The sequence below is a fragment of the Streptomyces wuyuanensis genome (genome assembly GCF_900103455.1).
GTDB lineage: Bacteria > Actinomycetota > Actinomycetes > Streptomycetales > Streptomycetaceae > Streptomyces > Streptomyces wuyuanensis.
Genome location: NZ_FNHI01000003.1, coordinates 299920 through 357590, shown reverse-complemented (window position 1 = coordinate 357590; position 57671 = coordinate 299920). Strand labels below are relative to the sequence as shown.

General features: G+C 72.1%; 41 protein-coding genes and 2 pseudogenes (1 of these 43 running past the window's edge). 23 read left to right on the top strand and 20 right to left on the bottom strand.

The genetic code is table 11. The features are described 5' to 3' along the window. Both BLT82_RS07005 and BLT82_RS07000 read left to right on the top strand, forming a co-directional pair. Positions 1 to 975: the final stretch of a SpoIIE family protein phosphatase gene (locus tag BLT82_RS07005; RefSeq protein WP_244291868.1), read on the top strand. It extends 1644 nt beyond the left edge of the window; the window shows 975 of its 2619 coding nt (coding positions 1645-2619); the start codon falls outside the window, past its left edge; it ends in the stop codon at positions 973 to 975. 115 nt (positions 976 to 1090) lie between these two features. After that, on the top strand, positions 1091 to 3310 hold the full coding sequence (locus BLT82_RS07000) for an NADP-dependent isocitrate dehydrogenase (RefSeq protein WP_093652958.1): 2220 nt from the start codon (positions 1091 to 1093) through the stop codon (positions 3308 to 3310). Positions 3311 to 3605: 295 nt separating this feature from the next. Here BLT82_RS07000 and BLT82_RS38655 read toward each other — a convergent pair. Together BLT82_RS38655 and BLT82_RS06990 are read right to left on the bottom strand one after the other, a co-directional pair. After that, positions 3606 to 4109, bottom strand: a pseudogene (locus tag BLT82_RS38655) (phage tail protein); the annotation flags it as partial. Between the two features lie 38 nt (positions 4110 to 4147). Then, positions 4148 to 5995 carry a phage tail sheath family protein gene (locus BLT82_RS06990; RefSeq protein WP_093652957.1) on the bottom strand — a complete coding sequence of 616 codons (1848 nt, stop codon included), beginning with the start codon at positions 5993 to 5995 and terminating at the stop codon, positions 4148 to 4150. Between the two features lie 1011 nt (positions 5996 to 7006). On the opposite strand from BLT82_RS06990, the gene BLT82_RS37560 reads away from it, so the two are divergent. Next, positions 7007 to 7312 (top strand): hypothetical protein, encoded by a 306-nt coding sequence (locus BLT82_RS37560; protein ID WP_093652956.1) that lies wholly within the window; start codon positions 7007 to 7009, stop codon positions 7310 to 7312. Between the two features lie 127 nt (positions 7313 to 7439). Here the strand turns inward: BLT82_RS37560 and BLT82_RS06980 are convergent, their stop codons facing one another. The 3 genes from BLT82_RS06980 to BLT82_RS06970 all read right to left on the bottom strand — a co-directional run bounded on the left by BLT82_RS06980 (position 7440) and on the right by BLT82_RS06970 (position 12154). Then, complete coding sequence (locus BLT82_RS06980) at positions 7440 to 9017, bottom strand: GMC family oxidoreductase (RefSeq protein ID WP_093652955.1); 1578 nt, start codon at positions 9015 to 9017, stop codon at positions 7440 to 7442. An 87-nt stretch (positions 9018 to 9104) separates the two neighbouring features. Continuing rightward, positions 9105 to 10688, bottom strand: coding sequence for an APC family permease (locus BLT82_RS06975; protein ID WP_093652954.1), 1584 nt, complete (start codon positions 10686 to 10688; stop codon positions 9105 to 9107). Further along, the gene (locus BLT82_RS06970) at positions 10685 to 12154 is read right to left on the bottom strand and encodes an aldehyde dehydrogenase family protein (RefSeq protein ID WP_093652953.1); all 1470 of its coding nucleotides are present in this window, start codon (positions 12152 to 12154) and stop codon (positions 10685 to 10687) included. Before BLT82_RS06970 ends, BLT82_RS06975 begins: the two co-directional genes overlap by 4 nt. A gap of 371 nt (positions 12155 to 12525) precedes the next feature. On the opposite strand from BLT82_RS06970, the gene BLT82_RS06965 reads away from it, so the two are divergent. The 6 genes from BLT82_RS06965 to BLT82_RS06935 all read left to right on the top strand — a co-directional run bounded on the left by BLT82_RS06965 (position 12526) and on the right by BLT82_RS06935 (position 21436). Further along, positions 12526 to 13029, top strand: coding sequence for a hypothetical protein (locus tag BLT82_RS06965; RefSeq protein WP_244291866.1), 504 nt, complete (start codon positions 12526 to 12528; stop codon positions 13027 to 13029). Beyond that, a complete protein-coding gene (locus tag BLT82_RS06960) occupies positions 12999 to 14423 on the top strand; it encodes a hypothetical protein (protein ID WP_093652952.1) in 1425 nt (474 codons plus the stop codon). Before BLT82_RS06965 ends, BLT82_RS06960 begins: the two co-directional genes overlap by 31 nt. Further along, a complete protein-coding gene (locus BLT82_RS06955; protein ID WP_093652951.1) occupies positions 14420 to 16102 on the top strand; it encodes a vWA domain-containing protein in 1683 nt (560 codons plus the stop codon). The genes BLT82_RS06960 and BLT82_RS06955 overlap by 4 nt, the downstream gene beginning before the upstream one ends. A 148-nt stretch (positions 16103 to 16250) precedes the next feature. After that, positions 16251 to 17363 (top strand): ATP-binding protein, encoded by a 1113-nt coding sequence (locus tag BLT82_RS06950; protein ID WP_093652950.1) that lies wholly within the window; start codon positions 16251 to 16253, stop codon positions 17361 to 17363. Further along, positions 17360 to 20161: a DUF5682 family protein gene (locus BLT82_RS06945; RefSeq protein WP_093652949.1), complete on the top strand. Its 2802-nt coding sequence runs from the start codon at positions 17360 to 17362 to the stop codon at positions 20159 to 20161. Before BLT82_RS06950 ends, BLT82_RS06945 begins: the two co-directional genes overlap by 4 nt. A gap of 534 nt (positions 20162 to 20695) precedes the next feature. Then, the gene (locus tag BLT82_RS06935) at positions 20696 to 21436 is read left to right on the top strand and encodes a DUF2470 domain-containing protein (RefSeq protein WP_093652947.1); all 741 of its coding nucleotides are present in this window, start codon (positions 20696 to 20698) and stop codon (positions 21434 to 21436) included. A gap of 198 nt (positions 21437 to 21634) precedes the next feature. Here the strand turns inward: BLT82_RS06935 and BLT82_RS06925 are convergent, their stop codons facing one another. The 5 genes from BLT82_RS06925 to BLT82_RS06905 all read right to left on the bottom strand — a co-directional run bounded on the left by BLT82_RS06925 (position 21635) and on the right by BLT82_RS06905 (position 28773). Further along, positions 21635 to 22705 carry a protein kinase family protein gene (locus BLT82_RS06925; RefSeq protein ID WP_093652946.1) on the bottom strand — a complete coding sequence of 357 codons (1071 nt, stop codon included), beginning with the start codon at positions 22703 to 22705 and terminating at the stop codon, positions 21635 to 21637. Between the two features lie 97 nt (positions 22706 to 22802). After that, positions 22803 to 24053 (bottom strand): type III PLP-dependent enzyme, encoded by a 1251-nt coding sequence (locus BLT82_RS06920; RefSeq protein ID WP_093652945.1) that lies wholly within the window; start codon positions 24051 to 24053, stop codon positions 22803 to 22805. Then, positions 24050 to 25801 (bottom strand): IucA/IucC family protein, encoded by a 1752-nt coding sequence (locus BLT82_RS06915; RefSeq protein ID WP_093652944.1) that lies wholly within the window; start codon positions 25799 to 25801, stop codon positions 24050 to 24052. The genes BLT82_RS06920 and BLT82_RS06915 overlap by 4 nt, the downstream gene beginning before the upstream one ends. 6 nt (positions 25802 to 25807) lie before the next feature. Beyond that, positions 25808 to 27589 (bottom strand): IucA/IucC family protein, encoded by a 1782-nt coding sequence (locus BLT82_RS06910; protein ID WP_093652943.1) that lies wholly within the window; start codon positions 27587 to 27589, stop codon positions 25808 to 25810. Continuing rightward, complete coding sequence (locus BLT82_RS06905) at positions 27586 to 28773, bottom strand: ATP-grasp domain-containing protein (protein ID WP_093652942.1); 1188 nt, start codon at positions 28771 to 28773, stop codon at positions 27586 to 27588. The genes BLT82_RS06910 and BLT82_RS06905 overlap by 4 nt, the downstream gene beginning before the upstream one ends. Before the next feature lie 191 nt (positions 28774 to 28964). Here BLT82_RS06905 and BLT82_RS06900 point away from each other — a divergent pair, with 191 nt between their 5' ends. From BLT82_RS06900 to BLT82_RS06890, 3 genes are all read left to right on the top strand, one after another. After that, positions 28965 to 29825 (top strand): (2Fe-2S)-binding protein, encoded by an 861-nt coding sequence (locus BLT82_RS06900; RefSeq protein ID WP_093652941.1) that lies wholly within the window; start codon positions 28965 to 28967, stop codon positions 29823 to 29825. Positions 29826 to 29911: 86 nt separating this feature from the next. Next, positions 29912 to 30973: a right-handed parallel beta-helix repeat-containing protein gene (locus tag BLT82_RS06895; protein ID WP_244291865.1), complete on the top strand. Its 1062-nt coding sequence runs from the start codon at positions 29912 to 29914 to the stop codon at positions 30971 to 30973. Beyond that, the gene (locus tag BLT82_RS06890) at positions 30970 to 32040 is read left to right on the top strand and encodes a methyltransferase (RefSeq protein WP_093652939.1); all 1071 of its coding nucleotides are present in this window, start codon (positions 30970 to 30972) and stop codon (positions 32038 to 32040) included. The genes BLT82_RS06895 and BLT82_RS06890 overlap by 4 nt, the downstream gene beginning before the upstream one ends. 63 nt (positions 32041 to 32103) lie before the next feature. Here the strand turns inward: BLT82_RS06890 and BLT82_RS06885 are convergent, their stop codons facing one another. The 7 genes from BLT82_RS06885 to BLT82_RS06855 all read right to left on the bottom strand — a co-directional run bounded on the left by BLT82_RS06885 (position 32104) and on the right by BLT82_RS06855 (position 37387). Continuing rightward, entirely contained in the window at positions 32104 to 32436 is a 333-nt protein-coding gene (locus tag BLT82_RS06885; RefSeq protein ID WP_093652938.1) for a TcmI family type II polyketide cyclase, read from the bottom strand. Between the two features lie 25 nt (positions 32437 to 32461). Beyond that, positions 32462 to 32944 (bottom strand): SRPBCC family protein, encoded by a 483-nt coding sequence (locus BLT82_RS06880; RefSeq protein ID WP_093652937.1) that lies wholly within the window; start codon positions 32942 to 32944, stop codon positions 32462 to 32464. Position 32945: 1 nt separating this feature from the next. After that, positions 32946 to 33212, bottom strand: a complete 267-nt coding sequence (locus tag BLT82_RS06875) for an acyl carrier protein (protein WP_093652936.1) — start codon at positions 33210 to 33212, stop codon at positions 32946 to 32948. Between the two features lie 23 nt (positions 33213 to 33235). Next, complete coding sequence (locus BLT82_RS06870) at positions 33236 to 34483, bottom strand: ketosynthase chain-length factor (protein ID WP_093652935.1); 1248 nt, start codon at positions 34481 to 34483, stop codon at positions 33236 to 33238. Next, entirely contained in the window at positions 34480 to 35748 is a 1269-nt protein-coding gene (locus tag BLT82_RS06865; RefSeq protein WP_093652934.1) for a beta-ketoacyl-[acyl-carrier-protein] synthase family protein, read from the bottom strand. Before BLT82_RS06865 ends, BLT82_RS06870 begins: the two co-directional genes overlap by 4 nt. Then, positions 35745 to 36185, bottom strand: a complete 441-nt coding sequence (locus BLT82_RS06860; protein WP_093652933.1) for a cupin domain-containing protein — start codon at positions 36183 to 36185, stop codon at positions 35745 to 35747. Before BLT82_RS06860 ends, BLT82_RS06865 begins: the two co-directional genes overlap by 4 nt. 80 nt (positions 36186 to 36265) lie before the next feature. After that, positions 36266 to 37387: a SchA/CurD-like domain-containing protein gene (locus BLT82_RS06855; RefSeq protein ID WP_093652932.1), complete on the bottom strand. Its 1122-nt coding sequence runs from the start codon at positions 37385 to 37387 to the stop codon at positions 36266 to 36268. A 203-nt stretch (positions 37388 to 37590) separates the two neighbouring features. On the opposite strand from BLT82_RS06855, the gene BLT82_RS06850 reads away from it, so the two are divergent. Then, a complete protein-coding gene (locus BLT82_RS06850) occupies positions 37591 to 39228 on the top strand; it encodes an FAD-dependent oxidoreductase (protein ID WP_093652931.1) in 1638 nt (545 codons plus the stop codon). Positions 39229 to 39244: 16 nt separating this feature from the next. Here BLT82_RS06850 and BLT82_RS06845 read toward each other — a convergent pair whose 3' ends face one another. Continuing rightward, complete coding sequence (locus BLT82_RS06845) at positions 39245 to 39751, bottom strand: metallophosphoesterase family protein (protein WP_093652930.1); 507 nt, start codon at positions 39749 to 39751, stop codon at positions 39245 to 39247. A 236-nt stretch (positions 39752 to 39987) separates the two neighbouring features. Between BLT82_RS06845 and BLT82_RS06840 the strand changes: the two genes are divergently transcribed. Continuing rightward, complete coding sequence (locus BLT82_RS06840; protein ID WP_208867745.1) at positions 39988 to 40551, top strand: VanZ family protein; 564 nt, start codon at positions 39988 to 39990, stop codon at positions 40549 to 40551. 33 nt (positions 40552 to 40584) lie between these two features. Here BLT82_RS06840 and BLT82_RS06835 read toward each other — a convergent pair whose 3' ends face one another. After that, on the bottom strand, positions 40585 to 41610 hold the full coding sequence (locus tag BLT82_RS06835; protein ID WP_093653014.1) for a LacI family DNA-binding transcriptional regulator: 1026 nt from the start codon (positions 41608 to 41610) through the stop codon (positions 40585 to 40587). A gap of 287 nt (positions 41611 to 41897) precedes the next feature. On the opposite strand from BLT82_RS06835, the gene BLT82_RS06830 reads away from it, so the two are divergent. The 7 genes from BLT82_RS06830 (at position 41898) to BLT82_RS06800 (ending at position 54816) form a co-directional block, all read left to right on the top strand. Beyond that, positions 41898 to 43241, top strand: a complete 1344-nt coding sequence (locus BLT82_RS06830) for an ABC transporter substrate-binding protein (protein WP_093652929.1) — start codon at positions 41898 to 41900, stop codon at positions 43239 to 43241. Between the two features lie 30 nt (positions 43242 to 43271). Then, on the top strand, positions 43272 to 44249 hold the full coding sequence (locus BLT82_RS06825; protein ID WP_093652928.1) for a carbohydrate ABC transporter permease: 978 nt from the start codon (positions 43272 to 43274) through the stop codon (positions 44247 to 44249). Between the two features lie 104 nt (positions 44250 to 44353). Further along, the gene (locus tag BLT82_RS06820; protein WP_093653013.1) at positions 44354 to 45175 is read left to right on the top strand and encodes a carbohydrate ABC transporter permease; all 822 of its coding nucleotides are present in this window, start codon (positions 44354 to 44356) and stop codon (positions 45173 to 45175) included. Positions 45176 to 45242: 67 nt separating this feature from the next. After that, complete coding sequence (locus tag BLT82_RS06815) at positions 45243 to 46493, top strand: glycoside hydrolase 5 family protein (protein ID WP_093652927.1); 1251 nt, start codon at positions 45243 to 45245, stop codon at positions 46491 to 46493. Between the two features lie 223 nt (positions 46494 to 46716). Further along, a complete protein-coding gene (locus BLT82_RS06810; RefSeq protein ID WP_093652926.1) occupies positions 46717 to 48786 on the top strand; it encodes an endo-beta-N-acetylglucosaminidase in 2070 nt (689 codons plus the stop codon). A gap of 45 nt (positions 48787 to 48831) precedes the next feature. Then, the gene (locus BLT82_RS06805) at positions 48832 to 51873 is read left to right on the top strand and encodes an alpha-mannosidase (RefSeq protein WP_093652925.1); all 3042 of its coding nucleotides are present in this window, start codon (positions 48832 to 48834) and stop codon (positions 51871 to 51873) included. A 276-nt stretch (positions 51874 to 52149) separates the two neighbouring features. Then, entirely contained in the window at positions 52150 to 54816 is a 2667-nt protein-coding gene (locus BLT82_RS06800) for a SpoIIE family protein phosphatase (RefSeq protein ID WP_093652924.1), read from the top strand. A gap of 173 nt (positions 54817 to 54989) precedes the next feature. Here the strand turns inward: BLT82_RS06800 and BLT82_RS06795 are convergent, their stop codons facing one another. Further along, positions 54990 to 56510, bottom strand: a complete 1521-nt coding sequence (locus tag BLT82_RS06795; protein WP_244291864.1) for an aminotransferase class I/II-fold pyridoxal phosphate-dependent enzyme — start codon at positions 56508 to 56510, stop codon at positions 54990 to 54992. A 73-nt stretch (positions 56511 to 56583) separates the two neighbouring features. Between BLT82_RS06795 and BLT82_RS06790 the strand changes: the two genes are divergently transcribed. After that, positions 56584 to 57528: a LysR family transcriptional regulator gene (locus BLT82_RS06790; protein ID WP_093652922.1), complete on the top strand. Its 945-nt coding sequence runs from the start codon at positions 56584 to 56586 to the stop codon at positions 57526 to 57528. A 48-nt stretch (positions 57529 to 57576) separates the two neighbouring features. Then, positions 57577 to 57671 (top strand): annotated as a pseudogene (locus BLT82_RS37800) (carbohydrate ABC transporter permease); the annotation flags it as partial.

Genomic DNA, 57671 nt, shown 5'->3' with positions numbered 1-57671 from the left:
CACGCCACGGCCATGATGGGACGGCTGCGCAGTGCCGTGCGGGCGCTCGCCGACCTCGATCTGGAACCCGAGGAGCTGCTGGCGCACCTGGACGACCTGGTCCTTCAGGTCGCCGCCGAGGCCGAGAGCGAGGAGCCGGGCAACGGCGACACGGGCATCCCCCTCCCGGGCGGCCCGGCCGGCGCCACCTGCCTGTACGCCGTCTACGACCCGGTGGCCCGGCAGTGCGTCATGGCGAGCGCGGGGCATCCGCCGCCGGCGGTCGTCGCCCCGGACGGCACCGTGGACTGGATCGATCTGAGCCCCGGCCCGCCGCTGGGTGTCGGCGGCTGGCCCTTCGAGGCCGCCGAGCGCGACCTGGAGCCGGGCAGTGTCCTCGCCCTCTACACCGACGGACTGATCGAACGGGGGGAGGGCGACATCGACGAGGGCATGCGGGACCTGGCGGACCGGCTGACACGTGCGGAGGTGCTGGAGCGGCCGCTGCGGCACGCCCGCCACGACATCGTGGCCGACCTGCCGCCGGGCCGGCTGAAGGACGACGTCACGCTGCTGCTGGCCCGTACCCGCGAGGTGCCCGCCGGCTCCACCGCCACCTGGCTGCTCGACGCCGACCCCGCGGTCGTCGCGGACGCGCGCCATCTGGTCCTGGAGCAGCTGACCCGGTGGGACCTCGACGAGCTGGGCTTCACCACGGAGCTGATCGCCAGCGAACTCGTCACCAACGCCATCCGCTACGCCGGCGGTCCCGTACGCCTGCGGCTGCTCCGGACGGACGCTCTGACCTGCGAGGTCTCCGACCCGAGCAACACCCAGCCCAGGATGCGCCGGGCCCGGACGTCGGAGGAGGGCGGCCGCGGCCTCTACCTCGTCGCCCAGCTCTCGCGCCGCTGGGGCAGCCGCTACACCAGGGAGGGGAAGACCGTCTGGTCCGAGCAGTCCCTGCCCCTCGTTCTCGCCGGTCACACACCGTGAGACCGCGGGCCGGCGGTTTTCCGCCGCCTGTGGGGCAGGCCACTGTCGAGAGGGGAGCGGCACCGAGATATCTTGATGTCGAGCAATGTTGCAGACGTGGAGAGCGGAGCACCCGGTGAGTGACTCGACCATCATCTACACACACACTGACGAGGCCCCGGCCCTGGCGACGTACTCGTTCCTGCCGGTGATCCAGGCGTACGCCTCGACGGCCGGAGTCGCCGTGGAGACCCGGGACATCTCGCTGGCGGGGCGGATCATCTCCCAGTTCCCCGAGTACCTGGAGGAGGGCCAGCGGATCGACGACGCCCTTGCCGAGCTCGGTGAACTGGCCAAGACCCCCGGCGCCAACATCATCAAGCTGCCGAACATCTCGGCCTCGATCCCGCAGCTGAAGGCGGCCGTCGCCGAGCTCCAGGAGCAGGGCTACGCGCTGCCGGCCTACCCGGACGACCCGAAGACCGACGAGGAGCGCGACATCCGCGCCCGCTACGACAAGGTCAAGGGCAGCGCCGTCAACCCGGTGCTGCGCGAGGGCAACTCCGACCGCCGCGCCCCCGCCTCGGTGAAGAACTACGCCAAGGCGCACCCGCACCGCATGGGCGCCTGGACCCCGGAGTCCAAGACCAATGTCGTCCACATGACCGGCGACGACTTCCGCTCCACCGAGAAGTCCGCCGTCGTCGCCGAGGCCGGCACCCTCCGCATCGAGCTCGTGGGCGACGACGGCAGCACCACCGTGCTGCGCGAGTCGGTCCCTGTGCTCGCCGGCGAGGTCGTGGACGCGTCCGTGATGCGCGTGGCCGTCCTGCGCGAGTTCCTCGGCGAGCAGGTCGCCCGCGCCAAGGCCGAGGGCGTCCTGTTCTCCGTCCACCTCAAGGCCACGATGATGAAGGTCTCCGACCCGATCATCTTCGGCCACGTCGTACGGGCCTTCTTCCCGAAGACCTTCGCCGAGCACGGTGAGACCCTCGCCGCGGCCGGCCTGACCCCGAACGACGGTCTCGGCGGCATTCTCAAGGGCCTCGAGTCGCTGCCCGAGGGCGACGCGATCAAGTCGTCCTTCGAGGCCGAGCTCGCCGAGGGCCCCGCCCTCGCGATGGTCGACTCCGACCGCGGCATCACCAACCTGCACGTGCCGAGCGACGTCATCGTCGACGCCTCCATGCCGGCGATGATCCGCACCTCCGGCCACATGTGGGGCCCGGACGGCCAGGAGGCCGACACCCTCGCCGTCATCCCGGACAGCAGCTACGCGGGCATCTACCAGGTCGTCATCGACGACTGCCGTGCCAACGGCGCCTTCGACCCGGCGACGATGGGCTCCGTCCCGAACGTCGGCCTCATGGCGCAGAAGGCCGAGGAGTACGGAAGCCACGACAAGACCTTCGAGATCGCGACCACCGGCACCGTCCGCGTCGTCGACACCGACGGCAACGCCGTGATCGAGCAGACCGTCAGCGCCGGCGACATCTTCCGCATGTGCCAGACCAAGGACGCGCCGATCAGGGACTGGGTCAAGCTCGCCGTCACCCGGGCCCGCGCCACCGGCGACCCGGCCGTCTTCTGGCTCGACGAGGGCCGTGCGCACGACGCCCGGCTGATCGAGAAGGTCCGGCAGTACCTCCCCGAGCACGACACCGAGGGCCTGCAGATCGAGATCATGGCCCCGGTCGACGCGATCCGCTTCTCCCTGGAGCGCATCCGCCGCGGCGAGAACACCATCTCGGTCACCGGCAACGTGCTGCGCGACTACCTGACCGACCTGTTCCCGATCCTGGAGCTGGGCACCAGCGCCAAGATGCTGTCGGTCGTCCCGCTGATGAACGGCGGCGGACTGTTCGAGACCGGCGCCGGCGGCTCCGCGCCGAAGCACGTCCAGCAGCTCGTCAAGGAGAACTACCTCCGCTGGGACAGCCTGGGCGAGTTCCTGGCGCTCGCGGTCAGCTTCGAGCACCTCGCCACCACCACGGACAACGCCCGTGCGCGGATCCTGGCCGACACGCTCGACCGCGCGACCGGCACCTTCCTCAACGAGAACAAGTCGCCGAGCCGCCGCCTCGGTGGCATCGACAACCGCGGCAGCCACTTCTACCTGGCCCTGTACTGGGCCCAGGAGCTGGCGAAGCAGACCGACGACGCCCAGCTGGCGGAGGCGTTCGCCGGGCTCGCCAAGACGCTGACCGAGCAGGAGGCGACGATCGTCGACGAGCTGATCGCCGTGCAGGGCTCGCCGGCCGACATCGGCGGCTACTACCAGCCGGACGTCGCCAAGGCGTCGGCGGTCATGCGCCCGTCGCAAACCCTCAACCAGGCGCTCGCGACCCTCGGCTGACCCCGGGGAGCGGGGGCGTCCCCGCGCGGGGACGTCCCGGGCCCCCGACACCACTCCGCCCCGTCCGGTGCACAACCACCGGACGGGGCGGAGCCGTTCGCGCCGGAAGTCCGTCGGGAGCCCTCCCCCGGGACCTGCCGGAGGTCTGCGCCCTGCGGGGCCGTCCCCGGCCCACGGGGCCGGGGATCTCCGGAGGTCCTTCCGCGTACCGCCGGAATCCTCCGCAGACTCCGCCCGAGGCTCCCCGCGTCCTCCACACTGCCGCCGGAAGCCTCCCGCGGTCAGACGTTGGGCAGGGCTCGACCGGCTCCTCCACCTCGTAGTCGCGTTCCCAGCCCTCGCACTCGAGCTTGACGCTCTGGATGGCGACGGCGTTCGCGTTGGCGTCCAGCTCGCCGAGCACCTGGTACTCGCTCACCCAGGCCCGGTACAGCTTGTGCGAGACGGCGACCTGCCCGGCCTCGTTGAGGACCTGGATGATGATGTCCTTGCGGAAGTCCCGCAGGGACACCTCGGAGCCCAGCCCGGCGCCTACCTGCCACACCTTGTTGGCCCAGCGGTCGAATTCCGGGTCGTGGGTGACACCGCGTTCGAGCGTCACCCCCTCGAATTCCGAGCGGCCCGGCGACTTGCGGGGCGAACTGGGGTCGCCGCCGTGCCGGTGCTTGACGACTTCGGTGGTGCGCTTGAGAGGACTGATCTTGCTGATGCCCGCGACCGTTCGACCGTCCCAGAGGACCAGGAACTTGAAATTCTTGCACGGGTCGAAGCGATGGGCGTTTACCTGGAACTCAGCCATCGGTTTCCTTCGTGTTCCTTTTCCGTGAATGCGCGGGGTTAGGAAAGGTCGAACTGACCGGCCATCTGCTGGATCTTCACCACGACGAACTCGGCGGGCCTGACCGGAGCGATCCCGACCACCACATTGACCACGCCGCGTTCGATGTCGGCTTCGGTGGTGGTGTCCTTGTCACATTTGACGAAGTACGCCTCGCGAGGCGTGCCGCCCTTGAACGCGCCCTGCCGGAACAGGTCGTTGAGATAGGCCGACGCCTCCAGCCGGATCTGCTGCCACAGCTGCTCGTCGTTGGGCTCGAAGACGACCCACTGCAGTCCTCGGTGGAGGCTCTCCTCGACGTGCAGCGCCAGCCGGCGCACCGGCACGTCCCACTCGCTGTCGAGCGGGTCGGCGCCCGCCAGGGTGCGGGCGCCCCACACCAGCGGGCCGACGACGGGGAAGGTCCGCAGGCAGTTCACGCCCAGCGGGTTGAGCAGCCCGTTCTCGCGGTCGGTGAGCCTGACCGTGAGCGAGCGCACCCCGGCCAGCCGCGCCTCGGTCCCCGCCGGCGCCTTCCACGCGCCGCGCTCCGCGTCCGTACGCGCCATCACGCCCGCGACGGCGCCCGAGGGCGGGAAGGCGCGCAGCCGGCCCGTGAGCGGGTCGGTGAGCTGCAGATGCGGGAAGTAGAGCACCGCGTGGTCGCTGCGCACGGCGTCGAACGCGCCGATCCCGGCCCGTGCCGAGTCCACGCCGCCCCACGCCGAGGGCGCGTCCACGAGCAGGAAGATCCGCCGCTCCCGGCAGAGCTGCTCGGCCGCGCACAAGACGGTGACCATGTCCTCGGCCGACTCGTACGCCGAAAGCTCCGGCAGCGACAGCAGGTTGACGTCGTCCACGTCCCGCAGGGCCTGGAGGCCGGTCTTCCGGGCCTCACTGCCCATGAGGTCGCGCGGCCCCGGCGGATCGCCGTCCTTGCCGCCCCGCAGCGCGAACACCGGCGGGTTGACGGAGGCTTCCAGTCCCAGGTCGTTGGCGCACTCGCCGACGAAGCGCACCACGTCGTCGGGGTCGAGGGAGCCGGCGACGACCTGGAGGCGCCGTCCGAAGGCGGTGACCTCCGCCCCGGCGAAGGCGTGCCGCCCCGGTGCGTCGGGCAGGGACCGCAGTTTGCGCTCCAGCAGCAGGGCGAGTTCGGTCACGTCGGCCGGCGGCTCACCGTCGTGGTCGGGTTCGAACAGCGTGAACGCACGCTCCACGTCGCCGATCTTGACCTTCAGTTCGACGCCCAGGGCGGGCAGTTCGGCGGCGAACGGCTTGGAGACGGTGCCGGAGGGGTCGGGCCGGTCCTCGTCCAGCGCCCGGACGCGGACCAGCGCGGATCCGGCGTTGACCACCGTCTCGACGAAGCGCCCGTGTCCGGAGTCCATGGAGAGCCCGGTGAAGGACTCGCGGGCCCCGCCGCGCGCGTCGAGGACGTGCAGGTTGAACGTGCGGTCCGGCGACGGTGTGTCCTGGTCGACGGCGATCCGCAGCCCCGAGCCCCAGAGCCCGGGCTCCTTGGCGTGCACCTCGAGCACCGGGCACGCGCTGTGCCCCTCGGTGGACTCGAGCGTGACGCAGGCCTCCTCGCCGGTGCCGGCCTTGGCCACGCGGACGATCACCGCGACCGCCCCGCCGTTTCCGAAGAACTGGTGCACCGCGTAGCCGACGGCGCTGCGCGAGGTGAGTCCGCCGAATCGGCGCTCGAATTCCGCGAAGCTGGTGACGCGCACCGGTCGGTTGAGCGGACCCCGGCGGGTGCGGCCCACGAACGCGGTCACCGAAGTGGTGACCGAGGCGATGGTGCGGACGCTGCTGGGGAGTTCTTCGATGTATACGCCGGGATAACCCATGTGCGTCGGCATTCCCCCTCCATTCCCTTCGCGCACCAAGAGATGAGGAGAGGAAGCAGGGCGGATGCGCGCATGCGTCAACTGCGCGTGGCGCACTCCCGTGATGATCCCCCGTCACACACCCCGTGCGATATCTGTCTCGCAGGGCCGTCAGCATGCGCGTGCGCTTGTGGCTCCTGATGCATGAGTGCCAATGCGAGTCTCGTTGGCGGTTATACGCAGGGCCAAGGCACCCTTTCGGTCATTGGGGGATCTCGGTCGGCAAGGGTTTATGGAGACCGTTCGGAGTGGTCAGAGGTGTGTTCGGAACGGGATATGAAGCCCGGTTCACGGGGGCTTCACGGGAAAGTTGGATTCGGTGTGCCGATCCAGCCGAATGGGATCTCGGTCGGCGCGCCGCCTTGTGTCCGGTTCACGCGGAATCCGGCCTTCGGCCTCGGCGTGGATGGCACCGTTTCGGCCAAGATGGCGCATCGTGTCGTGTTGACCTGGTTTGCCCGGTTGAGGCGCGCGTTCGTTGCCGCGCCCCCGTCTTTCCGAGGGGAGGGTCCGCCTGCGGGCCGAACCTGTCGGAGTCGATCCGTTCGAACGGGTGGGCCTCGCTCGCCGACGGGTGTTGACCGGCCGGTCGCCAGCGGTTGACATCCCTCCCGACGCGTGTCTAGTTTGTTCTAAATGCAATTAAATGTCCGTTTCTCGGTCGGTCCGGCCATTCCGGTGAGACCACAGGAGACGGGCAGGAACCTCGACATCCCGGTCGACGGCCGGCAGGGCCGCCCGGCGGCAGCGCCGCGTCGCGTACCGGCGCGCCCCGGCCGGCGCCGTTCCATGCGGGCACCGATCCGTCCGAGCACGGCGAGCCGGCCGCGCGGACGGCACAACCGCCCCGCCGCGGCAACTGCCGCCTCACCCAAGGCCGATGCGCCGGGCCCCTCGTGATCGCGTCACCGGCCCCGCCGGTGCGCGCGTGCCGTGGCCTGACGCCGCCGCGCCCTGCGGCAGTCGCCGGGAAGGGATCTGATCATGCGAGCCAGGACTTCAAGGGCATTTCGTCTGTTCGCCGGGCTGATCGCGGCTCTGGCCCTGTCGCTGGGAGGAGCGGGAGTCGCCAACGCGGCGAGTTCCTATTCCGGCGACTGCTGGGACGACGGATATCACTACGACTACTGCGACTATGGACACGGCGGGTACGACGACTACGGCGACCACGGCTGGGGCGGCGACCACGACAACGGCCGTGGCGACAACGGCCGCGGCGGCAACGGCGACCACGGTGGTGACCGTGGCGGTGGCGGTGGTGACCGCGGCGGTGGCGGCGGCCGGCACTGACTCCTGAGCCCCGGCCCGGGACCGTGCGGCCGCGGGCCGGGGCCCCGCACACGCCGTTCCAACGCCTGCCGCCCGGTGAAGTGCGCGCGGCAGGCGTTGCCCGGTCTCGCGTGGTGCGGGAGCCCCATCAGCCGCTTCCCGCCGCATCGGCCTTGACCATGTCGGCGCACTTCTCGCCGATCATCATGGTCGTGATGCAGGGGTTGACCGTCGTGAGCAGCGGCATCACCGAGGCGTCGGCGACCCGCAGACCCCGTACGCCCTTGACCCGCAGACGCGCGTCGAGGGGGGAGTCCGGGTCGTCGTCGGCCCCCATCCGCACCGTTCCCGCCGGGTGGTAGACAGTGTTGTGGGTGTCGCGCACATAGGCGAACAGCTCGTCGTCGCTCGTGCAGCCGGGCCCCGGTGCGAGTTCCGCGCCGGCCCAGTCCGTCATCGGCGCCCGGGAGACGATGTCCCGCGCCAGTCGCAGCCCGTACGTCATCACACGGATGTCGTGCTCGTGCGTGAAGTACCGGGGGTCGACCATCGGCTTGTCCCGGAAGTCCCGGCTGCGCAGGCGTACCGTGCCCCGCGACCGGGCCTGGGTGACGTTGGGGGTCAGCGAGAACGCGTTGTCCGACGTGGGATAGCCCTGACGGTAGGTGTTCAGGTCGAAGGGCACGGAGCCGTAGTGGAACATCAGGTCCGGCCGGTCCAGGCCGGGCACGGTGTCGGCGAAGATGCCGATCTCCCACCACTGGGTGGACGTGGTGACCATGGGTTGCTTCGCCTCCCACATGATCACGCCCTCCGGGTGGTCCTGCAGATGGGAGCCGACGCCCGGGGCGTCCACCCGTACGTCGACCCCGACGTCACGCAGGTGCCCGCCCGGGCCGATGCCCGACAGCATCAGCAGCTTGGGCGAGTCGATCGCCCCGCACGACACGATCACCTCACCGCGGGCGGTCACCGCCGAGGTGTGGACGACGTCCGGCTCCAGGTACTCGGCACCCGTGCAGCGGCCGTCGCCCGAGAACAGCAGACGCCTCGCCCGTACCCCGGTCCGCACCTCCAGATTCGGCCGTCTGCCGAGCACCGGATGCAGGTACGACACCGACGCGGACGAACGGGTGCCGTCCGGGCGGGCGTTTATCTGGAACCAGTCGGCGCCCCGAACCACCGTCGTACCGGTGTTGAACGGGGTCGTCGGGATGCCCGCCTCGGCACAGGCCTCCAGCAGGGCGCGACCGCACGGGTCCCTCGGGGGCACCGTCCGCAACCGCACCGGGCCTGAACGGCCGTGGTGGTCGCCGGGCGCGTCGTTGTTCTCCAGCCGCCGGTAGAGCGGGAAGCAGTCCGCCGCGCTCCAGCCGGTGCAGCCCGCCGCGGCCCATCCGTCCAGATCCTCCGCGGGCGCCCAGAACGCGATGCAGGAGTTGTGCGACGAGCAGCCGCCGAGGACCCTCGCCCGGGCGTGGCGGAGGAAGCTGTTGCCGTTCACCTGCGGTTCGACCGGGTAGTCCCAGTCGTAACCCGACTCCAGCAGGGCCATCCACCGCTCCAGCACGAGGATGTCGTCGTCGTCCACGTCCGAGGGACCGGCCTCCAGCAGGCAGACGCTGACGTCCGGGTCCTCGCTGAGCCGCGCGGCGACGACGGCGCCGGCGGTACCGCCTCCCACGACGACATGGTCGAACTCCGGTGCGGACGTGGGTGAGGCCATGGCATCTCCAGGTCGTCGGGGAGCCGTCGGAGGCGTGTACGCACCTTCGGGAGCGCGTACGACCTGGCGGTCGTGCCTCCGGGCTCGTCAGGGAGCCGTCGCCGGACCACCGGTCGGCGCGGACTCGGACGCGTGCTCGGCGAGCACACCCGTCCTGTGGCGCTGGACGAACCAGTAGTACGCGAACCCGCCGAGGGCGACGACGCCGATGAACAGGAAGGCGCCCCAGCGCAGGTACCAGTGCTGCGGTCCGGTGGCGTTGTAGACCTCGGCTCGCGGCCAGGCCAGGTTCAGTGACATCGCCGCACCCCACAGGACCGCGAGGATGTTGACGGGCAGTCCGAACCTGCCGAGCGAGAAGCCGCCTTCGGCGGGCTTCCACTCGCCGCGCAGCCGCTGGATCAGCATCGGTGTCGTGACCAGCAGATAGGCGATGTAGATCATGATGATCGCGATGCTGGTGATCACGGAGAAGATCTGCGGCTGGTTGATGTTGATCACCAGGATGACGACGCCCACGAGGCCGATGACGACGGCCGGCACCACGGGTGTCTGGAACCGCGGGCTGACCCGCGCGAGCCGCGACCCGGCCGGCAGGTTGTTGTCCCGCGCCATCGCGAACATCAGCCGGATCCCGGCGGCGTGCACGGCCAGTACGCACACGGTGATCGCGACGACGACGCACCACAGGAAGACCTCGCCGATCGTCGGTCCCAGCGTCACCAGCACCACGTACTGCAACCCCTCGGTGGACAGTTGCTTCGCGAACAGGTCGGGCACGGCCATCAGCGCGAACAGCAGGATCAGCCCGCCGATGAGGAAGGACGCGACCAGTGCGCGGAGGATGGCGCGCGGGCAGTTCCGCCGGGGGGCGTGGGACTCCTCGCCCAGCGAGGACGCCGTGTCGAATCCGTACATCACGTAGGCGGACGCGAGCGACGCGGTGAGGAACGCCCCGAAGTAGCCCCAAGGATGGTCCTTGCCCAGCCCGTACGTCTCGGTGAGGACCGTGGAGGGGCCACGGGTGATGTGCACCGCGAGGAAGATGATCAGCGCGACTGCGGCGATGAGTTCGATGAAGACGCCGGCGGAGTTGATGCGCGCCATCAGCTGCACGCCGAAGGCGTTGACGAGGGTGGAGAAGACGATGAGGACCGTCCCGAGCAGGACGGCGTTGGCCGCCGCCGAGGATCCGGTCCCGTCGCCCACGAACTGGAACCAGGGATCGATCCTGGGCAGCGTGATCTGGTACGCCAGCGCCACGGCGGCCAGCGTCACCATGGTCGCCGTCATCATCATCCAGCCGCCGAGCCAGCCGACGTGCGGACCGCCCATCTTCTTGGCCCAGTTGTAGACGGAGCCGGCGACGGGATAGCGCGCCGCCAGCTCGCAGAAGCACAGCGCCACCATGAGCTGCCCGACGAACACCATCGGCCAGGACCACCAGTAGGCCGGGCCGCCGAAGGCCACACCGAAGTAGAACAGCTGGAAGGTGCCGGTGAGGATCGAGATGTAGCTGATTCCGGCGGCGAACGTGTGGAAGTTGCCGAGGGTGCGTTTGAGTTCCGGCCTGTACCCCAGTTCCGTCAGCGAGGAGTCGTCCTCGTGGTGGCCGGAGCCCGAGCCCGACGGGTCCTTCGCGTAAGGTGCCCGTCCCGTGTCCGCCGTCATGCGAACCACCTCTGTGGGCTCGGTGACAGATTGCGCCAGATGTGCTTGGCCTCGAGGTACTCGGCCAGTCCGGCCGGGCCGAGTTCACGGCCGAAGCCGGACTGCTTCATCCCGCCCCACTCCGCCTGCGGGACGTACGGATGGAAGTCGTTGATCCACACCGTGCCGGCGCGCATCCGCGAAGCCACTCGGTCGGCCCGCGCCGGGTCCCCGGTCCAGACGGCCCCCGCGAGCCCGTACACCGTGTCGTTGGCGAGGGCCACCGCCTCCTCCTCGTCGCGGAAGCGCTCCACGGTCAGCACCGGGCCGAACGACTCGTCGCGCACCACCGTCATGTCGGGAGTGCATTCGTCCAGCACCGTCGGCAGGTAGTAGAAGCCGTCGGCGAGTTCCGGGTCCCCCGGCCGGGAACCGCCGCAGCGCAGGACCGCGCCCTCGGCGAGACCGGCCTCGACGTACGCCTCGACCTTCTCCAGGTGCTCGGCGGAGATCAGCGGGCCCGCGCGGGCGTTCTCGTCGAACGGGCCGCCGAGCCTGATGGACTCCGCCTGCTCGACGACCTCAGCGACGAACGCGTCGTGCAGCTCCTCCTGCACCAGCAGCCGTGCCCCGGCCGAGCAGACCTGGCCGGAGTGCAGGAACACGGCCGTCGCCGCGTAGTCCACGGCCGCCTCGAAGGCGGCGTCCGAGAACACGACGTTCGGGTTCTTGCCGCCGAGTTCGAGTGCCACCTTCTTCACCGTGGGCGCGGCGGCCGCCATGATGCGGCGGCCGGTGACCAGGCCGCCCGTGAACGACACCATGTCGACCCTGGGATCCTCGGTGAGCGGGACACCGACGACGCCGCCCGCGCCCAGCACCAGGTTGGCCGCCCCTTCGGGCAGCCCCGCCTCGGTGAGCCGCCGCATCAGCATCACCGCGGTGTGCGGGGTCAGTTCACTCGGCTTGAGGACGAACGTGTTGCCCGCGCCGAGGGCCGGAGCGACCTTCCAGGACGTCTGGAGCAACGGGTAGTTCCAGGGAGTGATCAGCGAACAGACCCCGACGGGTTCATGGACCACACGGCTGTCGACGTCCGGCGGAGCGGTGTCGACGACGCGGTCGTGACCGCCCGCCGCCACGAGATGGCCGAACCAGCGGAAGCACTTGGCGACGTCGTCCATGTCGTACGCGCTCTCCACCAGCCGCTTGCCGGTGTCCAGCGACTCGGCACGCGCGAACTCGGCCTTGTCGCGCTCCAGCAGGTCGGCGGTGCGCAGCAGCAGCTCGCCGCGTTCGGCGGCCGGGGTCCGGGGCCACGGCCCGCTGTCGTAGGCGTCGCGGGCGGCGGCCACAGCAGCGGATGCGTCCTCCGGTCCGGCCTCGTCGACGGACGCCACCAGTGCGCCGTCGGCCGGACAGCGGATCTCCCGCTTCCGCCCGCCGGCCGCGGCGGTCCAGGTGCCGCCGATGAAGAGCTCGGGCATGGGGGCCACCTCCGGGTTCGGACGGGCGGGCGTACCGGAGCGCTCTATCCGAGTTGTACGGTGCTGCGCGTCTTCTACTGCTTCGAGGCTAGAGAGCCTGGGCCCGCTCTGCACCGCGAGCGGTGTCCGCGGTCCGGAGCGCGTCACCCAGGGTGCCCGGCCGGGCGCACCGAGTGCACGGCCCTCCCCGGTCCGGCCGCTCCTCCCCGCGCCGTTCGGCCTTCGGGGAACGCCGCCGCGCGGGCGGCGGCCCGGCGATCCGCGCCCTCGGCTCAAGATCGGCGTTGTCAGTGTGCGCCGCTAAGTTCGGTCGTGTCCCGCCGGGCCGCCTTCCGGCAGGACTTCCCGTGCTGTGCAAAGGAGATGGTGCGTTGTCCGACTGGGAGAAGCGGAGCGCGGCCCGCGTGGTGGCGCCCGCGCGAGCGCGAAAGCTCGCCAAGGTCCCGTTCGTCGAGCTGGCCGACGGACGCCTGCAGGGCGTGGTGTCCAGCGGCTCGGACATCGAGCGGGTCTATGTGTCGTCGGTCGAGGCGGGCGCGTACGCGTTCGCCTGCAGCACCAACAACAACCGGCCCTGCGGCGGTGCCCGCGGGGCGTTCTGCAACCACATCCGGTCCTTGGTCGGCGAGGCCGTCCTGCAGTACGGCGCCGAGCGCGTCGCGCGCTATCTGCGCGTCGAGACGGGGGGCGAGGAGCCGACGGCGGCCTCCGTCACCAACGCCATGACCGGCGCCCGCCCCGCACCGGCGGCGACGAAGACGGCCGCTCCCGTGTTCAGCCGGTTCCTGCGCCAGCTGGCCTACCTCGAACTCGACCCGACCACCGCGCCGTTGCCCGAGATGCAGTGGTTCCCGCAGGCCAGGGCGGTGGCGTGATGCGCACCGCTCTGCTCACCGACCCGGTCGACGGACTCGACGAGGCCCTGGCCGCCGTCGACGCCTTCGACGGCGCGCTCGTCGGTGGTCTGCTCCGTCCCCGGCCCGCACAGGCCGCGGGCCTGTCCGAACTCGCCGACGCCGTGGCCGGCACGCCGCTGGCCGCCAGGGCCGCCGAGGCGGCGGAGAAGGCAGCGGCCGGGGCCGCCGGCGAGGGGCACTTCGTCGCACTCGCCGCGGCCCGTGCGGCGCTGCTCGGCTCCGTCCACGACGCGCTCATGACCAGGGTCGACGAGGCGGCGGGCCGTTCGCGCCCGGAGGAGACCGCGCCGGCACCCGTGCCCGCGGAGCGGCAGACGGCGAACCTGTCGGCCGCCGCCCGCTCCTGGCTCTGTGACCTGGCGCGCGCCGGATGGCAGGGCATCGACCACGAACTGGTCTCCGGGGCGGCCCAGGTGGTCTCGGCGATGCTCCCCGACCCGGCACTGCGCCGGCAGGCGACCCTCCTGGACGGCTTCGCCGCCGAGCTCGCCGCCTCCTGCCCGGGCGCGTCGCTGGAACGGATGCCGGTGCGCCGCTGGGCCGACCTCTGGTCGCGGGCGATGCTCCTGACGCTGCCCGGCGCCACCGAGGCGTCCGCGCCCGGCACGGCCACCGGCCGGCTGCTGCCGCTCGGCGTCGACGTGCACGAGCACGCGACGGCCGCGCAGGCCCAGGTCCACGCGGTGTTCGAGCCTGCGGACGGCACCACGCCGCGGCTGGTGCGCGCCGCTGTCTCGGTGCCGAAGCCGGACACGGTCGTGGAGGCCGGCGTCTGGCAGCTGCTCCGGCCGCACATGGCGCTGCTGGCCGCCGTGAGCGAGGGCCGCTCGATGGAGTTGTCCGGCATGCCGGTCACCGCCGAGGGCGACCTGATCTGGAACGACGAGCAGGCCCGGCCGGGTGCGCCCGCCGACGCGTTCGCCACGGCCCGAGTCGCCCTGGCCGCGGCCACGGCTCCGACGGTCGCACCGCTGGACCGACACCCGGCGCGCATCGCCGAGCCGGTGTTCCTGGAGGGCTACACCGTACGCAAGGAGAGCGGCGTGCTCCTGTTCGATGTCGCAGGACGTCCTGTGGCCGTCGACGCCGACCGCGTTCCGACCGCGGGGCCCCTGACGCCGGAGGCCGTCGAGGCGTCCGGCGCCTGCATAGGACTGCTCCGGTGGGACGCCGGCACGTTCACCGTCCAGCCGCTCGCCGTCGAGACGACGGTGCGGAAGAAGGCTGTGGCGGTGCACGGCGGGGGATGGGCCGGCGGCACGGGCGACAAGGCCGGCGTCAAGGCCGAGAAGGCCGCCACCGACGCCGTGATGGTGCTCCGGGAGCGGGCGGGGAGGCTGCTGCGGAAATGAGCGAGCAGACGACCGAACGGGAGCAGACGGACCGCCACGCGGAGGCCGACTCCCACGACAACCGCCGCCAGGTCCTGTACTGGCGACTCCTCGCCCGGCTGTTCGACCACGAGGAGCAGCCGTCGCTGGAATCGGCCGGCCTCGCCGTCGTCGAGGCCATCGGGCTGCCGCCCGCGCTGCTGGATCCGCAGGTGTCCGTGGACTCCGTCGTGCAGCGCCACTCCGAGCTGGCCGCCGAGTTCGAAGGTCTGATGGTGCCCCGGCCCGCCGCCGGGCCCGGAAGCGGGGGCGGCGAACGGTCCGGCACGGGGACCGGGTCCCAGCCCCCTTCGGGAGCCGGGCCCGTTGACCGATCCGGTACGGGGACCGGCGCACTGACGGATCGCGGCGCCGGCTCCGGGTCCTCACCCGCGTCCGCCCCCGAGACCGTGCCCGGGCCGGACGCCTCACCCGCGCCGGGGGCCGCGCGGGAGACCGGGGCCGCAGCAGGGTCCGGTTCCGGCCCCGAGGCGGACACCGCCGAAGAGGGCGGAACCGCCGGCCGTGACCGGGCCGCCGAAGTCCGGCGCGCCGCACTGGTGTCGAAGGTGCTGCTCAACGTGTTCTCGTCCGGATCCGGCACGGTCACCGCCGGACAGCTCTCGCGCTGGCAGGCCGACGCGGGCTGGCTGGAACGCGCGCTCGGCTGCCGACCCGGCGAGCTGCGCGGCGGTCGCGCCGGCGGTGTCGCGACCGGCCGGGGCAGCGGCTCCGTCCACGGCGCGACACCGGACCTCGGCACACTGATTCCCGCGATCGGCCCGGAACTCGCCGCCATCGAGGCCGACCTCGTGGGACGGATGCGTCTGCGTGAAGTCCTGGCCGACCCGCAGCTCGCCTCACAGCTCACCCCGAGCATGTCGCTGATCGAGCAGCTCCTGCGCGACAAGAACAATCTGTCCGGTGTCGCGCTGGCCAATGCCAAGGCCCTGATCCGCCGCTTCGTCGACGAGGTCGCCGAGGTGCTGCGGACCCAGGTGGCAAAGGCCACGGTCGGTGCCCTGGACCGCTCCGTGCCGCCGAAGCGCGTCTTCCGCAACCTGGACCTCGACCGCACGATCTGGAAGAACCTCACCAACTGGAGCCCGGAGGAGGAGCGGCTGTACGTCGACCGCCTCTACTACCGGCACACCGTCCGCAAGACGACGCCGCAGCGGCTCGTCGTGGTCGTGGACCAGTCCGGCTCCATGGTCGACTCGATGGTCAACTGCACCATCCTCGCCTCGATCTTCGCCGGGCTGCCGAAGGTCGACGTCCACCTGATCGCCTACGACACCCAGGCACTCGACCTCACGCCCTGGGTGCACGACCCCTTCGAGACCCTGCTGCGCACCAACCTCGGCGGAGGTACCGACGGCACGGTCGCCATGGCCCTGGCCCAGCCGAAGATCGCCGAACCGCGCAACACCGTGGTGGTGTGGATCTCCGACTTCTACGAATGGCGGACCGAGCAACTCTTCGAGTCCATGGCCGCCGTCCACCGCTCCGGCGCCAAGTTCATCCCCGTCGGTTCCGTTACCAGCTCGGGCCGCGGCAGCGTCAACCCGTGGTTCCGGGAGCGCTTCAAGGACCTCGGCACGCCGGTGATCTCCGGTCACATACGCAAGCTCGTCCACGAGCTCAAGACGTTTCTCACCTGAGGGCTCTCCCCGGGAACCCCGCCGGGCGCACGTTCTCAGCCGCGGCACCTCGCCGCGTCGTCGGACCGCCCGCACACGCCCAGCCGGCGCGGCCCACACTTCCCCGTCGACGCCCTCATCCAACGACCGTTTTCAGAAAGGCCCTGACATGTCCGACCTGTTGCGCGCCCCTGCCGAGATCAAGTACGCCGAGGAGCTGGACTGGCTGGAGTCGGTGGACGACAACCCCAAGCCCTTCTCCTGGCGGCTCTCCCCGAAGATGGTCCGGCTGTTCGTCCTGGGCTCCGAGCGCGCCGACGGTCTCGACCGGGAGATCTCCCAGAAGTGGTTCGGCGACCGCAGCTTCGTCGAACGCGCCATCGTCACCCTGGCCTCCGATCGCGGCCTGCTGCTCATAGGGGACCCCGGCACCGGCAAGAGCTGGCTCGCGGAGCTGCTGTCCGCCGCGATCTGCCGCAACTCCACCCTGGTGGTGCAGGGTACGGCCGGAACCACCGAGGACCACATCAAGTACTCGTGGAACGTGTCCATGGTGATCGCCAAGGGCCAGTCCCGCGAGTCGATGATCCCCTCGCCGATCATGACCGCGATGGAGAGCGGCGCGATCGGCCGCTTCGAGGAGCTCACCCGCTCCACCAGCGACGTCCAGGACGCCCTGATCTCCATCCTGTCCGAGAAGTACATCTCGGTCCCCGAGCTGGACAGCGACAACATCGTCTTCGCCAAGCCCGGATTCTCGATCATCGCCACCGCCAACAGCCGTGACCGGGGCGTCAACGACCTGTCCTCGGCGCTCAAGCGGCGATTCAACTTCGTGCGGATCCCGGTGGTGACGAACAAGAAGAGCGAGGCGGAGATCGTCCGCTTCCGCACCGAGGAACTGCTGCGCCGCCACCGGATCGAGCTCGACGTGCCGCCGACGCTGCTGGACGTCCTGCTGCAGAGCTTCGCCGACCTGCGCGCCTCGGCGGCCTCGGCCGGCAGCGACGACGAGAAGCTGGAGTCCGCGCTGTCGACCGCCGAGCAGATCGGCGTACTGGAGGACGCGATCCTGCACGGCAACTTCTTCGGTGAGCGGGCGCTGACCGCCCACACCCTCGCCTCCTCGCTCGTCGGGTCGCTGGCGCGGCGCGAGCCGGAGGACCTGGCCATCCTCAACAAGTACCTGCACGGCGTCGTCGAGCCGCGCAGCAAGGAAGAGGGCGGCGTCTGGCCGGAGTTCCTGGAGGGCGGCCGCGACGCGATCGCCACCCTGTCATGAGCGCCGCCCAGGAAGGCACGTTCGCCGCGCTGCGGGCACAACTGCAGGACGCCGCAGCGGCCTTCGCCGACGGACCCGGCGCGCTCGAGGGCATCCTGCTGGGCATCGTCGACGACGTGGACCGAGCGGTACGGGAGCCCCTGGAGATCTTCCCGGTCTGCCACCACTCGCCCGCCTCGGCGCTCGCGATGGCACGGCGGCTTCGGGAGAAGCAGCCGAAGGTGGTGTACCTCGAACTGTGCGAGGACATGGCCCCGCTGCTGACCGAACTGCGGAACTGCAGACTCCCGGTCGCGGTGCAGGCGTTCGCCACCGAGGTCGAGGGCTTCCCGGCGGAGTGGTCGCCGCTGTCGGTGGTCGCGCCCATCACCGAGGCCTCGGCCGAGTACCAGGCCATCGCCTACGCACTCGACACCCCGGGCGTCGAGCTCGTCCTCGTCGACCGCTCCTCCGACCACGTGTACCAGTGGGACGCGCGCGGTGCGGAGCCCGCCGAACCGTCCGGCCCCGACACACCGGCTGCCGAGGATGAGGCCGCACTGCACGGCGAAGCGGTCGGTGTCGAGATCGGGGACCTGCGGCCGCGCTTCGCCGAGCTCGAGGAGCATCTGCTGCGCCATGGCCGGGTCCGGCACTGGTCGGAGTGGTGGCACCAGTACGTGGAGCTGCCGCTCGGGGACAGCGACCACGACACCTACCGTCAGGTCATGCTGCTGATCGGCAGCCTGTTCCGCCGCCTCGCACCGGGGGATCCCGGGCGGGTGCGCGTGGACGAGGACCGCGAGCGCTACATGTGGACCCGCATGCGGGAGCACCTCGCCGCCTCCGGCACCGACCCCGCGGACTGCCTGTACGTCTGTGGCGCGTTCCACGCGGCCAGCCGCGTTGCCGAGTTCGGCGTGGACGGTGCCGACACCTTCGAGATCGCACCGCGAACCGCGACCACGTGGCAGCACGGCCTGATCCCGTCCAGCCACGCCGCGATCGAGGCGCAGTTCGGTCTGGCCGCCGGCTCCGTGTCCATCGCCGCGACGGTGTGGGCGAAGAACGTCAGGCGCACCCGCGTCGAGCCGTTCCGGCTGGCGGGACAGGCGGGCGCGAAGAAGAAGGCGAGAACGGCGAAGAGCGGCCCGGCAGCCGCCGACCCGGCGGTGCCGGCCTCCGACAGGCTCACCGGCTTCCTTCAGCGGCCGCCCGTCCTGGACCGCCTCGACGAGGCCGAACTGCTCGGCTGGTCGGTCGAGATCGTGCGGGCGGCCCGCCGCAACGGCTATCTCGCCTCCACGGCCGACGCCATCGCCGTGTTCGAGACGTCGATCCTGCTGGCGGGGATGCGGGACCGGGCGAAGCCCACCCCGTACGACTTCCAGGACGCGGCCGTCACCTGCATCGAGAAGGACGCCGTACCGGGCCGGCGCGATGTGCGCCGCCTCGTGGAGATCATGATGGGCGGCGACCGGGTCGGCCAGGTCGGCTACGACGCGCTGCCGCCCCTGGCCCGCGATGTGCACGACCGCCTCGCGCCGCTGGGGCTGAAGCTCCAGCAGCGCGGTGTGCGGCGGGCTTTGCTGGACATCACCTCCCGACCGGAGCTGGAGAAGTGCTCCGATCTGCTGTGGATGCTGCGGTACCTGATGCCGCACGGCGCCGCACGCCCGATCATGGGGGAGCGGCGGCTCGGCGAGCGCCCCATCCAGGAGTCCTGGGATCTCGCGTTGGGCACCCACCAGCGTGCGCTCATCGAGCTCGGGTACGAGGGCGTCAGCGTCGAGCAGGTGCTGGAGCAGCGCCTCCGGCGCACGGCGTACGGCCCGCAGGCGACGACGGCCGTCGTCCTCGAGGCGGTCGAGGACGCGACGCTCCATCTGCGCGGCCGGCGCCTCGCAGACGAACTGGGCACCCGGGCCCTGGATGTGCTGGCCACCGAGCGCAGCGTCGACGGCGCCCCCGAGGTGCTGCGCCGGGTGCGCCGGCTGCTGGCGTACTACCGGACCAGCGAACCGGTGCTGCCGCCGTGGATCGAGTCCTTCGTCAAGACGGGGTACGCGCACTACTGCACCCTGCTGCCGACCGCGTTCACCGACGAGGACGCGACCGTCCGCCAGGTCGCCGCGATGCTCGGGTTCCTGTTCAGCATGGAGGGCCTGGCGCTGTCGCTGGGCTGCGACCGTACGCAGCTGGAGCTGGCGGTCGCCCAGTCGCACCCCGAGGAGTCGGCGAAGACCGCGCTGCTCTGGGCAGCGCAGACCCAGCTCGGCGGCCTGTCCCGGGCGGAGCTGCGGGCCCGGTGCGACGCCCTGCTCGGCAACTCCATGGTGGTCCCGGCCTACCCCCGCTACCTCAGCGGTTTCCTGCACGCCCTGGAACCGGTCCCCGCCCTGGCCGACTTCGTCGTGGAGGCGGTCTCGAACGCCTTCGCCCGGCTGCCGGACCCGGTACTGCTGCCGTGGCTGCCGACCCTGATCGGTACGCTCCGGGCCGGCGGGGCGGAACTGGCCCCCCTGCTGATCCGTGAGGCCGGCCGGATCTTCCCCGCGCGGCTCGAGGCTCTCGACTCATGGGTGCCGCCGTGGCGCGTACAGCCGGATCCGGGCGCGGTGCGCTCCGGCTGGCGAGGGAGCGCCGGCCGCGGCGTCCCACTGCTCGCCTCCCACCCGGCGACCTGCGACGCCATGGCGCGGCTGCTGGGCTGCGACGGCGGGTGGGAGGCGGCGGAACCGGGCCCGCGGGGCGCGGCCCTCGTCCATGCCCATCCCGGCACGGCGACGGCGCTCGGCGCGCTGCTGGCGCGGCCCTGAGCGGGGTGGACGGCGCCCGGTCCGGCATGGGGTGCGAGCAGTCGTGGGAGTGCTCGCCGTCCACGCCGACCGGCCCGTCGCGCCGCGACGGTCACGCGGCGCAGCTGCGCTCGTGGCCGTCGGAGTCGTCGACGCCGTGGCGCTGGGTGGCGCGGCCGGCCCGGCCCGCCGCCCGTCCGCCCCTGCCGACGCACGCTGTTCGCCGTTCTCCGGGCCTGCCGTGTGGGACGGGACGGAACGAGCAGCGCCCCGAGTCCCTGCCGGTGGGCCCGATGACGCGCCGGACGCAGTTGCCCGGTGGGAGGGTCCGTTCCCCGCTGGGGCGGATGCGGACCACGGGGTGCCCGGTGCGGAGCGTGGTGGCGGGGCCGGCCCGGAGGGTGTGGCCGCCGTACGGAGGGATCGGCACGGCGCGCAGGACCGGCGCGGACGGGTGTGGTGGAGGCGACGGCAGAAGACCCCGACGGGTGATGCGCCCACCCGGGGGCATGAGTTAAGTTAGGTGTGCCTTACCTAACTACCGAGGGGTGCGGAATGACTGCTGAGGACTGCGCGGGCGAGCAGGCGAGCGCGGCCGAACGGGTGCGCACGGTGCTGGCCGCCGCCGAATCGTTCACCGCAGTCACCGACGCGCACACCTGCGACCTGGTCGGCGGCGGTCTGCACAGCGTGGGCGACGACGGCCGGCTGCTGCTGCGGCTGCCCTCCGACTGCCGTCTCGCCGGCGAGGTCGCCCTCGCGCCACGCGGCACACTCCCCGTCGTGCTCAAGTTCACCGACGTCGCGCCGGTCGCGGTCCGCGAGCGGGTGCGGTCCCGCGTCACCATCGCCGGATGGCTGGCCCAGGCGGCTCCGGAATGCGAGGAGTCCGGCACCGCCTCGTTCCGCACGGTCACCGCGCATGTCGCCCTGGAGACGCCCGCAGGGCCGGTCACCGTCGGCCTCGACGAACTCGCCCTGGCACGGCCGGACGTGCTCGCACACCACGAGGCCGCCATGCTCACCCACCTCGTCGACGACCACGCCGAGATGGTGGCCCTGCTCACACGACTGGTGGACCCCCGGCTGCTCCAGGGGGTGGTCCGGGTGTGGCCGCTGGCCATGGACCGGCGGGGCGTCACCCTCCGCCTCGAGCGCGCACACAGCCACCGGGACGTCTCCCTGCCCTTCCCCGCGCCCGTGCGCGATCCCGGGCAGGCCGGCGACCGGGTCCGTGAACTCCTGGCGGCGGCCCGCGCCTGCCGCCGGGGAAGCCGACTGCCGAGCCGGCCGTGACCACCCGACGCCCCGAGCGGAACCCCGCTCGCCACACCGCGCATCCCGCCACGGAGTGCCCGGGGCGGATCGTCGATGATCCCTGCCAGGAGCCCGGTGCCGACCTGGTCGGCGCGATCATCCGCGCCGCCCCCCGCGCGATGGCGATCTGCACACCGCCGGAACCCCCGCGCAGCTGGGTGTGTTGCCCGGAGCCCGTCATGCGCCGGCGATTCGGCGGATCTCCTCGAGCGGGTAAGGAGTCCGCCTGCTGTGGCCTCGGAACCTTCGGTTGAAGTCGGACATCACGGCGGCGACCGGTGCGTGCCGGGAAATGATCGCCGCGGCCTCCGCCGGGATGCCTGTGGGACGCCTGCCCTCCGCGTACCCGCGCACCAGCGCACAGCGGCCCTCCCGGTCCTCCCGGCGGTATCCGCACAGAGCGGTGACCAGCCAGTTCACCAGGTACGTGGCCGTGTAGCAGCGGTCGTAGGCCTGGTGCCGGTCGAAGAAGCCGGCCTCGTCCCGTGACAGCTCGAAGCGGGAGGAGATCGCGAGGCCGTAGTCCGCGAAGTAGAGACGCCGGCCGTCGGTGAGGATGTTCTCGAAGTGCGCGTCGAAGTGCAGGAGCCCGCGGCTGTTCATGAACGAGATGCCTGCCGCCAGGTCCCTCTCCACCATGGCGCAGGCCCGGTCGGTGGACGCGTCGCCTTCCTCGACCCGGGCCGCCAGCCACTGGTGCAGGTTCTGCGGGATGTACTCCAGGAACAGTGCGACGCTCGCCGAGGACTGCCGGAGAGCCTCGATCCGGCGGCGCACCCGAGATGAGCCGCCCCAGTAGGCAACGGCCCTTTCGACGTCGGCCAGTTCCTCGGGCAGCGCAGCAGAGTCGGGGAGCACCCTCCCGTGGTACATCAGGGGGAAGCCCTCGTGTGCCGCCGTGAGCACCCAGTTCGTCGTCATCGTGTGCACGGCGAGTTCCCTCCAGGCCCCGAAGCCCGGCCCGCCGATGGTGCCGACGCCGTAGTGGCAGAAGTCGGGCAGCCCGAACAGGTTCGCCGTGGACCGGACGTTCCCGGGTCGCATCTCCACGTCGGTGAGGGGTACCCGCTTCACGAAGACCGGGGTTCCCGCCACCTCCGTCAGGGCCGACTTCCCGCCGATGCCGGAACCGAGCGGCACGGCCGTGTCCACGAGCTTGCGCAGGTCGCGATCACTGCACAGGGCCAGGGACGTCGAGACATCAGCGTGAGCGGTCAGACGCGCGTCGCGCGACGTGTCGGGGTTCACCGTGGCCTCCAGCCGGGTGCCGTACGCCGATTCGGAAAGGGCCCGCGCGACCCGACGAGCGCCGCGCAATGGCACGCAACGACACGCAACGCCGCCCTCACCCGCCCAGGAAGTGGAAACCCGGACGCGGATGCATGAGGAAGTCGTGGTGCGAGATGTTCCAGGCGTACGCGCCGGCGAGTGCGAACACCACCCGGTCCCCGGCCCGCAGACCCGGTGCCGGCACTCCGCGGGCGAGCACGTCCTTCGGCGTGCACAACTGCCCTGCCACGGTGACCCTGTCGCCTCGGGCGGCGGGACGCGGCCAAGGGTGCGGCCAGCCGGCCACGGGCAGCGCCGCACACGGCTGGTCGTGCCCCTTCGTCGCCGGTGTGCGCAGATGGTGCGTCCCGCCGCGGACCACGGCGAAGTCCTCGCCGTGGCTGCGCTTGACGTCCAGCACCTCGGTGGCGTACCAGCCGCAGTACGCGGTCATTGCGCGCCCCGGTTCGATGCGCAGCCGCAGGTCCGGGTGGGCCGCGGTCAGGCGCGCGAGCCCGGCACCGTAGCCGGCCCAGTCGAACCGGGCCGCGGGATCCGCGTAGTCGACGGTCATGCCGCCCCCGACGTTCACCTCGCGGAGCAGTACGCGGTGGCGCTCGAAGAGCCGTACGGACCAGGCCACCACGGACTCGGCGACGGCGAGTGAGGCCCCGGCCCCGAGGCCGCTCGCCAGATGGGCGTGGACCCCGCGCACGCGCAGCCGTGGACAGGACCCGCCCGTGAGGTACCGCATCACGTCGTCGGCCTCGGACGGATCCAGGCCGAACGGCGTCGGCCGGCCGCCCATGGACAGCGCACTCGTCCTCAACGCGCCCTCGGACAGCGGCAGATTGAAGCGCAGCAGCACATCGACCGGTGGCGCCTGCGCCGGCCGCTCCGCCGACAGGGCCGTCAGCATCCGCAGTTCATGGACGCTCTCGACATGGAACCGCGCCACGCCGGCCGCCAGTGCCGCCGCCGTCTCGGCAGCCGTCTTGCCGGGACCGCCGAACGCCAGTGGACGGCCCGGCACGGCCTGCGCCACATGGGCCAGTTCACCTGCCGAGGACACCTCGAATCCGTCCACGTACGGCGCGAGGGCCGTCAGGATCTCCGGTTCGGGATTGGCCTTGGCCGCGTAGTACAGCTCGACCCGCTCCGGCAGCGCCTCCCGCACGGACTCGGCGTGCGCCCGCAGCACGCCGAGGTCGTAGACGTAGGCGGGGAGTTCGCCTGAGGGGAGCGCGAGGGCGCGCTCGCGCACCGGACCGGAGACGGCCGGGGCGGCCACGGCCGGCGCCGCGGTGGCCGTCGGGGAGTTCGTCATCGTGCGCTCCGGACGTCGTCGGTGCTGACCGCCCCGGTCAGCAGATCCTCTGCGAGCGGGGAAGGGAGCCGCACATAGCCCGCGTCGCGGTCGGCCGTGCGCGCCCAGCGGGTGAGCAGATTGGCCTTGGCCGGCAGCGGCGCACCCGACAGGAGGGCGTCGAGCTTCGGCCGGCGCCCGTGCTCGTCGGCGTGGCGGCCCAGCGCGTCCCGGACCTCGGCCCACAGCGCGGCTTCCGCGCCGGGGTGCAGATCGGCGAGAGCGGCGAGCATCTCGGCGACGTGGTTCACCAGAAGGCAGTACACCACCCGGTCCCAGCCCCGCCCCGCGTCGTACGTCATGGGTCCCGCCACCTCCGCGGGCAGCGCCGCGAGCGCTGCGGAGTGCCGGTCCGGGAGCAGCTTGGTGCCTTCCAGATCGCGGAACAGCACCTGCCGCGGCCGCCCTCCGTCGTCCACGCAGACGAGGACGTTCTGCAGATGCGGCTCCAGGACGACGCCGTGGTCGAAGTACGCGGCGAGCACCGGGGGCACCAGCAGCCGGAGGTACGCGCGCCACCAGGACAGTGCCGTGCGCGGATCCGTGTCGGCGAGCAGCCGGGAGACGTGGGCGGGCCCGGTCGGGTACTCGTCGGCGACCGCCGCGGCGAGCAGCGGGGTGAGCCCCGGCCGCAGCCGTCGGCCGAGCCCTTCGCGGACGATCACCCCGAAGCCCTCGAGGAGGCCGCGTACCGGCACACCGTCCGCGCCGGGCAGGGCGAGGCTCCGGTACGCGGGTTCGCGCAGCATGTCGCTGCCGGGGAAGCGGGCGGTCAGGTCGGCGAGGACCGGCTCCAGCAGGCGGGTGAGCGCCACCGCGCCGGAGAGCTCGTACCCCGCGTTCTTCCGGAGGCAGTTGGTGATGCGGACGTTGAGGCTGAACTTCAGGAAGGCGTCGCCGTCGAAGAGGGTGCGGACGGAGGCCGTCGCGGCGAACGGCAGGGATCCGGGACCGAGGTCGAGCACCTCGCCGCGGGCGAGCGCCGTCCGCAGCCGGGGGTCGTCGTGGAGCAGTTCGTACTGCCAGGGGTGCGCGGGCAGCAGCCGGTAGCCGTCCGGCGGATGGCCCAGCCGGTCCAGCGCCGCGGCGGCGTCCGGCCCGGCCGACTCCTCGGCGACCAGGTCCTCCCGTACCGCGAGCAGCCGCAGCGGGAACGAGGCGCCCGCCTCGGGCGCGTACTGCGTCCAGGCCGTGGAGTCCCCGCCGCGTGCCTTGGGCGTGGGGTGGAAGCGGTGCCCGAGGGCGAGGGAGCGCTCCGAGGCGAGATACGCGGCGGAGACGGACTTCGGGCCTGCGCCCCCGACGGCCGGGCGGGGCACTGCGAGCGCGGAGGCGACGCCCCGGTGGCTGGAGGCGATCTGGCCGAGGAACTCCTCGTTCTGCACACCCGTGCGCAGCGTCAGCTCCGCGTGGACGTGCTCGGCGAGCCGCCGCCAGCCGACCGGTGACCAGCCGCCGGGAGCCTCCTCGGTCACGGGGCCGGCGAACCGATGGGCGCCGAGCAGCGACGTGCGGCGCAACGCGACGCGCAGCAGCACCCCGCGGCGGGGCAGCCGCAGCAACAGGTGCCCGTCGATGACGGCGGTCTGGTGCTCGGGTCCGCACAGCTCCCTCAGGAGACAGTTGAGGAGGGTGTGGGCGACCGCCTCGTCGGCCGTGGGCGGTGGGGCCAGGGCGGAACGGTGCGCGGAAGGATGCGTGGAGGTCATCCCGGATCACACTCCCCGCAGCAGATAGTTGGGTCCGGTGGTGTAGTGCTTGTTGATGTCGGACGCTCCCGAACGTTCCTTGGCCAGCAGGGTTCCCGCGGTCACCATCGCCTTCACCGGCAGCACGGGCGCGTCCAGCACCCGTGCCCGCAGCACGGCCCCGGGCTCTCCCGGCCCGGTCCCGAGCCGCTCCACCGCCTCGGCGAGCCGGTCGCGGACGAGCCGCAACAGCCGGACCAGCGGGGCACGGCCGTGCCGGGCGAGGCCGAAGGCGTAGGCCCCGGCGCACAGATGGACGGTGACGGTGGTGAAGAGGTCGGCGAGCGGACCGTCGCCGTCGGCGAGTATGCGGCAGTCGTCGAAGTCCCCGGGCCCGGGCGCGTCCGCGCCCAGCGCCGCCCGCAGCCGTGCGCCGTTGATCCGGGGGCCGTCGTTGTCCTTGAGGAGCAGCCGGAGCCGGGGGCCGCCGCCGGTCGCGTCCAGCACCAGCGACACGTTCTGCTGGTGGGACTCCAGGGCGATCCCGTACGCGAAGAGCGTGGCCTGGAAGTCCAGCAGCAGTTCGAGCACGGCGTCCAGCAGGGCGAGAGGATCGCCGCCGTGGAAGCGGTCGGCGAGGTGGTCGACGACCAGCCGTCCGCCGGGTGCCCGGGCGAGCAGGGCCGCAAGCGGCACGACGACGCAGCCGTCGAGCCCCGGGGGCTGGCGGCGCCGCAGCACCGCGAGCAGTTCGTGCCCGGCGTGGGCGAAGCAGGACTCGTCGGCGTGCAGGACGGTGTCGCGGAACCGGGGTTCGCGGGCGGTCACCGCCTGGAGCAGGCGCTGGACGGCGGCCCCGTCGGCCAGGGTCCCGGGCTTGATGGTGCGCCGGTTGAGCCGGCCCAGGGTGGAGGTGGCCAGCGGCAGTTTGAGGTGGACATCGGGCCGGGCCGCGAGGGCGACCGTCCGCATGGACAGGGTGGGGATCACGTCCCCATGGGCCAGGGGCGCCGGTACCGCCAGCCCGTCGAGCCCGGCGGCGCGCACCGCTTCGGCCAGCGGTCCGGCTGCGGTGAGCGGATGCACGGGCAGGGCGGCGTGGCTGTCGTCGAGGCCGGACAGCCCGAGGGCCGAGGGCGTCGGTCCGGGGAGTGGGCCCACGGCGGTCAGGGCCTCGCGGGGCACGGCGAGCCAGCGCAGCGCGAACCGCGGGTGGAACTCCGGGGCGTACGCCCGCAGCGCCGCGTCCGTCAGGCCGGACCTGCCGCGCGCGGTGGGATAGACCGGATGGTCGAGCCGGGCGGCGAGGGCGTCCAGGGCGAGGCCGCCCGACGGCCCGGTCCAGTCGGCCGGATCGGCGCCGTGGCGCTCCGCGAGCGCCCGCAGCACCTCCTCCTCCGTCGCCTCGTGCAGCCGTACGGTGGCGAGGGTCTGACGGCACTCCTCGGCGAACGCGTCGAAGCCGCCGTGGTCCACCGGCGGGGCGAGGGTGCGGAGTTCGCCGAGGACCGCGTCGGTGTCCCGCAGGTCGGTGCCGTCTGACTCCCGCCGCATCAGCGGCTCCCTGGCTGCCCACGCGCACTGGAAACCGTCCTCGCGCACCGGCAGCATCAGCGCGTCGGGACCGGGGGTCTCCAGCCGCAGCCAGGTGCCGTCCGCCTGCTCGACCGCGCGGCTGCGGCTGCGCAGCCCCACGACGTCCTCGCGCAGCAGTGCGCTCAGCACCCTGAGGAGCAGTTCGCCCCCTGCGTCCGCCGGGCCGGTCGTGGTCCCGGCCCGGGCGGCGGCGCTCGCCGCGGGGACCGTCACGGGGTGATCTCCCAGCGCTGTGCGGCCAGGAACCCCGTCACGGCGCGGTCCACCGCCGACCGGTCGTTTCCCGTGGCCCGCACCACTCCCAGGAAGTCGCGGTTGGTGCCGTACACCGGGTGGCGTTCGCCGAGACCGCGCAGCGGCCGGTACGTCAGTGTCACCCCGTACGCCTCCACTTCGGTCGCTCCGGGGGCCGACGTCAGCGTCCCGGCCCGGTCGGCGCACGGGTAGTCGAGCCTGGCGGCTCCGTCGGCCCGTGCCCCCAGCTCCGACGGCAGCGGTTCGCCGAGATGCGTACGCAGGACGTGCTCGAAGAGCGGAATGTCCAGCAGCCCGGCGAGCAGCAGATCGCACTGGTCCCCGATGGCACGGTAGTTGACCTCGATGATCCGCGCGCGCCCTTCGTGGACCACGAACTCGGTGTGGCAGACGCCGAATCCGACGCCGAGCGTGTCGAGTTGCGCGAGCACCTGCTCCTCGATGTCCCGCGGGTGCCGGGCGACGTAGGTCAGCCGCTCCTCGATGAAGTACGGGAGAGGGGACAGTTCGGTACGGAACCCGCCCAGCACATGGCGTATCCGGCCGTCGCCGAGGGTCTCCAGGGTGTACAGCTCGCCCGGCAGGTACTCCTCGACCACCAGCGCGGCTCCCGGCCGTCGCGCCCTGATCTCCTCGCAGCGCCGGACCAGTTCCGCCGCGTCACCGGCCATGACCACGTCCTCGCTGGCCACGCCCTCGCGCGGTTTGACGACACACGGGTAGGGGACGCCTGCGGCGACGGGGGAGGGGTCCTGGCCGGCGGCGAGTTCGACGGACCGCACGGCGTCCACGCCCGCGGCGGCCAGCCGGCGGCGCATCTCGGCCTTGTCCTTCGTGCGCAGCGCGGCCCGCCAGTCCTTCGCGGGCAGCCCGAAGTAGTGCGCCGCGAGCGCGGCCTGGGTCTGCAGGTGGTCGCTGTTGGTGAAGACCGCGTCCGGAGAGCCGTGCGCGGACACGACGGAGACCACCGCTCGGAAGTCGCGCACGTCGCACTCCAGCACCTGGACGTCCGGGTACACGGAGCGGTGCTCGGCGGGCCGGTCGGTGAGCAGTGTGACGTCCAGTCCGAGCCGGCGGGCGGCGGGGAGGAAACCCTCGGTGACCGAGTCGGTCGGGTTCAGGGCAAGCAGGTACAACCGCATGAGGGGGCCACTCCGCGCTCGGATCCGGTGATCCGATGGTTCCGGATCACGGGGCGAGAGCCTAGGTTAGGCACACCTAAGTCTGTCAATTCGCCTCGACACGGCCCCGGTTGGCATGGGGGATCACTTCTGTGGTTAAGGTGAGCCTCGCCTTACCTCATTCGTGTCAGCCCTTGTGTCGAGGAGCGTCCGTGACCCTGGCTCCGGTGTACCCTCATGCACCCGCCGTGAGCTGTTCCGCCCTGACCGGCTCGGCGATCCGCCGGCTCAAGGGGCTCTGTCCCGCCCTCGACGCGGACGTCGCGGAGCCCGGTTCGCGGACCCCCCAGGGCTGGGCCGACGGTGCCGAACTGGCCGGACGCCCCGAGTTCCTGGACGCCCTCCTCGCGGCCGAGGCCCTGCGGGTGGAGCACGACCACGGCCGAACCCCGCGCCCCGACGTCGCGGCTTCCCGCGCGCTGCACGACTACCTGTGGTCCGTCGGCCTGCTGATGAGCGGTCCATGGTGCCTGGAGCGCCGCGTCCCGCGGATCCGGCCCCAGGACGTCCGGGTCAGCCTCACCACCGGTGCGTTCTCCGTCGTTCCGGGCGGCTTCGCGTGCCTCCCCGGCGATCCGGCCGCCGGGCTGCCGGGGGTGCGGGTGCTGCCGCACGAGGAGGCCCTGCGCGCGGAACTGCGAGCCGGCTTCGCCGACCACCTGCGCCCGCTGCTGGCCGCGATCGCCCCGCGGGTGCGCCGGGGGCCCCGGGCGCTGTGGGGCATGGCGGGCGACGACCTGGTGTCCGGCGTCTGGTACCTGGGCCGGATGCTGGGGGAGGAGGAGGCCGGTGTGCGTGCCGCGACCGAACTGCTGCCGGAGCCCGTCCCCCCGTTCCCCGGCGGCGCCGACTTCCGCCGCCTCGCGGGCCGCGAGGACCGGTCGTACCCCACCCGTACCCGCGCGGGCTGCTGCCTCTACTACACGATCCGCCCGGACGAGGCGTGCGGTACCTGCCCCCGGACGGGTGACGCCGAGCGGCTGCGCCGGATCGAGGGTGAACGCCCCGGCTGAAGCGGTCGGCGGGGAGGCCTCCACGACACGCTTCTGATGGGTGAGTCATGTGGCGACTTGTCCTATTCGCCACATAATTTGAGCTCATGACGAAACGACAGTTCATGTACCTCGGCTGTGTCGCTCTGATGGTGACCTCGGGGCTGGGCGTGGCGGCGCCGGCAGGCGCCCGCACCACCTACGACGTGGTCCCCGGCGAGTCGATCCAGCTCGCGGTCGACCGGGCGAGGCCCGGTGACACCATCGACATCGCCCCCGGTGTCTACCGGGAGAGCGTCATCATCAGGAAGTCCGACCTCACGCTGCGCGGCGCGGGCGAGCGGACCGTCCTCATGCCCTCCACGGCCAAGCCGACGCACGTCTGCGGTCTGGGCGGCAACGGCATCTGCGTCATCGGTACCGACGCGAAGCCCGCCACCAACGTCCGGATCCACTCCCTGACGGTGTCGCAGTTCAAGAAGAACGGCATCTGGGCCTCGCGCACCAACAAGCTGAGCATCCGCCAGGTCACCGCGGCGGGGAACGGCAACTGGGGCATCGCCCAGGAACGGTCCCTGCGGTCCGAGATCCGCGGCAACGCGGCCCGTGACAACGCGGAGTCGGGCATTTTCGTGTCGAACACCATCGACACCGAGGCCGGCGCCGTCAACACCCGGCGCACCGTGGTCATGGACAACCTGCTGGCCGGCAACCGCATCGGCATCACCGTCCGGCGCCTGCGGAACCTCTACGTGAACAACAACGTCGTCACCGGCAACTGCGCCGGCATGTTCGTCGTGGGCGACGAGGGCGTCCCGCGGACCGGCGACCTCACCGTGCGCGGCAACCGCGTGCACCACAACAACAAGTCCTGCGCCAAGACCGCACGGCTCCCGAGGATCCAGGGCGCCGGCATCGTCCTCACCGGCGTCGAGGGCGCGACCGTCGCGTCGAACGCCGTCTGGAGCAACGTCGGCACGTCGCCGTTCTCCGGTGGGATCGTGCTGTTCAAGAGCATCGTGGGCGCCCCCAACAGCGGCAACGTCATCAAGTCCAACATGCTGGTGGCCAACAGCCCGGCGGACCTCGCCAACCGGGACACCGGCACGGGCAACACCTTCTCCGGCAACTACTGCCGGCTGTCCGAGAAGGCGGGGAAGTGCGCATGACGACCGGTACGACCGGCGCGGCCACGGAAGCCGCGGGTACCACCGTCCGCACCGCCACACCGCCGTCCATGCGGCTGAGGGAGCTGGTCTTCGGTGCCGCCCTGGCGGGTTCCGTACGGGCCGCCGCGCGGCTCGGCGTCGCGGACGCGCTCGGGGATGAGCCGGCCACCGCCGAGGAGCTGGCGGCGGCCGTCAAGGCCGACCCCCGGGCGCTGCGGCGGATGCTGCGCGCGCTGACCTGCTACGGCATCTTCACCGAGCAGGCGGACGGCTCGTTCGCCCACACCGAGATGTCACGGCTGCTGCGGGAGGACGACCCGCACAGCCTCAAATACATCTCCCTGTGGTGCACCGAACCGTGGACCTGGGACGCCTGGCCGCGCCTCGACGAGGCGGTACGGACGGGCCGCAGCGTCTTCGACGGCCTGTACGGCAAGGGGTTCTTCGACTACCTCCACGAGGACGCGCACGAGTCCGCGCACGTCTTCAACCAGGCGATGACCACCTCCAGCATGCAGTCGGCGCTGGATGTGGCGGAACTGCTCGACCTCACGGGAGCGGCCACCGTCGCGGACATCGGCGGTGGTCAGGGCCACGTCCTGGCAAGCCTGCTGGAGAAGAACCCCGGCCTCAGCGGAACGCTGCTGGACCTGCCCCGCGTCGTGGCCAACGCCGATCCCCGGCTGCGGGACGGCGGGTCCCTCGCCGGCCGGGTCACCATCGTCCCCGGCGACTGCCGGGAGGCCATCCCGGTGCAGGCCGACGTCTACATCATCAAGAACATCCTGGAATGGGACGACGACAGCACGCGCAGAACCCTCCGCAACGTCGTCTCGGCCGCCCGTCCGGGGGCCAGGGTTGTGGTCATCGAGAACCTCGTCGACGACACCCCGTCGATGAAGTTCACCACGTCGATGGATCTGCTGCTGCTCCTGAACGTGGGCGGTGCGAAGCACACCCGGCAGAGCATGGCCGACAGGATGGCGGACGCGGGCCTGGTCGTCGGCGACGTCCGTCCGGTCAATGCGTATCTCCACGCCTTCGACAGCGTCACGCCCGGCGGCTGAGCACCGGGCTCCCTCCCCCTCGCCGGCTCCGCGTCCACGCGGAGCCGGCGACTCGTTGTGTCGTCATCCCTTCGCCGCACGCTCCCAGCGGTAGAACTCGTGGGCCATGGCGTCCTTCGGGCTGCGCCAGGTCTCCGGGTCGTACGCGCTGACGTAGGCGGAGAGCTTGTCGCTGATGTCACGGAACTCGGGGTGGCCCGCCACCTTGGCCACCGCCGGCCCCGGCGGCCGGTCGGCTTCGATCAGATGGAGGTAGACATCTCCGAACTGGAAGAGGCTGCGCCGGGTCACCCCGACCAGGTCGGGCAGTTCGCCCCGGTCGGAGGCCTCGAACACCTTGGCGATGTCATGGGCCGAGTCCGGTGCCATACGGGCGACGATGAGGGCGTGGTGCATCGAGGGGGATCCCTTCGGTGGGTGCTCAGTCGGAGTGGACCGAGACCGGCGTGCCGCGTTCCCGCGCGCGCTGCTCGATCTTCTCCTTGATCAAGGCCATCTGGACCTTGGAGTTCTTGTTGATGTTGTCGGTCATCCAGTCGTCGTCGACCGGGGCGTCCGGCTTCATCGCGAAGTCCTGGATCCAGTGCATGAGGACGCCGTCGGGCGTCTGGCCGTACTTCCAGTGGATGTCCATGTGCTGGAAGGGGCCCGTCTCCACCCGGCGGGCGCGGACGGTCCTCGCACCGGGGTCCACGACGCGTTCCGACACCCAGCTCCACACCGTGCCGTTCTCGTCCGGGTGCATGGTCAGCCGGAACTTCGTCCGGTTGCCCTCGCGCTCCAGGATCTCGACGGAGGCGTATTCACTGAACAGCCGGGGCCAGTTCTCGATGTCGTTGGTGACGTCCCAGACGAGGTCCATGGGAGCGTTGATGACGATCTTGTTCTCGGTGTGCCCGGACACTTCAGGCTCCTGCCATGAGGGAGTTGTTGACGAGGTCGAGGAATTCGCGCGGGGTCTTGCAGCGGTCCGCGTCCTGGGGGAGCGCACGGCCGTAGCGGTTCTCGAGCTCCCCGACGATGCCGAGGAGACCGAGGGAGTCGAGGCCGTACTCGTCGAACCGCGCCTCGGGGCGGCCGCCCATCTCCGCGGGGTCGACGGTGATGCCGGCGCCCTTCTTCATCAGAGCGGCCAGCTCTTCGATGGTCAGCTTGGAGATCTGCATGGTCATGAGGTCCTCCTTGTCTCGGTTGTTCACCGGGTGTCGGCGCCGTGCCGCAGCACGAGCGCCGCGTTCGAGCCCATGAGCCCCCGGCTCAGCACCAGGGCCGTGCGCAGCTCGGCAGGGCGCGGCCTGCCGGTGACCACATCGAGCTCGTGGCACACGTCGAAGACGTTGGGCGTGGGGGGGACGACGCCGTCCTCCAGAGCGAGCACGGCGGCCGCCGTGTCCAGCACGGGTGCTCCGCAGTACGCCCGGCCCGTACCGGTCTTGGGCGCCGTCACCGGCACCCGCCGGCCGTGCGTCCCCAGCGCGTCCGCGAGCGCCAGGGCCTCGGCCCGGTCGGCGTCCGGGATGCCGAGCGCGTCGGCGAAGACGACGTCGATCTCCTCGGGTGCGCACCGGGCTTCCGCCAGGGCCCCCCGGATCGCCTGGGCCAGCCCCTCGCGCGACTCCTCCCACCGGGAGGCCCCGGTGAACGTCGCCGCGTGACCGGCCACGAGGGCGCGCACGGTGGCGCCGCGGCGGCGGGCCGCCGACTCCTCCTCGACGACGAGCATGGCCCCGCCCTCCGCGGGCACGAAGCCGCTCGCACCCGAGGTGAAGGGCCGGTAGGCCCGCTCCGGGTCCTCGTTCGTGCTGAGTTCCCGGTACCCGAGCTGGCACACCAGCGAGTACGGCGCGAGCGGCGCCTCCGCCGCGCCGATGACGACCGCGTCCGTGCCCCGGCCGATGGCCCGGGCGGCGTGCGCGAGGGCGTCGAGACCGCCCGCCTCGTCACTGGCCACCACACCGCAGGGGCCCTTGAACCCGCCGCGGATGGAGATCTGGCCGGTGCTCGCCGCGTAGAACCAGGCGATGGACTGGTAAGGGCCCACATAGCGCGACCCCTGTCCCCACAGCCGCTGCAGCTCCCGCTGGCCGAACTCGCCGCCGCCGGAACCGGCCGCCGTGACCACACCCACGGCGAACGGGGATTCGCTGTAGTCGCCCGACGTTATCCGCGCGTCGGCCAGCGCCATGTCGGCGGCGGCCATCGCGAAGTGCGTGAACCGGTCGGTCTGGACGAGGTAGCGCTCCTCGACCAGGGATTCGGGGTCGAAGCCGCGTACCTCTCCCGCGACCCGGACCGGCATGTGGTCGCAGCCGTCACGCGTGATGTGGTCGAGGACGCTGATGCCCTCCCGTGTGGACTTCCAGAAGGCATCGGTACCGACCCCGTTGGGGGCGACGACACCGATTCCGGTGACGACCGGTTGCCGGTCCTGCCGAGGACTCATGGTGTCCTCCCTCCTGGCCGGGTCAGGACCACGGCGGACTGGAATCCGCCGAATCCGCTGCCGACCGAGAGCACGTTGCGCAGCTTGAGGGCGCGCGCCGTGCGTGGCACGTAGTCGAGATCGCACTCGGGGTCGGGGGTCTCGTAGTTCGCCGTCGGAGGCACCACCTGGTTGGCCAGTGCCAGCACACAGGCGACGACCTCGATCGCCCCGATCGCCCCGAGCGAGTGACCCACCATGGACTTGATGGAACTCATCGGGACCTTGTACGCGTGGGAACCGAGCGACTGCTTCACGGCGGCCGTCTCGTGCCGGTCGTTCTGCTGCGTACCGGAGCCGTGCGCGTTGACGTAGTCGATGTCCGACCCGTCGATCCGCGCGTGGCCCAGGGCGCTGTCGATGGCGCGTGCCATCTCCAGGCCCTCACGGGTCAGACCCGTCATGTGGTACGCGTTGCCGAACGTGGCGTAGCCGCCGATCTCGCAGTACACCGTGGCACCGCGGGCCCGCGCGTGCTCGAGTTCCTCCAGGACGAGCACGGCTCCGCCCTCGCCCATGACGAACCCGTCACGGCGTGCGTCGAACGGGCGGGAGGCATGGGCCGGATCGTCGTTGTTGGGTGACGTGGCCTTGATCGCGTCGAAGCACGCCACGGTGATGGGGGAGATGGGCGAGTCCGAGGCACCGGCGATGCAGACGTCGACCCTGCCCTCCTCTATCGCGTGGAAGGCGTACCCGATCGCGTCCAGGCCGGAGGTGCAGCCCGTGGAAACGGTCTGCACCGGGCCGTGGGCGCCCGTCTGCTCGGCGACCTCGGAGGCGAGGGCGCTGGGCGAGAACGCCCGGTGCAGATGCGGCTCCGCCTCGCTCGGGTCCACGTCCCAGCGCCGGCCGGAACTGCTGACCTTGACGTAGTCGTGCTCGAGACGGGTGGTGCCGCCCACCGCCGTGCCCAGGGACACCCCGATCCGCCAGGGGTCCTCCTTCTCCGGGTCGAGACCGGCGTCCCGGAGGGCCTCGCGGGCGGCGACCATGGCGAACTGGACGTACCTGTCCGCCCGCTGCACCTCCTCCGGACCCAGACCGTGCTCCTCCGGGTCGAAGTCGCACTCGGCGGCGATCCGCGAGCGGAAACCGGTCGGGTCGAAGAGGGTGATGCCGCGCGTCGCCGTACGGCCGTTGGCCAGGAGGTCCCAGAACGCCGGTATTCCGACACCCCCCGGCGCGACTATGCCGACACCGGTGACCGCGACGCGCCGGGTCATGAAGCCGTCCCGGTGCGTTCCGGCGGCCGGTGGGCCGCCGCGGCCTCCGCCGCCGGCGTCTCCTCGGTGTCGACGTGGCCCAGCTCCGGCCGCGGGGCCAGCGGCCCGAGGTGGAACACCATGCGGGCCTGGGTGCTGCCGACGTTGCGGAACCGGTGCCGCACGTAGGGCGGGATGAACAGTCCCTGGTCCGGCCGGATCGCCAGCGTCTCGTCGTCGAGGTCGACTTCCATCTCGCCGCACACGACGTACACGAACTCCTCGGAGTACGGGTGGTAGTGCTCGCCGATTCGGTCGCCGGGCTCGACGGTCGCCAGGCCCATGAAGCCGCTCGTGGCGCCCACCGCGGTGGGGGTCAGCATGGCGCGCAGGTCGCCGCCGCGTTTGGTGTTGTGCTGGGTCTCACTCAGGTCGACGATGCGATGAGGTGTGGTCATGACGGGTTCCTCCACGTGGCCGCGCGATGGGGCGCCGGCGGTTCGGGGTGTGCGGGTGCCTGGGCGGCCGGTCGCACGGGTCAGGGGGCGTGGCGGTCGGTGATGGGCCGCATGTCGGCGGACGACAGGAGCTTGGACATGTCCTCCTCCGTGGCCGGGGCGTCGATGCCCAGCGCCTCGCTGTCCAGCAGGCGGGACAGCATGGCCGCCTTGCGCGGACCGTGGGCCCCGATCACCTGCAGCGGCGCCGCGTCACCGGAACCGCGCACGTCGACCAGGCGTACGACGATGTCGTCCCGCTGGAAGATCGTGCTGCTGTCGATCGGGGTCGCCGGGTCTCCCGCCGCCGCCTCGTCCTGTCCGGCGAGCAGCCGCGCCAGCGCCATGCCGCAGCCGGGCTTGGCCGGGTAGTACAGCGCGTGCCGCTTGACGGCCTCGTGGTCGTCGCCCGCGGACGCCAGGTGGTGCACCGCGGGGAGCGCCGCCCGGGTGAAGAACACCCGCGCGGAGTCCGGGTCGTTGAGGTCCCGGTCCTGCTCCAGATAGGGGTTGATGGCCTCCTCGACGGCCCGCACCTCGGGCTGCCGGGAGACGTGGCGCAGCGCCGCCATCAGGTCGCCCTCCACCTCGACGGCCCGCACGACACGGTTGCCGTGCATGAACAGCGAGGTGCGGCGCAGCCGGGTGTGCTCGTCGACCTTCGACTGCGGCGACTGGTAACCCGCGAGGATGTCCGCGACGACCGCCTCGCTGCCCGGCTTCACGGTGAAGGTGAGGGCGTGGCGCACCACGTTGTCACCCACTCGGGGGAAGGGCTGCAGCCCGCCCTGGGTCGCGTCGGCGGCCGAGGAGGTGTGCAGCTTGCCCGTCTCGCGCAGCACGCTGAAGCGCAGGGACCGGGTGTCCCGGACGCAGTTGTGGAGCGGCCGCACGGTCTCGACGTGCTCCTCGCTGTTCACCCAGGCGAGGAACGGCGGTGCGCTCTCCCACTCACTGGTGATCAGCCACTGCGAGGGATTCTCGATCGACTGGCACAGCTGGTCGCTGATGTGGCCCGGCACCGACGCGACCTGGTTGCGCATGTGCTCGTACGCCTTCAGGAAGTTCTGCTGAGCGCCGTCATGAAGGTCCAGCAGCAGTACGACACGCAGCCTGGAGCCGTCAAAGGCCGACTGGGATATACGTTCGGAAAGCGTTGTCATGATGCACGCATCTCCTTCGAGACGGTGGGGCCGCCGCGTGCGGTGCACGAAGCCGGCTCGGGGTTTCAGGCTTCGATCCTGTGCCGGTACCACGGGTGGCGCGAGATGTGTGAACCAGGTGGGTGAACCGGGCGATCGAGGCCCTCCCGCCAGGGCATGGAAACTCCATTCCCCCCTACCGGCGGCTGGAGCTGGAGCTACTGATGGAAGAACACATCGACGAGCGCGTACCGGTACTCATCGTGGGCGGCTCCCTGGTGGGGCTGTCCTCCTCGCTGTTCCTCGGCAGGCTCGGCGTCGGGCACATGCTGGTGGAGAGACACGCGGGCACGTCGAGGCATCCGCGCGGCCGGGGCAACAACGTCCGCACCATGGAGCTGTTCCGGGTGGCGGGGGCCGAACCGCTCATCCACGAGGCCGCATCACTCCTCGCCGACAACCACGGCATCTTCCAGACCCCTTCGCTCCACGGCGACGCGGGAGAGTGGCTGCTCAAGGAGATCGACCCCGGCAACGGGATCGCCCGGCTCAGCCCGTCCGGGTGGTGTGTGTGCAGCCAGAACGACCTGGAACCGGTGCTGCTGGACTGCGCCCGCAAGCTCGGCGGCGACCTGCGGTACTCCACCGAGATGGTCTCGTTCGAGCAGGACGGGGAAGGGGTCACCGCCGTCGTGCAAGAGCGCGAGTCGGGGCGGCGCAGGACCGTGCGCGCCGACTACCTGATCGCGGCCGACGGGCCCCGCAGCCCCATCCGCCGGCACCTCGGCATCGGCCAGACGGGCCACGGGGACCTGTTCCACAACGTCAGCATCACCTTCCGCTCGCGCGGGCTCGCCGACGTCGTAGGCGACCGGCGCTTCATCGTCTGCTACCTCACCGCCGAGGACGCTGACGGCGCCCTGCTGCCCGTGGACAACAGCGAGAACTGGGTGTTCCACGCCCCCTGGCAGCCGGAGACCGGCGAGACGCTCGAGGACTTCACCGACGAGCGCTGCGCCGCCCACATCCGCCGCGCCGTCGGCGCCCCCGGCATCGACGTGGAGATCACCGGAAAGGCCCCCTGGCACGCGGCCGAACGAGTCGCGGAGCGGTACGGCCAGGGCCGGGTCTTCCTCGCGGGCGACTCCGCCCACGAGATGTCACCCACCGGCGCGTTCGGTTCCAACACCGGCATCCAGGACGCCCACAACCTCGCCTGGAAGCTCGCGCTCGTCCTCGACGGGTCCGCGGGCCCGGGTCTGCTGGGCAGCTACGAGGCCGAGCGCCGGCCGGTGGCGGAGGCCACCAGCGAGCGCGCGTCCGCACGCTCGGCGGAACACAGCCACCCGGGGTACACCCCGGGTCCCGAGATGGTCGGCGGACGCCAGCGCGGCATGCTCACCGTCGCCATGGGCTACCGCTACCCGCGCGGAGCCGTCGTCGGCGCCGATCCGGCGATGGCCGTCGTACCCGACCGGATGGATCTTTCCGGGGACCCCGGCACCCGCGCCCCGCACATGTGGCTGCACCCGCACGACGGCGAGCGGAGGCTGTCGACGCTGGATCTGTACGAGCGCAACTTCGTGCTGCTCACCGGCTCCGGCGGCACACCGTGGCACACGGCGGCCGCCCGCGTCGCCGAGAAGCTGTCCATCACCCTGGACGCCTACCGGATCGGCACCGAACCGCACGCGGAGCTCGTCCCCGAATCGGGTGACTGGGCCGAACTGCACGGGACGACGGACGAGGGCGCCGTGGTGGTACGCCCCGACGGCTTCGTGGCCTGGCGTGCGCCCGGTGCGGTCCGCGACCCGGAGACGGTCCTGCTCGACGCCATGAAGGCGCTGCTCCACCGCGCCTGACCCGGCACGGACACCCTCACGGCCGCCGTGGCGGCAGCCGGTGCAGTTCGACCTCGGTCAGCTGCCCGCCCGCCGCCACGGCGGTCATGTACGTGCAGTACGGCTGCCGCCGCCGGTCCGTGGGCGAGCCGGGGTTCAGCAGCCGCAGCCCGCCCTCGGCGGCGGTGTCCCAGGGGATGTGGCTGTGCCCGAACACCAGGACGTCCAGCTCGGGGAACCGCTCCGCGCACCGCCGTTCGCGGCCCTGCGCCGGCCCCGTCTCGTGCACGACGCCGAAGCGCACCCCGCCCAGTTCCGCGCGTGCCACCTCCGGCAGCCGGTCCCGCAGCGCGGGGCCGTCGTTGTTGCCGTACACCGCGACGAGCCGCCGCGACCGGGCCTCCAGCAGATCCAGCGTCGCGGTGTCCACCCAGTCGCCCGCATGGAGGACGACGTCGGCGCGCTCGATGCTTTCGAGCAGCTCACCGGGCAGTTCCCGGGCCCGTTTGGGCACATGGGTGTCCGATGTCAGCAACAGCCTCATGCGCCCATTGTCCACGGGCGGGGCGAGCGGGCCGGGCCAGCGGACGAGCCCCGGCCGGGGGCCCGAGCCGGGTGTCACCCCCAGGCGTCCGGCTGCGTCCGGCGCACCTTCCACCGCCCGCCCGGCAGGGCCTGCGGCGAACGGGCGACGGGGCGGCCGGCCGAGGAATGAAGCCCCCGTACCCCGGGTAGCCGGTGCGGGCACTGACGGGCCCACACGGCTGGGGAGAGGCGACCATGAGGCGCAGCGGCGGCAACGACACGGCGGCGAAGGAAGCCGGCTCCCGGCCGGCACCGGGAGCGGAACCGATGCCACCCATCCTGCGGGCGCTCGCCGTGGCGGCGGCGTTCGCGGCGACCGTCGCGTTCAGCGTGGTCCTCGCCCGGCTCACCCTGGAGCCGTCGGCGGCGTCGGAGCCGCTGACCCACAGCAACGTCCAGCCGGGTGCGTCCATCCGCGACTACCTGTCCCAGCCGGCGTTCCGCGACACCGTCAAACAGCTCGGCGGCAACGTCCTGCTGGGCGTCCCGTTCGGCGTCCTGCTCCCGGTCCTGGTGCCGAAGGCGCGCGGACTGATCCGGGTGCTGCTGGCCACGGCCCTGGTCATGGCGCTCGTGGAACTCGTCCAGGGCGCGCTGGTCACGGGCCGGGCCTTCGACGTCGACGACGTCATCCTCAACACCACGGGCGCCGTGCTGGGCTACCTCCTCGTCGGCCGCCGGCTCGGCCGTGCGGTGCACCCGCGCCGCCGCCACTGGTGGCACCGCCGGCCCCGCGGTACGGCGGCGTCCGACGCCTGACGCCTCACCGGGCGGCGTACCGCGCCCGGTCGGTCACCGCCGGCCGGTCGCCGGACGGACCGGCCCGATGCTGGCCCGCTCGATCAGTTCGGGTACCGGCACCCGGACGGTACGCGCGGTGCCTCCGTCGAGGAGCGCGGTGAGTTCGCCCGCCGCGCTGCGGCCGAACGAGACGGTGTCCCGTGAGAGGGCCGCGAGCCAGGGATCGACCAGGCGGCACAGGGCCGAGTCCTCCCAGGCGACGATCGACACGTCCCGGGGCACCGCACAGCCGAGGCCCGTGGCCGCGGCGACCCCGGCCACGGCCATCACGTCGTTGTCGTACACGAGAGCGGTCGGCGGCGCGTCGCCCGAGAGCACTCCGCGGGTCACCGCCGCGCCCTCCGCGTCCGAGTAGTCGGTGGTGACGGACCGGACCTCGGTCAGTCCCAGCCGCCCGGCCTCCGCGCGCAGCGAGCGGATGCGCCGCTCGGTGTGGGCGAGCCCCGGCAGCCCGGCGATGTGCACGATGCGCCGGTGCCCGAGCGCATGGAGCCGGCCGACGACGGAGGCCATCGCGCCCGCGTCGTCCGCCCACACGGCGGACAGCCCCGGGGCCGGGGGCTCCTCGGGCGCACCGCCGATCACCACACCGGGCAGGCCGAGTTCGTCGAGCAGCGCCGGCCGGGGATCGTCGGTGCGCGGGTCGACGACGAGGACGCCGTCCACCCGGTGCTCGGCCCACCATCGGCGGTACACCGCGCACTCGGCGTCCACGTCCTCCACCACCTGGAAGAGCAGACCGAGATGGCGCTCGGACAGCACCTCCTGGATGCCGGAGATCAGCTGGAGGAAGAACGAGTCGACGCCGAGCGTCCCCGCCGGCCGCGCCACCACCAGGCCCACCGTCGCCGCGCCCTCACCGGACAGGGCGCGGGCGGCGGTGCTCGGTCGCCAGCCCAGTTGCTCGGCTACTCGGCGGACCCGGTCGCGGGTGACCTCGGAGACCCCGGGCCGGTCGTTGAGCGCGAACGACACGGCGCTCTCCGAGACCCCCGCCCGCCGGGCGATGTCCTTCATCGTCGGCCGGCGGGCCGGGGCTCGCCTGCTCTGCGACGCGTCCTTGGCGGACGGGGGATTCGCTCCCACCCGTGCCCCTTTCCCGGCCTCGGTTCACCTCGGTGCACTAATGCGCTTGAGTAGTTGCACTCTAAAGCGCATTAGTCGATCACGCAAGCCTGTTGGGGAACGCTTCTGACCTGCGGAGACGGTATGTGAATGGGATTCCTTCAAACCAATCCATTGACTTTTCCCCGGAACGCGATGCAGGGTCTGCTCCCAGCGTCCGTCGGCATCTCTCGCGCCGGATGCCGCCGTCACGCCGGGCCGAGCAAAGGAGCCGATCCACCGTGCCCATCAGCCGCCGTACCGCCCGCAGAGCAGTCGCCACTGCCGCCGCCCTCGCCGTTTTCCTGCCGCTCAGCGCCTGTGGAGGAGACTCCGGCGGCGGGGGTGCGGCAGACGCCTCAGGCAAGATCGAAGGCAGCATCACGTTCCAGACCTGGAACCTGCAGGCCAACTTCAAGCCCTACTTCACCGGCCTCATCGCCGAGTTCGAGAAGAAGTACCCCGGCACCGACGTGAAGTGGATCGACCAGCCCGCCGAGGGCTACGCCGACAAGCTCAGCGCCGACGCCGCCGGCGGCACGCTGCCCGACGTCGTGAACGTCTCGCCGGACCTGCTCGCCCCGCTCGCCAAGGCGGGCCTCGCGCTGGACCTCGACCAGGCGGCCGCGAAGTACAAGAAGGAGTACCTGCCGGGTGCCTGGGCCGGGCACGGGATCCCCGGCATGGAGGGCACGTACGCGTTCCCCTGGTACCTCAACACCGGCCCGCTGTTCTACAACAAGCGCCTCTTCCGGGAGGCAGGGCTCGACGCGGAGAAGCCCCCCACGACATACGACGAGCTCTTCGCGCAGTCGCTGCGGATAGCCGGCAAGAGCAAGGGCAGGATCGCCACGCTGGCCAACATCCCCACCATCGAGGACTTCGGCCGCTACGGCGTGCAGTTGATGAACGACGAAGGCACGGCCTTCACCTTCAACGACGCCAAGGGCGTCGAACTCCTCACCAAATACAAGGAGTTGTACGACGCCAAGGCGCTCGACCCGCAGGCGCTCACCGCGACGCCCGAGTCGGCGGGCAAGAAGTTCCTCACCCAGGCCGTGGCGATGAACCCGGGCTCCGCGCTGGACCTGGAGAAGTTCAGGAAGGACGCCCCGGCGCTGTACGACAACATCGGGATCACCGAGCAGATCAGCAGCACCGGCAAGGACAACATGTACGTGATGGGCGTGATGGTGAACGCCAGGACCGAGCGGACGCCGGCCGCCGTCGCCTTCGCGCACTTCGTCACCGACGCCCGGCACCAGATGGAGTTCGCGAAGCAGGTCGCCATCTTCCCGAGCACCGCGGGCTCCCTCGACGACCCGTACTTCACCAAGGAGGACGGGACCGACGCGACGAGGGTGCGGATCGCGGCCGCCAAGTCCTTGAAGACCGCGGTCAACTACACCCCGGTGCTGATGAGCGACCAGATGAAGACCGAACTGCGCAACGCCGTCGCGAGGGCGCTCCAGGGCAAGGAGAGCCCCAAGGAAGCGCTTGACAACGCTGTCAGGGCCTGCGACCGGCTGCTGAAGCAGAGCTGAGACCCGGACGAGCAGGGACCCGGACACACCATGACGACCCCCACCACCACTGCGGCGGCGCCCTCCGGCAGCACGGCCGAGGGGCGCGCCCCGAAGAACCCCCGCACCGGAGGCCGCCCACGGGACGGACGAAGCCGGATCAGACGGCATCTGCCGACCAGTCCCTGGCTGTTCGCGGCCCCGGGGCTGCTGGTCGCCGGTGCCTTCAGCCTCTACCCGTTCCTCTCCACGGTGACCAACTCCTTCACGGACCGCAGGACGCTGATCGCCGGCCGGTTCGTGGGGCTGGACAACTACCGGGAGATGCTCGGCGACGAGATGTTCTGGACCGGCCTGCGCAACAGCACGCTGTACGTGCTCGGCGTCGTGCCCGCGCTGGTGGTCCTGCCCCTGCTGCTGGCGCTGCTCGTGCAGAAGCAGATCCCCGGCATCTCGTTCTTCCGCTCCGCCTTCTACACCCCGGTCGTCGCCTCCATCGTCGTGGTCGGCCTCATCTGGGTGTGGCTGCTCGACGAGCGCGGGCTGGTGAACGCGGTGCTGGAGGCGGTCGGGGTCGGCAGGGTCGGCTTCCTGAGCGACCAGTGGCTGCTCCTGCTGAGCGCCATGGCGGTCACCGTCTGGAAGGGCCTCGGCTACTACATGATCATTTATCTGGCCGCGCTGGCCAACGTCCCGCGCGAGCTCCACGAGGCGGCGTCCGTCGACGGCGCCGGAGCCGTACGCCGGTTCCTCACCGTCACCCTGCCCGCGGTGCGTTCGACCATGGTGCTGGTGGGCGCGCTCTCCTCGGTCGCCGCCTTCAAGGTCTTCTCCGAGGTGTACCTGATGGCGGGCCCCGACGGCGGCCCCGCCGGCGAGGACACCACCCTCGTCATGCTCGTCCAGCGCACCGGCACCGGACTGAGCGGCCGGGCCGGCTACGCCTCGGCGATCTCGGTGGTCGTCTTCGTCGTCACGGTCGCGCTGATGCTGCTGGTGCTGCGCGCCGACCGCAAGGAGGACGCATGAACCGGCAAGGGGAACTCATGAACGGGCACCGGGACGGCCCGGAGCGGGAGAACGGCGGCGGGAACAGCCGGCGCGGCCGCGGCAACCGGGAGAGCGGACGCCGGATGCCCGGCTGGGAGATCGCGCTACGGTACGTGCTGCTGCTGGCCGTTCTCGCGCTGACCGTCGGACCGTTCCTGTGGCAGCTGTCCACCTCCCTCAAGGGGCCGCACGAGGACATCTTCAGCTCCCCGCCGGCCTTCCTTCCCGAACAGCCCACTTTCGCCAACTACAGCCGTGTCGCCGAGACCATCCCGGTGTGGGACTACGCGCTCAACTCGCTCACCGTCGCGGTCGCCAACGTCGTGACCAACTGCGCGGGTGCGGCACTCGCCGGCTACGCCCTCGCCCGGCTGCGCTACCGAGGCCGCAGGGCCGCCACCGTCGCGTTCGTCCTGGCGATGCTCGTGCCCGTCGAGGGGATCATCATCGCCCAGTTCACGACCATGCGTGAGCTCGGACTGAACAACACCCTCGTCGGTGTGGTGCTGCCGCTGTCGGTCTCGGCGCTGAACGTGCTGCTGATGCGCAACGCGTTCCTCAACCTGCCCTACGAGGTGGAGGAGGCCGCGTTCGTCGACGGGGCCAACGTCTGGCAGCGGTTCGCTCGCATCGCGCTGCCCTCGGTCAAGGGCACCCTGGCGGTCGTCGCCATCTTCGCCTTCATGGGCGCCTGGGACGACTTCCTGTGGCCGCTGATCGTGCTCAGCGACCCGCAGAACTTCACACTGACCATCGGGCTCAACTACCTGCACGGCACCTTCGCCAACGACGAACGGCTCGTCGCGGCGGGCACGATCATCGCCGTGCTGCCGCTGATCGTCCTCTTCGCCTGCCTCCAGCGCTACTTCTTCCGCGGTGTGGGCGAGGGCGCCGTCAAGGGCTGACGCACCGTCGAAGCAGCAGGTCCGCCGGACCGTCCTTCCCCGAACCCCCGAGGAACCCCTGACCCACATGACCTCACGCGTGCGCTTCGGCGCGAACTACACCCCGAGCCAGGGGTGGTTCCACCACTGGCTCGACTTCGACCTCGACGCCGTGCGGGCCGACCTGGACTCCGTCGCCGCACTGGGCCTCGACCATATCCGGGTCTTCCCGCTGTGGCCGGTCTTCCAGCCCAACCGCACCCTGATCCGCCCGCGGGCCGTGGAGCAGCTCGTCCTGCTCGCCGACGCGGCCGCCGAGCGCGGGCTGGACGTCAACGTCGACGGACTGCAGGGGCACCTGTCGAGCTTCGACTTCCTGCCGTCCTGGACGCAGACCTGGCACCGCCGCAGCATCTTCACGGACCCGGACGTGGTGACGGGCCAGGCCGACTATCTGCGCACGCTCGCCGAAGCGCTCGCCGACCGGCCCAACTTCATCGGCATGACCATCGGCAACGAGGTCAACCAGTTCTCGGCCGGACCCCATCCCGACCCCGACCGGATCACACCGGTGCAGGCGGAGCGCTGGCTGGACCTGCTGCTGGCCGCCTGCGAGGAGGGCGCACCGGGGAAGCTGCACCTGCACGCCGAGTACGACGCCGCCTGGTACCAGGACGACCAGCCGTTCACACCGGCGCACTCGGCCCGGCTGGGCGCCGTCACGGCCGTGCACTCCTGGGTCTTCAACGGCACCGCCCAGCGGCACGGCCGCACGGGGACGGCGACCGAGCACCACGCCGCGTACCTCGTCGAGCTGTCCAAGGCGTGGGCCGAGGCACCGCACCGTCCGGTGTGGCTGCAGGAGGTCGGCGCGCCCGCACCCCTCGTCCCCGCCGAGCACGCACACACCTTCACCGAGGCGACCGTCGTCAACGCCCTCGACTGCGAGGACCTCTGGGGCGTCACCTGGTGGTGCTCGCACGACGTGTCGCGCACCCTGGCCGACTTCCCCGAACTCGAGTACAGCCTGGGCCTGATGACCAGCGACAGGGAGGTGAAACCGGCCGGCCGGACGATCGCCCGGATCGTCCGCGAGCAGCGCGAGCGCCCGCACCGGCCCTCGCCCCGGACCACGGCACTCGTCGTCGACGCGGGCGACGACGACACCGCCCCTCGGCGCTCGGTCTGCGCGCCGGGCGGCGCGGTCTTCGAGGCATTCGCCCGGCTCACCGCGGACGGGGTCAGGCCCGCCGCGGTGCTCGCGAGCCGGGCGGACGACGCAGCGCACCTGGCCGCCCGGGGCATCACCGAGGTCGTCACCCCGGACGAGGTCCGATGACGACCCCGGCGGCAGCCGGCGGCCGAGGACCGCTCGCCGCCCGCACGGCCTCCGCACCGGCACAGCGGCCGACCCCCGGCGTCGCCCCGACGCCTCCCGACGACCGCCCACCGGGTACGGGCCGGGTCCGACACGTCCGCGTACCGGACCCCGTCCCCTGAACCGCCGCGGAGAGCCCGCTCGCCCGCACCGTCACTCGTCCTCCACCGACACGGAGCCCGACATGACCCAGCCCACCGTCCCCAGCCGCCGCAGCGTCGTCATCGCCGGAGCGGCGGGAGCCGCGGCCGCCTTCCTCGTCCCGGGGCCGGCCGCCGGCGCCGCCGCGCCCGACGCCGACCGCACCGCGGCGGCCGGGCCGGCCGCCCCGGACCTCCGGCCGTACGCCTCGTACTGGTTCCCCGACTCGCTGCCCGCCGGGACCCCCGGCGACGGCATCACCTGGCGCAGCCTGAGGACCTGGCGGGCCGAGGACGACCCGGACCTGCCGTTCAACACCGCGGCCGTGCCCCTCGCCCGGCGCTTCACCCCCGTGCCGCCGAACCGTACGGCCCGCAGCGGTCAGGCCCGGGTCCAGTCGCTCGTGTCCTTCGAGCACACCTCCCGGAACCCCTCCCAGGGCGCGCCCACCGCCGACTACTACGCGCTCACCCACTGGGCGTACCTGGACGAACTCGTGTTCTGGGGCGGCTCGGCGGGGGAGGGGCTGATCCTCGCCCCGAACGCCCCGGTCGTGGACGCGGCCCACCGCAACGGCGTTCCCGTCCTCGGCACCGTCTTCCTGCCGCCCGTGCACTGGGGCGGCGACCTCCGGTGGACGCGCGACCTGGTGCAGCGCGACTCCTGGGGCCGCTTCCCCCTCGCGGCCAAGCTGGTGGAGGTCGCCACCGCCCACGGCTTCGACGGCTGGTTCGTCAACGCGGAGACGGAGGGCGGCGACGCGGCTCTCGGCACCGAGATGCTCGCCTTCGTGCGGGACCTCCGGGCCCGGGGCGAAGCCGCGGGGCTGCGCATCACCTGGTACGACGCGATGACGGTCGACGGCACCGTGGGCTGGCAGGGCGCCCTCAACGAGCGGAACCAGGACTTCTTCCGGACCGCCGACTCGATGTTCGTGGACTTCCGCTGGACACCGGCCGGCCTCGCGTCCTCCGGTGTCCGTGCCGGTGAACTCGGCCGCGACCGCTACGAGTTGTGGGCCGGCGTCGACGTCGAGGCAAGCGGCTGGAACAAGGCCGTCGATTGGGACGCGATCGTCCCGCGCGACCGGGACCACGTCCTCTCCTACGGCTTCTACCGGCCCGAGTGGACCCGCAACCACCTCCCGGCGGACCGCACCCCGGGCGAGTTCCACGCCGCCGACGACCGGTTCTGGACGGGGCCCTCGCTGGACCCGTCCGTCCCGGACGGAGACAGCGGCTGGCGCGCCCCGGCGACCGCCGTCGCCGACCGCTCCACCGTCACGGGGCTGCCGTTCGCCACCACCTTCAACACCGGCCACGGACTGCGCTGGTACGAGAACGGCACGGTCACCTCCGACGCCGAGTGGAACCACCTGGGCCTCCAGGACCGCCTGCCGGGCCGCCGCTGGGTCGTCCGCACCGAAGGCCGCCGCCCGGCCGTCTCCTTCGACTTCGCCGACGCCTGGCGCGGCGGCAGCAGCGTGCTGGTCGCCGGCGCACTCGACGCACCCGTGACGGTGGACCTCTACGCGACCAGGCTGCCGCTCGAACCCGGCACCGTCGTCGAACTGACCCACCGGGCCGACGCCGGCCCGGTGACCGTCGAACTCGCCGTCGCCACCCGGGAGCCGGCGCGGCCCGGTGACCCGGTCCCGTACCGGCACGTGCCCGCCGGGACCCTGCGCGGCGGCAGCGGCTGGACGACCGCGACCGTCCGGCTGAACGGCTTCTCCGGCTCCCTGCGCGCCCTCGGCGTCCGGCTCACCGGCGACGGTGCGGTGGCCTACCGTCTCGGGGGACTCGCGGTGCGGCGCGGGACCGCACGGCCCGCACGCCCCACCGGCCTGCGGATCACGGCCGGCGCCGACACCGCCGACGGCACCGGACTGAGGCTGCGCTGGACCGCAGCGCCCGGCCCCGTACGCCACTACGAACTGCACCGCGTCCTCCCCGGCGGCGGCCGGCGCTTCCTCGGCGGTACCTGCCAGACCGCGTTCCACGTCTCCGGGCTGCGTCCGGAGCCGGGCGAACGGGGCGTCCGCATCGAGGTCCGAGCCGTGGGCGAGCTCTACACGGCGTCCCCGGCCGCCTCCGTCGTCCACCCCTGGTGACGCCCGAATCCCCGTATCCCGAACCCTTTTACGGAGCAGACCCTCATGCATGACGACCGCAGCCTGGTCGAGGCCCGACTGAAGCGCGTCCTCGACGAGCGCATCCGACCCGCCGTGTACTCCTCGTCCGTCCCGCTGGACGTGGCCGTCTGGAACGCCCCCGGCGAGCCCGTGCCGGTCGCCGAAGGGCTGGCCGCCGAGCCGTCGCCGATCACGGTCGGCACCAAGTGGGGCGCGCCCTGGGGGACCAGCTGGTTCAGGGTGACCGGAACCGTGCCGGACGCCTGGGCGGGACGGACCGTCGAGGCGATCCTCGACCTCGGCTTCGACGAGAACATGCCCGGCTTCCAGTGCGAAGGCCTCGTCTACCGGCCCGACGGCACCCCCGTGAAGGGACTGAACCCGCGCAACCAGTGGGTCCGCATCGGGGCGCCCGCCGAGGGGGGCGAGCAGGTGCGGCTCCACATCGAGGCGGCGTCCAACCCGGTGATCCTGGACTACCACCCGTTCCTCCCCACCGCGCTGGGCGACAAGGAGACCGCGGGCACGGAACCGCAGTACCTGCTGACGCGGATGGACCTGGCCGTCTTCGAGGAGACCGTCTGGCAGCTGGTGATGGACCTCGAGGTGCTGGGCGAGCTGATGCAGGAGCTCCCCGCCGACTCCGCCCGGCGCTGGGAGATCCTGCGAGCCGTGGACCGGGCCCTCGACGCGGTCGACCTCCAGGACGTCCCGGGCACGGCCGCCGCGGCCCGGGCCTGCCTGGAACAGGCGCTGGCCACCCCCGCCCAGCCCTCGGCGCACCGCATCAGCGCCGTCGGCCACGCCCACATCGACTCCGCCTGGCTGTGGCCGCTGCGGGAGACCGTGCGCAAGGTCGCCCGCACCACCTCCAACATGACGGCGCTGCTGGAGGACGAGCCCGACTTCGTCTTCGCCATGTCGCAGGCGCAGCAGTGGGCCTGGGTCAAGGAGCACCGGCCGGAGGTGTGGGCCAAGGTGAAGAAGGCCGTCGCAGACGGCCGGTTCGTGCCTGCGGGCGGCATGTGGGTGGAGTCCGACACCAACATGCCCGGGTCGGAGGCCATGGCGCGCCAGTTCGTCCACGGCAAGCGGTTCTTCCTGGACGAGTTCGGCATCGAGAACGACGAGGCCTGGCTCCCCGACACCTTCGGGTTCGCCGCGGGTCTGCCCCAGATCATCAAGGCCGCCGGCTCCAAGTGGCTGCTCACCCAGAAGATCTCGTGGTCGCAGACGAACAAGTTCCCGCACCACAGCTTCCATTGGGAGGGCATCGACGGGACGCGCATCTTCACCCACTTCCCGCCGGTGGACACCTACAACTGCTCCATGAAGGGCAGCGAGATCGCGCACGCCGCGAGGAACTTCAAGGACAAGGGCGTCGCCCGGCACTCGCTGGCGCCGACCGGCTGGGGCGACGGGGGCGGCGGCACCACCCGGGAGATGGTCGCCAAAGCCGCCCGCATGCGGGACCTCGAAGGCGCGGCGACCGTGGTCTGGGAGACCCCGGAGGAGTTCTTCACCAAGGCCGAGGCCGAGTACGCGAATCCGCCGGTGTGGGTCGGCGAGCTGTACCTCGAACTGCACAGGGCCACGCTCACCAGCCAGGCGAGGACCAAGCAGGGCAACCGCCGCTCCGAGCACCTGCTGCGCGAGGCCGAGCTGTGGGCCGCCACGGCCGCGGTGCGGACCGGGTTCCCGTACCCGTACGAACAGCTCGACCGGATCTGGAAGACCGTGCTGCTGCACCAGTTCCACGACATCCTCCCCGGCTCGTCCATCGCCTGGGTGCACCGCGAGGCCGAGCGGACGTACGCGGCGGTCGCCGACGAGCTGAACGCCGTCGTCGACGCCGCCCAGCGTGCCCTGGCCGGCGACGGCACCGCCGAACTGGTCTTCAACTCGGCTCCGCACGCACGGCACGGGATCGCGGCGGGCGGCGCCGGCCGCCCGACCGGTGGCGGCACGGCCCATCTGCAGCCGCGCGAGGGCGGCGGGTACGTTCTCGACAACGGGCTGCTACGGGTGGAGATCGACGAGCGGGGCCTGGTCGTCTCGGCGTACGACATCGGCGCCGAGCGCGAGACGGTCGCGCCCGGGGGCGCCGCGAATCTGCTGCAACTGCACCCGGACTTCCCGAACATGTGGGACGCGTGGGACGTGGACGAGTTCTACCGGAACACGGTGACGGACCTGGTGGAGGCGGATCTCGTGGAGCCGGCCGGACCGGACGGGACGGCCGGTCCCGGCGCGGCCGCCGTGCGGATCGTGCGCTCCTTCGGGGCGTCCGAGGTGCGCCAGGTGCTGTCGCTCGTCCCGGGTGCCAAGCGGCTCGACATCGAGACCGAGGTCGACTGGCACGAGACGGAGAAGTTCCTCAAGCTGGCCTTCCCGCTCGACGTGCACGCCGAGCGGTACGCGTCCGAGACCCAGTTCGGCCATTTCCACCGGGCCACACACACCAACACCAGCTGGGAGGCGGCCAAGTTCGAGGCCTGCAACCACCGCTTCGTCCACATCGGCGAGCCGGACTGGGGCGTGGCACTGGTCAACGACTCCACGTACGGCCACGACGTGACCCGTACCGTCCGCACCGCCGACTCCGGTACGACGACCACGTTCAGGGCGTCCCTGCTGCGCGCCCCGCGCTTCCCCGACCCGGAGACCGACCAGGGAGTCCACCGCTTCCGGCACGCGCTCGCACCGGGTGCGACGATCGGCGACGCGGTCCGTGAGGGGTACCGCGTGAACCTGCCGGAGCGGCGGCTGACGGGTGCGGACGCCGCAGTCGCACCGCTGGTCTCCGTGGACGACGACGCGGTCGTGGTCACCGCGGTCAAGCTCGCGGACGACGGCAGCGGCGATGTCGTGGTCCGCTTCCACGAGTCGCGGGGCGGGCGCGTCCGCGCGACGCTGACGGCGGGCTTCCCGCTGTCCGGAGCGGTGGCGACGGATCTGCTGGAGCGTCCGGAGGCCGAGGGGCGGACCGTGGAGCGCGCCGGCGACGCGGTGTCCTTCGCCCTGCGTCCGTTCGAGCTCGTGACGCTGCGGCTGACCAGGGCCTGAGGGGAGCGAGGACCGGGGAGCGAGGTCCTGAGAGGGGATCGGTGCGAACTGACGCGCGCCGGGGCCGGCACGGCCGGCAAGAGGGTGACGGGGGCGGCCGCCCCGAGCGGCCGCCCCGCGTCGCCCCTCGGGCGGGTGCGGCGCCGTCGTCCGGGCGGGGACGGCCGTGGCCGCGGCGGCGACTCCGTCGCACGGGGCGCCGTGCGTACGCGTCGGCCCCTCCCGCGGGCGGCCGACGCGGTCGCCCGCCGTAGCGGCCCGGTGTTAGATAGGAACATGGCCGGACTTTTCGGCCGCCTCCGCTCCGTGATGAGCGCGCGCACCGTCGCCAGTCAGGTGTTCGTCCTGCAGGTGACGGTGGCTTTGCTGCTCGTCGCGGCCGCCGTCGCCGCACTGCTCCTGCAGGCCCGGTCGGACGGCGAGCGGGAGGCGCGCAACCGGTCGGTCGCCGTCGCCCAGACGTACGCGACCGCACCGGGCATCAGGGAAGCCCTGCGCGACCCCGACCCGAGCGCGGCTCTGCAGCGCAAGGCCGAGGCCGCCAGGAAGACGTCCGGTGTGGACTTCGTCGTGGTGATGGCAACCGACGGCACCCGCTACACACACCCGGATCCGGATGAGATCGGCAAGAAGTACATCGGCACCATCGCCCCGGCGGTGGCCGGCGGCACGGTGACCGAGACCGTCACCGGCACCCTCGGCCCCTCGATCCGCAGTGTCGCGCCCGTGCTCGACGCGAACGGCGAGGTGATCGGCCTCGTGGCGGCCGGCATCACGGTCGAGCGGGCCGGCGGAGCCGCCCAGGACCAGCTTCCCGTCCTGCTCGGCGCCGCGGCGTTCGCCCTCGTCGTCGCCACCTCGGGGGCCGCGCTGATCAGCAGGCGGCTGCGGCACCAGACACATGGCCTGGGTCCCACCGAGATGACCCGGATGTACGAGCACCACGACGCGGTCCTGCACGCGGTGCGGGAGGGCGTTCTGATCGTCGACGAGGACCGCCGGCTGGTGCTCGTCAACGACGAGGCACGACGGCTGCTCGCCCTGCCCCCGGACGCGCAGGGGCGCCCCGTGTGCGACATCGCGATGGACCCCGAGATCGCCCGGCTGCTGGAGTCCGGGCGCCCGGCGAGCGACGAGGTGCACGCCATCGGGCACCAGCTGGTCGCCGTGAACCAGCGCGCCATGGGCCCTCCACCGGACGGGTCCGGGCCCTGCGGCACCGTCGCCACCCTTCGGGACACCACCGAGCTCCGGGCCCTGAGCGGCCGCGCCGACATCGCACAGGGCCGACTGAGACTCGTGTACGACGCAGGCATGCGGATCGGCACCACCCTCGACGTGGTCCGCACCTCGCAGGAGCTCGCCGACTTCGCCGTCCCCCGGTTCGCCGACTACGTCACCGTCGATCTGCCCGACCTGGTGCTCAGCGGAGACGAGCCCGCGGAGACCAGCACCGACATGCGCCGCATCGCCTTCACGGGCGTCAGGCACGACACTCCGCTCTACCCTTCGGGGCGGTTGATCCACTTCGTCAGCACGACGCCCCAGGCCGTCGCGTACGCCAGGGGGAAGACCGTCCTGGAGGCCGACCTGGCCGCGTTCTCCGGCTGGCAGGAACAGGAACCGGCCAGGGCCCGCAGACTCGTCGGCTACGGCATCCACTCCATGATCGCCGCCCCTCTGCGGGCCAGGGGCGTGACGATGGGCGTCGCCACGTTCTGGCGCTCCCAGCGGCCGGAGCCCTTCGACGACGACGACGTGTCGCTCGCGGAGGAGCTGGTCGCCCGCGCCGCGGTGAACATCGACAACGCCCGCCGCTACACCCGCGAGCACTCGATGGCGGTCGCCCTCCAGCGCAGCCTCCTGCCGCGGGTCCTGCCCGAGCAGACCGCTCTCGACGTGGCCTACCACTATCTGCCCGCACAGGCCGGACTCGGCGGGGTCGGCGGGGACTGGTTCGATGTGATCCCGCTCCCCGGCGCCCGGGTCGCCCTCGTGGTGGGCGACGTCGTCGGTCACGGACTCCACGCCGCGGCGACCATGGGGCGGCTGCGCACCGCGGTCCACAACTTCTCCACCCTCGACCTTCCGCCCGACGAACTGCTGTGGCACATGGACGAACTGGTCTCGCGCATCGACCAGGACGAGGACACCGACGGCTCGGTCACCACGCTCACCGGCGCCACCTGTCTGTACGCGATCTACGACCCCACGTCACGGGTGTGCACGGTGGCCCGCGCGGGGCACCTGGAGCCGGTCATCGTGCACCCCGACGGCGAGGTCGAGTTCCCCGGCGTGCCGGCGGGGCCGCCCCTCGGTCTCGGCGGGCTCCCGTTCGAGTCCAGCGAACTGCACCTCTCCGAGGGCAGCAGCCTGGTGCTGTACACCGACGGCCTGGTGGAGGACCGGCACCGCGACATCGACGAGGGGCTGGACCTGCTGCGCCGCACGCTCGCCCGGGCCGGCGGGTCGCCCGAGGAGACCTGCAGTGCGGTGCTGGACGCCCTGCTGCCGGAGCGCCCCCGGGACGACGTGGCCCTGGTCGTCGCACGCACCCGGGTGCTGGACGGGAACCGCGCCGTCACCTGGGACGTGCCGGCCGACCCGTCCGAGGTGGCCCGGGTGCGTGCGGAAGCCGCCCGGACCCTGGAGGAGTGGGGACTCGCGGAGGAGGCGTTCACCACCGAGCTGATACTCAGCGAGCTGGTCACCAACGCGATCCGCCATGCCGGCGAACCCATCACGGTCCGGCTGATCCGCGACCGCTCCCTGATCTGCGAGGTCTCCGACGGCAGCAGCACCGCCCCGCACCTGCGCCGGGCCACCACCACGGACGAGGGCGGCCGGGGGCTGTTCCTCGTCTCCCAGTTCGCCGAGCGCTGGGGCACGCGCTACACGGGCAGTGGCAAGGTCATCTGGACCGAGCAGCCGCTGGCCTGGTGAACGCCGCGCCGGGCGGATCGGCGCCCGGCGCGGCGTGCGTCCGGGCGTCGCAGCCGGCGAGGAACGAGTCGGCTCTCGGTCGCGGCGACCGCGGCGATCATCCGGCGGGCGACGGCACTTCTGGTCATGGTGGTGTTCTCCAAGGGGGGCGGAAGGGGCGGGCGGGGAGCTGGTCAGAGCGGCAGCGGGGATTCCCGGTCGACGACACGGAACACGACGGTGGGATCGAGCGCGCCGCGCACATGGCCGCCGGGGGCGGCGGCCGTGCGCTGCAGGAAGTCGACCGCCTCGGCGGTGATGACCTCGCCCGGCAGCACGTTGGGAATGCCGGGCGGGTAGGCGGCGAGGGTGTCGGCGGAGATCATGCCCGCGGCGTCCGTGGCCGCCACCGTGCGCGACCGGCTCAGGAACGCCTCCCGGGCGGTGAGCCTCGCGGGGCCGGGGGACGGCAGGCGCAACCGGGACCGCTCGTCCGGGGCGGATCCGGCCGCCGGGGCGGGCAGCAGATGCAGGGCCTCGACGAAACGGTCCGTGTCCGGGGCAGCGCCCGCGCCGACCACCGCGACGATCGCGGAGTCCGTCGCCACCTCCACCATGATCCGGTGGTCGCGGTGGAGCAGCCTGCGGGCCTCGTGACCCGGTATGCCTCCGCTGCGGGTGCCGACTGCGATGCGCAGCGGATCCGCGGCCACGACGTCGGGGAACCGTCCGAAGGAGTCGCTGACGATCTCGTACCGGCCCAGCCGGCGGATCGCCCGGCGGACCGCGTCCGCCGCGGCCACCGACGCCCCGACGGCGTCGCGGCCGGCCACCAGCGACGCCCGTGCCACGTCCAGCGACGCCATGAGCAGTGCGCTCGCGCTCGTCGACTGGACCAGTCGGAACGCCCGGTCCACCAGCGGCTCCAGCCGGTCGGCGAAGGGGCCGTGCCCGAGGTGCAGCATCGCGGACTGGGTGAGGCTGCCGGCCAGCTTGTGGGTGCTGGAGGTGACCAGGTCGGCGCCCTGGGACAGCGCGTTGCCGGGCAGCGCCGGGTGGAAGCCGAAGTGCGAGCCCCACGCCTCGTCCACGATGAGCGGCACGCCCGCGGCGTGGGAGACCTCAGCCAGGGCGCGCACGTCGGCGACCGCGCCGAAGTAGCTGGGGGTCACGACGTAGGCGGCGGCCGCGTCCGGGTGCTCCGCGAGCGCTCGCGTCAGGTCCGCCGCGCTGACGCCGTGGGCGATGCCCTGCTCCGTGTCGACCGACGGCTGGACGAAGGCGCAGTCCAGCCCCGAGAGGACGAGCCCGTCGATGACGCTCGAGTGCACGCTGCGCTGCACGACCAGCACCCGTCCCAGCGCCGGGGCGACGAGCGAGGCGATCTGGTTGCCCTGCGAGGCGCCGTTGGTGAGGAACCAGGTGCGCCGGGCCCCCCACGCCTCGGCGGCCAGCGCCAGCGCCTCGTCCAGCGGGGAGGAGGCCCCGAGGTCGATGCCGTCCAGCAGCGGCGGGAAGTCCAGCCGGAGCGCGTCCGGGCCGAGCAGGGAGGCGAGCGATTGGTAGGCCTGCGGGTCCGCGGCGTGTCCGGGGACGTTCAGCCGTACCCAGTCGTGCCCGGCCTGGGCGCGGAGAGCGTCCGCGTACGGGGTGCCGGGGGCGGGCCTTCGGGCGGGTGCGGCATCTACGGGCGTTGCGGTGGTCGTGCTGTTCACGCCGGTGAGCGTCGCACGCGGGGGGATATCGAGGAATACATGAGTTACCTCGCACCCTCCATAGAATGTCTATATGCTCGAACTCCGTCAGCTGACCGTCCTGAAGGCCATCGCGCAGGAGGGCTCCCTCGCCGCTGCGGCCCGTTCGCTCCACTACACACAGCCCACCGTCACCCACCATCTCGGCGTGCTGGAAGCGCACTTCGGCGCCCGCCTGGTGCAGCGCGGACCGCGCGGCGCCGCGCTCACCGAGCTGGGAGCGGCGCTGCTGCCCCACGCGGAGGCCGTGCTCGAACGGCTGCGGCTCGCCGAACGGGAAGTGCGGGACCTGTCCGAGCGGGGAGCGCACACCCTGCACATAGGCACCTTCCCGACGGCCGGCGCGCTGCTGCTGCCGCCGGCGGTGAAGGCCGTGCGCGGCGAAGGAGTGCAGGTGTCCCTCGTCGAGGGGGAGCTGCCGGCCCTGCTCAGGGGGCTGGTGGCACGCGAACTGCACGCGGCGCTCGTCTTCTCCCAGCCCGGCGACCGGCTCGATCTGGACGACGACTTCGAGCTGCATCCGCTGCTCACCGATCCGCTGCTGCTCGTGATGCCCGAGGACCACCGGTGCGCCCGACTGGCCCGTGTGCCGCTGGAGGAACTGAGGGACGACGACTGGATCGGCTCGGCCGACCCGCGCGACCCCTGCGACCGCGTGCTGTCGTGGGCATGCGCGCAGCACTCCTTCGAGCCGGTGCACGGCCTGCGCACCGACGACTACGCGGTCGTGCAGGGCTTCGTCGCCGCCGGCACGGGCGTCGCGCTCGTGCCGCGGCTCGCCCTCGGCACTCCGCGCCCCGACGTCGCCGTGCGCGAACTGACCGGGCCGCCGCTGGCGCGTGAGATCAGCGTGGCCGTGCTGCGCACCACCGCCGCGCGCAGCACCGGGGAGCTGGTGGACGCGCTCATCCGGGAGGCCGGGCGGATCGAGACGCAGTGGAGCGCTGTGGACGCCGCGGCGGGCGACCGGTCCCGGTAGGGGCGCCGGCCCACCGCCGTACGGTGCCCGGCCGCCGCCGGTCTCCCTCTCAGCGACCCGCAGAACTTCACACTGACCATCGGGCTCAACTACCTGCACGGCACCTTCGCCAACGACGAACGGCTCGTCGCGGCGGGCACGAT

Bases quoted from the DNA above. Each gene is read 5' to 3' on its own strand.
- BLT82_RS06990 (WP_093652957.1), bottom strand. From the start codon at position 5,995: ATGCCGACGCACATGGGTTATCCCGGCGTATACATCGAAGAACTCCCC.
- BLT82_RS06885 (WP_093652938.1), bottom strand. From the start codon at position 32,436: ATGCACCACGCCCTCATCGTCGCCCGTATGGCACCGGACTCGGCCCAT.
- BLT82_RS06945 (WP_093652949.1), top strand. From the start codon at position 17,360: ATGAGCGCCGCCCAGGAAGGCACGTTCGCCGCGCTGCGGGCACAACTG.
- BLT82_RS06805 (WP_093652925.1), top strand. From the start codon at position 48,832: ATGCATGACGACCGCAGCCTGGTCGAGGCCCGACTGAAGCGCGTCCTC.
- BLT82_RS06790 (WP_093652922.1), top strand. From the start codon at position 56,584: ATGCTCGAACTCCGTCAGCTGACCGTCCTGAAGGCCATCGCGCAGGAG.
- BLT82_RS06980 (WP_093652955.1), bottom strand. From the start codon at position 9,017: ATGGCCTCACCCACGTCCGCACCGGAGTTCGACCATGTCGTCGTGGGA.
- BLT82_RS06895 (WP_244291865.1), top strand. From the start codon at position 29,912: ATGACGAAACGACAGTTCATGTACCTCGGCTGTGTCGCTCTGATGGTG.
- BLT82_RS06820 (WP_093653013.1), top strand. From the start codon at position 44,354: ATGCCCGGCTGGGAGATCGCGCTACGGTACGTGCTGCTGCTGGCCGTT.
- BLT82_RS06850 (WP_093652931.1), top strand. From the start codon at position 37,591: ATGGAAGAACACATCGACGAGCGCGTACCGGTACTCATCGTGGGCGGC.
- BLT82_RS06840 (WP_208867745.1), top strand. From the start codon at position 39,988: ATGAGGCGCAGCGGCGGCAACGACACGGCGGCGAAGGAAGCCGGCTCC.
- BLT82_RS06865 (WP_093652934.1), bottom strand. From the start codon at position 35,748: ATGACCCGGCGCGTCGCGGTCACCGGTGTCGGCATAGTCGCGCCGGGG.
- BLT82_RS06955 (WP_093652951.1), top strand. From the start codon at position 14,420: ATGAGCGAGCAGACGACCGAACGGGAGCAGACGGACCGCCACGCGGAG.
- BLT82_RS06815 (WP_093652927.1), top strand. From the start codon at position 45,243: ATGACCTCACGCGTGCGCTTCGGCGCGAACTACACCCCGAGCCAGGGG.
- BLT82_RS06950 (WP_093652950.1), top strand. From the start codon at position 16,251: ATGTCCGACCTGTTGCGCGCCCCTGCCGAGATCAAGTACGCCGAGGAG.
- BLT82_RS06825 (WP_093652928.1), top strand. From the start codon at position 43,272: ATGACGACCCCCACCACCACTGCGGCGGCGCCCTCCGGCAGCACGGCC.
- BLT82_RS06860 (WP_093652933.1), bottom strand. From the start codon at position 36,185: ATGACCACACCTCATCGCATCGTCGACCTGAGTGAGACCCAGCACAAC.
- BLT82_RS06970 (WP_093652953.1), bottom strand. From the start codon at position 12,154: ATGCCCGAGCTCTTCATCGGCGGCACCTGGACCGCCGCGGCCGGCGGG.
- BLT82_RS06810 (WP_093652926.1), top strand. From the start codon at position 46,717: ATGACCCAGCCCACCGTCCCCAGCCGCCGCAGCGTCGTCATCGCCGGA.
- BLT82_RS06800 (WP_093652924.1), top strand. From the start codon at position 52,150: ATGGCCGGACTTTTCGGCCGCCTCCGCTCCGTGATGAGCGCGCGCACC.
- BLT82_RS06920 (WP_093652945.1), bottom strand. From the start codon at position 24,053: ATGACGAACTCCCCGACGGCCACCGCGGCGCCGGCCGTGGCCGCCCCG.
- BLT82_RS06870 (WP_093652935.1), bottom strand. From the start codon at position 34,483: ATGAGTCCTCGGCAGGACCGGCAACCGGTCGTCACCGGAATCGGTGTC.
- BLT82_RS06875 (WP_093652936.1), bottom strand. From the start codon at position 33,212: ATGACCATGCAGATCTCCAAGCTGACCATCGAAGAGCTGGCCGCTCTG.
- BLT82_RS06890 (WP_093652939.1), top strand. From the start codon at position 30,970: ATGACGACCGGTACGACCGGCGCGGCCACGGAAGCCGCGGGTACCACC.
- BLT82_RS06855 (WP_093652932.1), bottom strand. From the start codon at position 37,387: ATGACAACGCTTTCCGAACGTATATCCCAGTCGGCCTTTGACGGCTCC.
- BLT82_RS06835 (WP_093653014.1), bottom strand. From the start codon at position 41,610: ATGAAGGACATCGCCCGGCGGGCGGGGGTCTCGGAGAGCGCCGTGTCG.
- BLT82_RS06830 (WP_093652929.1), top strand. From the start codon at position 41,898: ATGCCGCCGTCACGCCGGGCCGAGCAAAGGAGCCGATCCACCGTGCCC.
- BLT82_RS06915 (WP_093652944.1), bottom strand. From the start codon at position 25,801: ATGACCTCCACGCATCCTTCCGCGCACCGTTCCGCCCTGGCCCCACCG.
- BLT82_RS06935 (WP_093652947.1), top strand. From the start codon at position 20,696: ATGACTGCTGAGGACTGCGCGGGCGAGCAGGCGAGCGCGGCCGAACGG.
- BLT82_RS06975 (WP_093652954.1), bottom strand. From the start codon at position 10,688: ATGACGGCGGACACGGGACGGGCACCTTACGCGAAGGACCCGTCGGGC.
- BLT82_RS06905 (WP_093652942.1), bottom strand. From the start codon at position 28,773: ATGCGGTTGTACCTGCTTGCCCTGAACCCGACCGACTCGGTCACCGAG.
- BLT82_RS06845 (WP_093652930.1), bottom strand. From the start codon at position 39,751: ATGAGGCTGTTGCTGACATCGGACACCCATGTGCCCAAACGGGCCCGG.
- BLT82_RS37560 (WP_093652956.1), top strand. From the start codon at position 7,007: ATGCGAGCCAGGACTTCAAGGGCATTTCGTCTGTTCGCCGGGCTGATC.